Source organism: Teredinibacter franksiae, from assembly GCF_014218805.1.
GTDB classification, from domain to species: domain Bacteria; phylum Pseudomonadota; class Gammaproteobacteria; order Pseudomonadales; family Cellvibrionaceae; genus Teredinibacter; species Teredinibacter franksiae.
In genome coordinates this window covers 1-57671 of sequence record NZ_JACJUV010000003.1, presented here as the reverse complement: position 1 = coordinate 57671, position 57671 = coordinate 1, and the positions used below count along the sequence as shown (strand labels likewise).

The 57671-nt window shown below is 47.3% G+C and carries 51 protein-coding genes, 2 pseudogenes and 1 riboswitch (1 of these 54 running past the window's edge); of the genes and pseudogenes, 32 read left to right on the top strand and 21 right to left on the bottom strand.

Annotation, left to right across the window (positions count from 1 at the left end; genetic code table 11):
• Positions 1 to 811: the 3' portion of a cadherin-like beta sandwich domain-containing protein gene (locus H5336_RS18590; RefSeq protein ID WP_185235971.1), read on the top strand. The gene continues 1832 nt to the left of window position 1, outside the view; only the last 811 of its 2643 coding nucleotides appear in the window; its start codon lies beyond the left edge, outside the window; it ends in the stop codon at positions 809 to 811.
• 29 nt (positions 812 to 840) lie between these two features.
• Here the strand turns inward: H5336_RS18590 and H5336_RS18585 are convergent, their stop codons facing one another.
• Together H5336_RS18585 and H5336_RS18580 are read right to left on the bottom strand one after the other, a co-directional pair.
• A complete protein-coding gene (locus tag H5336_RS18585) occupies positions 841 to 1617 on the bottom strand; it encodes a hypothetical protein (protein ID WP_185235970.1) in 777 nt (258 codons plus the stop codon).
• Positions 1618 to 1714: 97 nt separating this feature from the next.
• On the bottom strand, positions 1715 to 2359 hold the full coding sequence (locus H5336_RS18580) for a molybdenum cofactor guanylyltransferase (protein WP_185235969.1): 645 nt from the start codon (positions 2357 to 2359) through the stop codon (positions 1715 to 1717).
• Positions 2360 to 2419: 60 nt separating this feature from the next.
• Here H5336_RS18580 and pdxH point away from each other — a divergent pair, with 60 nt between their 5' ends.
• Positions 2420 to 3055 carry a pyridoxamine 5'-phosphate oxidase gene (pdxH, locus tag H5336_RS18575; protein WP_185235968.1) on the top strand — a complete coding sequence of 212 codons (636 nt, stop codon included), beginning with the start codon at positions 2420 to 2422 and terminating at the stop codon, positions 3053 to 3055.
• 119 nt (positions 3056 to 3174) lie between these two features.
• Positions 3175 to 3534: a diacylglycerol kinase gene (locus H5336_RS18570; protein ID WP_185235967.1), complete on the top strand. Its 360-nt coding sequence runs from the start codon at positions 3175 to 3177 to the stop codon at positions 3532 to 3534.
• Positions 3535 to 3595: 61 nt separating this feature from the next.
• Here the strand turns inward: H5336_RS18570 and H5336_RS18565 are convergent, their stop codons facing one another.
• Positions 3596 to 5050: a DUF3360 family protein gene (locus H5336_RS18565; RefSeq protein ID WP_185235966.1), complete on the bottom strand. Its 1455-nt coding sequence runs from the start codon at positions 5048 to 5050 to the stop codon at positions 3596 to 3598.
• 1365 nt (positions 5051 to 6415) lie between these two features.
• Complete coding sequence (locus tag H5336_RS18560; RefSeq protein ID WP_185235965.1) at positions 6416 to 6883, bottom strand: Lrp/AsnC family transcriptional regulator; 468 nt, start codon at positions 6881 to 6883, stop codon at positions 6416 to 6418.
• 106 nt (positions 6884 to 6989) lie between these two features.
• Here H5336_RS18560 and H5336_RS18555 point away from each other — a divergent pair, with 106 nt between their 5' ends.
• From H5336_RS18555 to greB, 3 genes are all read left to right on the top strand, one after another.
• A complete protein-coding gene (locus tag H5336_RS18555) occupies positions 6990 to 8165 on the top strand; it encodes an amino acid aminotransferase (RefSeq protein ID WP_185235964.1) in 1176 nt (391 codons plus the stop codon).
• Between the two features lie 107 nt (positions 8166 to 8272).
• Positions 8273 to 9502, top strand: a complete 1230-nt coding sequence (locus H5336_RS18550) for a cyclic di-GMP phosphodiesterase (RefSeq protein WP_185235963.1) — start codon at positions 8273 to 8275, stop codon at positions 9500 to 9502.
• A gap of 156 nt (positions 9503 to 9658) precedes the next feature.
• The gene (gene greB, locus H5336_RS18545; RefSeq protein WP_185235962.1) at positions 9659 to 10135 is read left to right on the top strand and encodes a transcription elongation factor GreB; all 477 of its coding nucleotides are present in this window, start codon (positions 9659 to 9661) and stop codon (positions 10133 to 10135) included.
• On the opposite strand, the gene H5336_RS18540 is transcribed toward greB, so the two are convergent.
• Positions 10125 to 12110 carry a S9 family peptidase gene (locus H5336_RS18540; protein WP_185235961.1) on the bottom strand — a complete coding sequence of 662 codons (1986 nt, stop codon included), beginning with the start codon at positions 12108 to 12110 and terminating at the stop codon, positions 10125 to 10127. The two genes, greB and H5336_RS18540, sit on opposite strands and share 11 nt — an antisense overlap.
• A 52-nt stretch (positions 12111 to 12162) precedes the next feature.
• Between H5336_RS18540 and tilS the strand changes: the two genes are divergently transcribed.
• The 7 genes from tilS (at position 12163) to H5336_RS18505 (ending at position 21874) form a co-directional block, all read left to right on the top strand.
• Positions 12163 to 13473: a tRNA lysidine(34) synthetase TilS gene (tilS, locus tag H5336_RS18535; protein ID WP_185235960.1), complete on the top strand. Its 1311-nt coding sequence runs from the start codon at positions 12163 to 12165 to the stop codon at positions 13471 to 13473.
• 226 nt (positions 13474 to 13699) lie between these two features.
• The gene (gene pyrG, locus H5336_RS18530; RefSeq protein WP_185235959.1) at positions 13700 to 15322 is read left to right on the top strand and encodes a CTP synthase; all 1623 of its coding nucleotides are present in this window, start codon (positions 13700 to 13702) and stop codon (positions 15320 to 15322) included.
• 27 nt (positions 15323 to 15349) lie between these two features.
• Positions 15350 to 16201, top strand: a complete 852-nt coding sequence (kdsA, locus tag H5336_RS18525) for a 3-deoxy-8-phosphooctulonate synthase (RefSeq protein ID WP_185235958.1) — start codon at positions 15350 to 15352, stop codon at positions 16199 to 16201.
• Positions 16202 to 16274: 73 nt separating this feature from the next.
• On the top strand, positions 16275 to 17561 hold the full coding sequence (gene eno / locus H5336_RS18520) for a phosphopyruvate hydratase (RefSeq protein ID WP_185235957.1): 1287 nt from the start codon (positions 16275 to 16277) through the stop codon (positions 17559 to 17561).
• 755 nt (positions 17562 to 18316) lie between these two features.
• Complete coding sequence (locus tag H5336_RS18515) at positions 18317 to 18478, top strand: hypothetical protein (RefSeq protein ID WP_185235956.1); 162 nt, start codon at positions 18317 to 18319, stop codon at positions 18476 to 18478.
• A 325-nt stretch (positions 18479 to 18803) separates the two neighbouring features.
• Complete coding sequence (locus H5336_RS18510; protein WP_221628240.1) at positions 18804 to 20342, top strand: arylsulfatase; 1539 nt, start codon at positions 18804 to 18806, stop codon at positions 20340 to 20342.
• Positions 20343 to 20893: 551 nt separating this feature from the next.
• Positions 20894 to 21874, top strand: coding sequence for a 5'-nucleotidase (locus H5336_RS18505; RefSeq protein WP_185235954.1), 981 nt, complete (start codon positions 20894 to 20896; stop codon positions 21872 to 21874).
• Between the two features lie 209 nt (positions 21875 to 22083).
• On the opposite strand, the gene H5336_RS18500 is transcribed toward H5336_RS18505, so the two are convergent.
• Positions 22084 to 23028 (bottom strand): HlyD family secretion protein, encoded by a 945-nt coding sequence (locus tag H5336_RS18500; protein ID WP_185235953.1) that lies wholly within the window; start codon positions 23026 to 23028, stop codon positions 22084 to 22086.
• Positions 23025 to 23342, bottom strand: coding sequence for a DUF3302 domain-containing protein (locus H5336_RS18495; protein WP_185235952.1), 318 nt, complete (start codon positions 23340 to 23342; stop codon positions 23025 to 23027). Before H5336_RS18495 ends, H5336_RS18500 begins: the two co-directional genes overlap by 4 nt.
• A gap of 362 nt (positions 23343 to 23704) precedes the next feature.
• Between H5336_RS18495 and H5336_RS18490 the strand changes: the two genes are divergently transcribed.
• From H5336_RS18490 to H5336_RS18420, 15 genes are all read left to right on the top strand, one after another.
• Positions 23705 to 24724 carry a helix-turn-helix transcriptional regulator gene (locus H5336_RS18490; protein ID WP_185235951.1) on the top strand — a complete coding sequence of 340 codons (1020 nt, stop codon included), beginning with the start codon at positions 23705 to 23707 and terminating at the stop codon, positions 24722 to 24724.
• A gap of 304 nt (positions 24725 to 25028) precedes the next feature.
• A complete protein-coding gene (locus H5336_RS18485) occupies positions 25029 to 25376 on the top strand; it encodes a helix-turn-helix domain-containing protein (RefSeq protein ID WP_185235950.1) in 348 nt (115 codons plus the stop codon).
• 178 nt (positions 25377 to 25554) lie between these two features.
• Positions 25555 to 27699 (top strand): DUF3604 domain-containing protein, encoded by a 2145-nt coding sequence (locus tag H5336_RS18480; RefSeq protein ID WP_246439389.1) that lies wholly within the window; start codon positions 25555 to 25557, stop codon positions 27697 to 27699.
• Positions 27700 to 27715: 16 nt separating this feature from the next.
• A complete protein-coding gene (locus H5336_RS18475; RefSeq protein ID WP_221628236.1) occupies positions 27716 to 28780 on the top strand; it encodes a DUF1214 domain-containing protein in 1065 nt (354 codons plus the stop codon).
• Between the two features lie 15 nt (positions 28781 to 28795).
• Positions 28796 to 30163 (top strand): metal-dependent hydrolase family protein, encoded by a 1368-nt coding sequence (locus H5336_RS18470; RefSeq protein ID WP_185235949.1) that lies wholly within the window; start codon positions 28796 to 28798, stop codon positions 30161 to 30163.
• A 326-nt stretch (positions 30164 to 30489) separates the two neighbouring features.
• Positions 30490 to 31563 (top strand): DUF1214 domain-containing protein, encoded by a 1074-nt coding sequence (locus tag H5336_RS18465; protein ID WP_221628235.1) that lies wholly within the window; start codon positions 30490 to 30492, stop codon positions 31561 to 31563.
• A 77-nt stretch (positions 31564 to 31640) separates the two neighbouring features.
• The gene (locus H5336_RS18460) at positions 31641 to 32555 is read left to right on the top strand and encodes a peptidylprolyl isomerase (protein ID WP_185235948.1); all 915 of its coding nucleotides are present in this window, start codon (positions 31641 to 31643) and stop codon (positions 32553 to 32555) included.
• Positions 32552 to 33562: a HupE/UreJ family protein gene (locus H5336_RS18455; RefSeq protein ID WP_185235947.1), complete on the top strand. Its 1011-nt coding sequence runs from the start codon at positions 32552 to 32554 to the stop codon at positions 33560 to 33562. Before H5336_RS18460 ends, H5336_RS18455 begins: the two co-directional genes overlap by 4 nt.
• 153 nt (positions 33563 to 33715) lie before the next feature.
• Positions 33716 to 34291, top strand: coding sequence for an HdeD family acid-resistance protein (locus tag H5336_RS18450; RefSeq protein WP_185235946.1), 576 nt, complete (start codon positions 33716 to 33718; stop codon positions 34289 to 34291).
• 152 nt (positions 34292 to 34443) lie between these two features.
• Complete coding sequence (locus H5336_RS18445) at positions 34444 to 36024, top strand: amidohydrolase family protein (RefSeq protein ID WP_185235945.1); 1581 nt, start codon at positions 34444 to 34446, stop codon at positions 36022 to 36024.
• A gap of 101 nt (positions 36025 to 36125) precedes the next feature.
• Positions 36126 to 36884, top strand: a complete 759-nt coding sequence (locus H5336_RS18440; protein WP_185235944.1) for a hypothetical protein — start codon at positions 36126 to 36128, stop codon at positions 36882 to 36884.
• A 738-nt stretch (positions 36885 to 37622) separates the two neighbouring features.
• Positions 37623 to 38330: a pseudouridine synthase gene (locus tag H5336_RS18435; RefSeq protein WP_185235943.1), complete on the top strand. Its 708-nt coding sequence runs from the start codon at positions 37623 to 37625 to the stop codon at positions 38328 to 38330.
• A gap of 477 nt (positions 38331 to 38807) precedes the next feature.
• Positions 38808 to 39056: an RNA recognition motif domain-containing protein gene (locus tag H5336_RS18430; protein WP_185235942.1), complete on the top strand. Its 249-nt coding sequence runs from the start codon at positions 38808 to 38810 to the stop codon at positions 39054 to 39056.
• 343 nt (positions 39057 to 39399) lie between these two features.
• Complete coding sequence (locus tag H5336_RS18425; protein ID WP_185235941.1) at positions 39400 to 40515, top strand: hypothetical protein; 1116 nt, start codon at positions 39400 to 39402, stop codon at positions 40513 to 40515.
• An 11-nt stretch (positions 40516 to 40526) separates the two neighbouring features.
• A complete protein-coding gene (locus H5336_RS18420) occupies positions 40527 to 41570 on the top strand; it encodes a hypothetical protein (protein WP_185235940.1) in 1044 nt (347 codons plus the stop codon).
• Positions 41571 to 41650: 80 nt separating this feature from the next.
• Here H5336_RS18420 and H5336_RS18415 read toward each other — a convergent pair whose 3' ends face one another.
• Entirely contained in the window at positions 41651 to 43876 is a 2226-nt protein-coding gene (locus H5336_RS18415) for an endo-1,4-beta-xylanase (protein WP_246439387.1), read from the bottom strand.
• Between the two features lie 289 nt (positions 43877 to 44165).
• Between H5336_RS18415 and mnmL the strand changes: the two genes are divergently transcribed.
• Positions 44166 to 45071, top strand: coding sequence for a tRNA modification radical SAM protein MnmL/YtqA (mnmL, locus tag H5336_RS18410; RefSeq protein ID WP_185235939.1), 906 nt, complete (start codon positions 44166 to 44168; stop codon positions 45069 to 45071).
• A gap of 58 nt (positions 45072 to 45129) precedes the next feature.
• Here the strand turns inward: mnmL and H5336_RS18405 are convergent, their stop codons facing one another.
• On the bottom strand, positions 45130 to 45426 hold the full coding sequence (locus H5336_RS18405; protein ID WP_185235938.1) for a hypothetical protein: 297 nt from the start codon (positions 45424 to 45426) through the stop codon (positions 45130 to 45132).
• Between the two features lie 187 nt (positions 45427 to 45613).
• On the bottom strand, positions 45614 to 46639 hold the full coding sequence (locus H5336_RS18400; protein WP_185235937.1) for a CAP domain-containing protein: 1026 nt from the start codon (positions 46637 to 46639) through the stop codon (positions 45614 to 45616).
• A gap of 281 nt (positions 46640 to 46920) precedes the next feature.
• Between H5336_RS18400 and H5336_RS18395 the strand changes: the two genes are divergently transcribed.
• Both H5336_RS18395 and H5336_RS18390 read left to right on the top strand, forming a co-directional pair.
• A complete protein-coding gene (locus tag H5336_RS18395) occupies positions 46921 to 48519 on the top strand; it encodes an aldehyde dehydrogenase (NADP(+)) (protein ID WP_221628234.1) in 1599 nt (532 codons plus the stop codon).
• A 486-nt stretch (positions 48520 to 49005) separates the two neighbouring features.
• Complete coding sequence (locus tag H5336_RS18390) at positions 49006 to 49734, top strand: Crp/Fnr family transcriptional regulator (protein ID WP_185235935.1); 729 nt, start codon at positions 49006 to 49008, stop codon at positions 49732 to 49734.
• A gap of 68 nt (positions 49735 to 49802) precedes the next feature.
• Here the strand turns inward: H5336_RS18390 and thiH are convergent, their stop codons facing one another.
• From thiH to H5336_RS23915, 11 genes and pseudogenes are all read right to left on the bottom strand, one after another.
• Positions 49803 to 50915: a 2-iminoacetate synthase ThiH gene (thiH, locus tag H5336_RS18385; protein WP_185235934.1), complete on the bottom strand. Its 1113-nt coding sequence runs from the start codon at positions 50913 to 50915 to the stop codon at positions 49803 to 49805.
• On the bottom strand, positions 50912 to 51679 hold the full coding sequence (locus H5336_RS18380) for a thiazole synthase (RefSeq protein ID WP_185235933.1): 768 nt from the start codon (positions 51677 to 51679) through the stop codon (positions 50912 to 50914). The genes thiH and H5336_RS18380 overlap by 4 nt, the downstream gene beginning before the upstream one ends.
• A 1-nt stretch (position 51680) precedes the next feature.
• Entirely contained in the window at positions 51681 to 51881 is a 201-nt protein-coding gene (gene thiS / locus H5336_RS23925) for a sulfur carrier protein ThiS (protein ID WP_246439538.1), read from the bottom strand.
• Positions 51793 to 52614 (bottom strand): thiamine phosphate synthase, encoded by an 822-nt coding sequence (gene thiE / locus H5336_RS18370; protein ID WP_313557895.1) that lies wholly within the window; start codon positions 52612 to 52614, stop codon positions 51793 to 51795. Before thiE ends, thiS begins: the two co-directional genes overlap by 89 nt.
• Positions 52508 to 53398 carry a hydroxymethylpyrimidine/phosphomethylpyrimidine kinase gene (locus H5336_RS18365; protein WP_185235930.1) on the bottom strand — a complete coding sequence of 297 codons (891 nt, stop codon included), beginning with the start codon at positions 53396 to 53398 and terminating at the stop codon, positions 52508 to 52510. The genes thiE and H5336_RS18365 overlap by 107 nt, the downstream gene beginning before the upstream one ends.
• On the bottom strand, positions 53391 to 54023 hold the full coding sequence (locus H5336_RS23495) for a phosphomethylpyrimidine synthase ThiC (protein ID WP_376766556.1): 633 nt from the start codon (positions 54021 to 54023) through the stop codon (positions 53391 to 53393). The genes H5336_RS18365 and H5336_RS23495 overlap by 8 nt, the downstream gene beginning before the upstream one ends.
• Positions 54024 to 54048: 25 nt before the next feature.
• Positions 54049 to 54153 (bottom strand): phosphomethylpyrimidine synthase ThiC, encoded by a 105-nt coding sequence (locus H5336_RS23490; RefSeq protein WP_281385709.1) that lies wholly within the window; start codon positions 54151 to 54153, stop codon positions 54049 to 54051.
• Between the two features lie 65 nt (positions 54154 to 54218).
• Positions 54219 to 54311 (bottom strand): phosphomethylpyrimidine synthase ThiC, encoded by a 93-nt coding sequence (locus H5336_RS23920; RefSeq protein ID WP_376766555.1) that lies wholly within the window; start codon positions 54309 to 54311, stop codon positions 54219 to 54221.
• 67 nt (positions 54312 to 54378) lie between these two features.
• Positions 54379 to 54729: a phosphomethylpyrimidine synthase ThiC gene (locus tag H5336_RS23485; protein ID WP_313557887.1), complete on the bottom strand. Its 351-nt coding sequence runs from the start codon at positions 54727 to 54729 to the stop codon at positions 54379 to 54381.
• 60 nt (positions 54730 to 54789) lie between these two features.
• Positions 54790 to 55119, bottom strand: coding sequence for a hypothetical protein (locus H5336_RS23110; protein WP_313557885.1), 330 nt, complete (start codon positions 55117 to 55119; stop codon positions 54790 to 54792).
• A gap of 20 nt (positions 55120 to 55139) precedes the next feature.
• Positions 55140 to 55232, bottom strand: a pseudogene (locus H5336_RS23915) (hypothetical protein); the annotation flags it as partial.
• 148 nt (positions 55233 to 55380) lie between these two features.
• Positions 55381 to 55483: riboswitch (TPP riboswitch) on the bottom strand.
• 1721 nt (positions 55484 to 57204) lie between these two features.
• Between H5336_RS23915 and H5336_RS18355 the strand changes: the two are divergent.
• A pseudogene (locus H5336_RS18355) lies at positions 57205 to 57671 on the top strand (TIGR03545 family protein); the annotation flags it as partial.

The following is a 57671-nucleotide window of genomic DNA, read 5'->3' as shown; positions in this document are numbered from 1 at the left end:
TGGCTCAAATGCCGAAGATGGTAGCTTGCTGGTTGTAAAAGGGAACGACGCTTCTGTCAGTTATAACAGCTTTATCAATAGTGAAGGTTCTGCTTTTAGTTCGCTTCTCAGCGCAAAAAACGTTTCTCGTGATTGGGTAACCGACAATTGGGGGGAGAATAATAACTTTTTCCAGAACATTTCAGATTTGGCCGAAGCCGATATTGCATTAGCGAACAGTAATGATGTGTCTGTGCTTAACGTGGCAGAAAACAGCCGTGAAGACGATGTAGAGGTGCGTTACGATGGTGCAGGCATAAATACCGATTATCAGGTGCCGGTTTATCAATTGCAGACCTCAACAGATGCACCCTTGTGCTTGCGTGAAGAGCGGCCGTACCTAACCCGAGAAGAAATTGATGCGCTTGGTGAAAACCGCCCATTTCTTCCCTTGGTTTTTATGGCGGATTGCGCACAGAGTAGCGATCAGTACTGGAAGTTGGTTAATGGTGGCGATGGCTACATAATGTTGGCGCCAGCCGATGATTTGGCTCGTGTGCTCGTACCGGCAACACCGAGGTTTGTCCTCAACCCCGCGGAGCCTCTCGTTACGCTAAATCCAGCGGAAGATTTTCCGCGTATCTTAAACTTTATGGACGGTTATATGCTACGTTGGTTGCCGGTTCATAACGGCGATGAAGTGGTATTTGCCAACCGCGGAGACTCGGCTTTCCGCTATGTTTTGACCGGTAACGACGAAATAGATGCAACGGCGATGATCGCGCTAAGCTTTGGCAGTGGTCTACAGCAATTCAAATTGATCGAACAATAAATAAGAAGGGCGGAATTTACCGCCCTTTTTTATATCTCCCTCAAGTACACCCAATTCCTGTTTACGTTATCGCATATCAGCAGTTTGGCATTGGCTGACATACATTGGCTGAGGTTTTGCGGATAGCTATTATCGTACCGTCGCTGAATGCTGTTGTTAGCTTTTTCTTTCTTTAAAAGCTCAAACATGGCATTAAACCGCGTAGAAAAATTTTGTTTTTGCACCTGAATTTCTTCGTACGTTGCTGCGTAGCGGGTGAAACTCATGGTGGAATCTCCTAGGCCAATACTCAACATTTTTTCGATGTACAACGGGTAAGTTTCGCTCAGGTAAACTAAATTGCTTGCGTTGCGATAGTGGGGCGATTGTCGATCGGCAAGTAATAGGCGATTCACCGGAGACAGTGCGTCGCCGGTGAGTTCACGGTTGGGGTGGTTGGTTTGCAGTCGATAACGGCCAAATGAGCACGTAATCGTTAACTGGTTAAGCTGGCAGCTGTTCAGCTCGGTTGCGCGGGTGTCTGTTTTGGGCTTTTGTGGTGGCGTTGGTGCTCGCTCTGTTTTGCTAGTCAGAGGCACTGGTGTGGGTTGGGTCGACCTGTTTTGACGGGGTGCAGTGGTGGCGGTGTCCATCGGTGATGGCGTAGTTTCGGGCAGTGGGATACCCGCTTGTTTTGCGTGTTTCTTGAGTAAAAGCCGTTGTATTTTTTCTGGATTTTTTCGGAAATCGCTAAACATTGGAAGGCTGGAGCCTTTTCCTTTGGCTTTTATTGCGCAGTAAGTTTGCTCTAGTTCGGTTTTGGCCATTTCACGGCAGGCTGCAGAGACGCTGGGCGACAATAGCAGGGTGGCGAGTAACAGCGAAACGCCTGTGAAATAGGGCTTTGAAAAAGTTCGCCTAAATTTATTGTTTGGAAAAATGTGCGTTGGCCTTGTCATAATCTTCCGGCGTATTGATGTTGAAGAACAGCAGTTCTTGCTTGCTGTGATGAGTTAGAGCATCGTGCTTGCTCAGCGTTACTTTTTCGGCACCCAGTATTTTGAGTGCCCCTTTGGCTGAACGCTGCCCTTCGGCCAGGTACCGTTCGATACTGGGTAAAGCTGAAATGTGCCACAGGCATGTTAAATAGTAGTCGCGCTCGTTCCAGCAGATAAAATGCGGTACACGCGATGGTGATGCACGTTGCAGTAGTTGCTCCACCAAATTGTCGGGTAGGAAAGGTGAGTCACCGGGTGTAGTGAGTAGCCACTCTCCGCCGTCTATTTGTTTTTTTAGCCAGTTTAGCCCAGCCACAACGCCCGCCATCGGCCCGTTCAGTTCGTTAAAATTATCTTTGACAAGTTGCAGCTCCGTTAAGCCTTCTGGCTTTGAGTTAAAGCTGAGCGCTATTTGCTTTACTTGGGGTTTTAGAGTGTTGCATATATGTTGAAGAATTGTTTGACTCCCAAGTGGCATAAAGATCTTTTGCCGGCCTTCCATTCGGCGGTTGGCGCCGCCAGCAAGAATAAAAGCGGAAACGGAGGGAGCGGTAAAATCTTTCAATGACATAGCAACGATGGCCCGGTAATATCGGCGGCTAAAATAAGCGTTAACAATCATACCTGATATATGAAACTTGAAGATATACGCCGAGAGTACCTCGCTGGTGGTTTACGGCGCGACAATTTATTGGGCGAACCTATTGCCCAATTTGAGTTATGGCTGAAGCAGGCGATTGAGGCGGGTATTCCCGACCCAACGGCATTTACCTTGGCAACGGTATCGGCCGAGGGTAAACCAAGCCAGAGAATTGTGCTGCTTAAGCACCTCGACGAGAAAGGCTTTGTATTTTTCACCAACTATGGCAGTAAGAAAGCCAGGGAAATGGAGGCTAATGGCAACGTTTGTCTACATTTTCCTTGGCACGGTATGGAGCGCCAAGTAGAGATTGAAGGGGCTGCGGAGCGTATTTCCACCGCTGAGTCGATTAAATATTTTTTAACACGTCCACGCGAGAGTCAGATTGGGGCTTGGGCTTCACATCAAAGTCATCAAATAAGTTCTCGCAAAGCGCTGTTAATGCAATTTGAATCGATGAAATCTAAATTTGGCCAAGGCGCAATTCCTTTGCCTGATTTCTGGGGTGGTTATAGAGTTAAGCCCGCCGTGTTCGAATTTTGGCAGGGCGGCGGTAGCCGACTGCATGATCGCTTTCAGTATGCCCGGCGAGATCAGCAGTGGGTCATTGAGCGCTTAGCGCCATAGTTATCAATAAGATGGCAGCGGTAACAAAGCTGGCATGAGCTATCGCCAGCCCAAAGGCACCACAGTATCGTTCATAGGTTTTCGGGTTCGAATTTCATGGCTTGTGAGGGCCCATCCGTATGATAAGTAAAAACAAAGGGTTTAGCCGCTTGGTGAAGGCGTCGATATATTCCTATAGGGGTTTTATCGCCGCTTTTAGAAATGAAGCAGCGTTTCGGCAGGAGCTTTTACTGGCGGTGGTACTGATTCCATTGGCCTTTTGGTTGGATGTAACGTCACTGGAACGCGTTGTCATGGTTACAGCCGTGGTGATGGTATTGATTGTAGAGTTGCTTAATAGCGCAATTGAGTCGGTTGTAGACAGGGTTGGTTATGAGCACCATGAGTTGGCGGGTAGAGCGAAAGATATAGCTTCCGCTGCGGTATTGTTGAGTGTTTGTTTATTAGTGTTTGTTTGGATTAGCGTTGTGTTTTTCTAAAAAAATACCCGGCTTGCGCCGGGTATAAAGAGTGATCGGATAAACACCGAACAACAAAGAACTAGATAAGTGCAGGAATTCCAGGTAGTTGTCCTACCGCGGCCAATGAGCCTATGCACACAATTACAGCGATAAGCGGTATTATCAGCTTGTCTTGCATTGAGAGTTTTTCGCCGCGCTCTTTGTCACCAATAAAGCCGAGATTATCTAGCAGCATCGTTAAGGCCCAGCCAAACACGGGGTTAACCAGTGCGCAGGAGAATATGCAAATGCCCGCGCTCTGAGAGTTTTTGGAGTCTTTTACCATTTGCATTCCTGCTTCAAGCAGAGGTAAGAACACACCCACAATCAGAGCAATACGAAGCACCGGTTCCCACATAGCTAAGTCCATTGGGAAACCTAGAATACCGGCTACTACACAAAGAATACCGGTTAACAGCGCACCGCCCGGAATAGGACGCTTAGCGATGGCCGCGGGGATCATGTACGTACCCCAAGAGGAGGCCAAATTACCACCACCTAGACCGGCACCCACAATCTGGCGCACAGAACATATAGCCATAGTGTCGTCAACATTCATCAGAACGCCTTTGGCCTTACTGGGGTAGTTGAGTTCTTGGAATACTCGGTGTCCGAGGAAATCGGGAGACCACATGGCAACCGCAAGGATGGCGAAAGGTGTTACCGCAATAAAGTGATTCAGGTTTGGCCAGCCCATTTGCCAACCGGTGTTTTCTCCCCACCAGTAGAAAGGGCTCATGTTTGGTAGGCCGGGCGCAGTCACAAATTCGAATGAAGCTCCCATGGCGTAGGCGACAACACCTGCTACGGCAGAGCATAAAGGAATGGCGAGCCAGCGCTTTTGAATGCGCGCAAGATAGGCATAAATCACAATGGTGACGAAAATAACCACAAACGCCATGCCCGCGATACCGGTGCCAGTAGACCAGCCTTTAAGCTTGGCAATCTGACCGATTAGCCCAACGGCACCCAAGTAAATTAAAAGCCCACCACGAACGCCTTCGCCGGTTAAATTTACCAGCTTGGAGCCGCCCTTGGATATACTGAGTAGCAAACCGAAAACGCCGACCATAATCCCCAGTGCTAGAGGGTGACCGCCCGCTGCGGCAATAAGGGGGATGAGCGGGATCATGGGCCCGTGAGTGCCCGCTAAGTTTGCCGTCGGGTTTAGTATTGCAGAGAATAAAACCACAAACAGCACGCCGGCTATAAGTAACTCGAAGCGTACATTTTCAGCAATAAACTCAGGCGACAACCCATATTGTGCAGCAAAGGCCGCAACCATGGCGGTAACCATAACCACCTTGCCAATGGTGGCCGCAAGCGCGGGAACCCAATCCTCAATTTCTATGCCGTAATCACGATACGGAAGGTGAATCCGCCAGCGGCGAAATTTCTTAATCGTTAACTCATGCTCCAGATATTCGGCACGGCTCGAAAAATGTTTGGCAGGCTTTCGTTTTTCGCTGTAACTCATTGCGTCTGGATCAAGCATAAAGATAACCTCTTGTGATACTCCAGAATGTTGCGAAATCCTCGAAAGGTATTTCACCCGTTGTTATGGGGTGGAAGGATAAATAAAAATAAGAAGGGGGATTTGCGCCAGATACAATTCAGGCGGACTAACCAACTGGCCTTACCAATTTAACGTGATTATTTGATCCATATCAGAAGGAGCAAATATAGATTTAGGGTTATAGAGGGTGGTTTCCGTAGGTTAAAATTGTGTTAGTTATAACTTACTAATTTGTAAGCGAAAAAAGCTAGTCGAGAAGGGTGTGGGGTATTACCCAGGTTGGGTTTTTACATTGGAATGGAGGGGAATGCCCGCTTATCTATCCTAATGCTCATGCGGAGTAAAAATTGTGCATAGAAATTGCGGCTTGGCTGACCAATTATAGTTCTCCGGGTTCACGTGCGGCGCACGAGTGTCCAGAATAATTCAGAATAATTTTAATCTCCCGCATTAATCCTATGGGCACCGCTATTTATACTGAGTGGGTTCAATAAAGGCTCATGTTCGACGTCAACTATCTTGGCTATGCCCGCGCGTATAAACATTTCGACGGGCAGTCCGCATCCGTAGAGGAGTAATTCAGCTCTAGTTTCTGAGATATTAGCTTCTATATTTAACTGCTACTTTAGTGTGGGTATCTGTCTGTAATGGAGGGTGAGTTACATGAGTAGCCCCGGATATTAAGAGGAAATGTCACGATAGGTGTCATCATGAAGTGTCAGGTGTAGATAAAAGGGTTTTGGTACTGTCTGGATAGAAGCGATTTATAGGAATTCATGTTTTATCATTACTTTCGTAAAATCTAATGTTGCTGGAGGCGTCACAAACAACATTGAAATGTGTAAAAAGTATGAAAGTTATACGAATTAATGCTTTATAATGAGCAAATGTGATGGTATTCACCATTGATATCGCGTTTTGATCCTTTATTTTTAATGCGTATGTGTTAAATTAGTTAACAGTAGCTTGAGTAATTCTCAACGTACACAAGGTTGTACCACTAGCTGTTGTTAACTGTGTTGTTAAGTGTGTTGTTAAGTGTGTTGTTAAGTGTGTTGTTAAGTGTGTTTTTTTGTTGTTATGTGAACTGAAGTTGTTATTCGCTTAGTTTTGATGTGTTTTATGTGTAACTAGTCCCAGCCCGCCTATGGCGGGCTTTTTTTTGCCTATAGCTTATAGAAAGTGCGAATGCAGCAGCACCTATGAGCGGGGGAGTGTCTACGGCTTATAGTGAAGGCTTGCTGGCGCACTCGCCGCGGGTTTCTAAAGTACAAGTGGGGCGCCTAGCGCTTGTCTTTATACTTTGCGTAGAGGCCTCTTAGTCGCGCCACAACAGCGCTTCCGCTATAGCGGAAGCGCTGTTGTGTATTTAATTTGCTTCAAAGCAAAAACAGAATTAACCGAAGCCACATTAGGAAGATGAACAAGTTTAGCTTTTAGTAATTGTTCGTAGTGATCCACGCTTGCCACTACGACTTTAAGTAGATAATCCTTCTCTCCGGTTATGGAGTAACATTCCACAACTTCATTAACGGTTTGAACAGAGCTTTCGAACGCCAGTAAAGATTCTTCGTCATGACTTTTAATGGTGATATAAGCATGTACTGCCACGCTTAAATTGAGCTGTTCGGCGTTTAACAATGTTACGCGTTGCTTGATATAGCCTTCTTCTTCTAGGCGTTTTACCCTGCGCCAGCAGGGCGTATGCGATAGACCAACGGCCTCACCCAAATCGGCCATGGATAATTCGGCGTTGTTCTGCAGGCAGCGTAAAATTTTAGTATCGTAGTTGTCTAGCGCCGTTACGCTCATGAAGAATACCTTGCTCAAATCAGTTTTGAATGGGTTAAAATTTACAGCCGCACGACTTTACACTTTGCGCGTGTCGTCCTCAATGCATCGAATTTGGAAATACTGCATGTTCAACACTCTACCTCAGTTGCCTCCCGATCCTATATTAGGTTTGATAGCTCAGTTTAAAAGCGACCCTAGGTCCCACAAAATAGACCTTGGAGTAGGGGTTTATCGAGATGAGCAGGGGCAAACGCCTGTTCTTGACGCGGTGAAGCAGGCCGAGCAACGTTTACTTAACAACGAAACCTCGAAGGCCTATGTGGGCCCTTTGGGTAGTCTGCAGTTTAATGACCTGTTGGCAAAGCTTACGCTTGGGGAAACACATCCACAGCTGGAGAATGTGGCGCTGGTGCAAACACCGGGTGGTTGCGGGGCATTGCGCGTAGCGGCCGAGCTTATAGTGCGTACAAGCCCAAAAAGCCGCATCTGGGTAAGCGACCCAACCTGGGGCAATCATGTTCCGTTGCTCGGTGATGCGGGCGTTACGTTGGAAACTTACCCCTATTACGATTTTGCTACTCACAGTGTCCGTTTTGACGAGATGATCAGTGCTCTTAACGCCAATGCACGGGAGGGAGACTTTGTGCTTCTACATGGGTGCTGTCATAACCCCACTGGGGCTGACCTTACTCAGGGCCAGTGGCAAGCGGTAACCGATCTATGCGGCAAGAAAGGGTTAATTCCTTTTATTGATATGGCCTACCAAGGCTTTGGTTTCAGTTTGGAGGAGGATGCCTTTGGCATTCGCTTAATGTGCGATCAATTACCTGAGGTTTTGTTTGTCTTATCCTGCTCCAAAAATTTTGGCTTGTATCGTGAGCGGGTGGGGGCGGTAGCTGTTAAAAGTGATGCCAAAGCGTCAGTCAGCTCGCATATTGCCACAATTGTGCGGGGCATCTATTCCATGCCTCCATCACACGGGGCATCGGTGGTGGCCGAAATTCTTGCGGATAGCGTTTTGCGCAAATGTTGGGAAGCCGACGTAAGTGTGATGCGTACACGTATTCAGGTTATGCGCAAAAAACTGGTGGATACCGTTAATACGGCTGGCGCCGAAGGTCGTTTTAATCATATTGCGCGCCAACAGGGAATGTTTTCTTTCCTCGGTATATCGCCCGAGCAAGTCAATGCGTTGGCGGAAAATCACGCTGTATTTATGATAGGCAGCAGCCGCATAAGCCTTGCGGGGTTAAACGACACAAATTTACCTGTTTTTGCCCAAGCTTTACTCAAAATCTGATGCAGGGCTGATCAGTATCTATAATGGGAGAGTCGCCCTAACGATTTTTTGCTGGCGGCTTCTGTCCCAGGGTTCTTGGCAAAATTGATTTTTTAATGCGGGGTAACATGTCCAAAGTTGTAAAGATGCATGTGGGTGAGTTACGGGTGGGTATGTACGTCTCTGAGCTCGATAAAGACTGGCTCGATACACCCTTCATTATGCAAGGTTTTTTACTCGAAGAGCAGGACGACATAGACATTGTCTCGGAATATTGCGAGTACGTGTATGTTATGACCGATTATACCGAGAGTGCTCTCAGTTCCCTCAGCTCTAATGAAGGTACGGCAACTCAGGCCCGGCCCCGCAGTGATGTATTTGCGCCAGAAGTGTCTGTGCAGGAAGAGCATCGAAAAACCTATAAAACATTTCGTGCAGCACGCTCGCTGACCAAAACCCTACTCGACGATATTCGCCTGGGTGGCGCACTGGATGGTACAGCGGCACGCAGTATGGTTAATGACTGCGTGCAGTCGGTTATCCGTCATCCGGATGCACTGTTGTGGATGGCAAAAATTCGCGATGAACGAGAATACACCGCAGAGCACTGCCTGAATGTGTGTATTCTTGCGATTGCTTTTGGTCGTCAATTGGGAATAGATGAAGACGAACTGCATAATTTGGGCATGTGCGGCCTGCTGCACGATGTGGGTAAAATGCGTGTGCCACAAGAAATTGTAGATAAACCCGCTAGCCTCACACCAAAAGAAATGCGTTTAATGAAAGCGCATACCGTTCACGGACGAAATCTTTTATTGGCAAGCAGTAATATTTATACGGGTGCTATTGATGTGGCGTATAGCCACCATGAGAAAATCGATGGTACTGGCTACCCGCGTAAATTGCCGGGCCACGGTATTTCGCGTTATTCCCGTATTATTGCCATAGTGGATGCCTACGATGCGATGACAGCCGACCGTTGCTATTCACGGGCAAAAACCTCCACCGAAGCGTTAAAGATTATTTATACCGAAAAAGGTAAACACTTTGACGAGCAGCTAGCGATTAAATTTATCGAAACTATTGGCTTGTATCCTGCGGGTGCCATTGTGGAATTATACAGTGGTGAAGTGGGTATCGTTATGGAATCAAACCCTCGGCTACGACATTTGCCTCGGGTTATTTTGTTGTTGAATGAAAATAAACGGCAGTGTGAAAAAGAACAGGTAAAAGACTTGGCGCATATAGAAACCGGCGAATTGCCAAGAAAATACTTGATTAAACAAGTATGGCGTGATGGTAGTTTTGGCCTTCGCCTACGTGAATATCAGAAGAAAGGTTTGGTTATTCGTCATTAGCTATTTTTGCCTTTAGGCACTTGTACGCACGTTGGCCGTTAATGGATCGCGACATTCTATTTGTCCTCTAATCGATAAACCTCTGATCTACATTCATTGCATTTTCGCCATTAATCGGCAAAATGGTGATTCAATTTTGCAGTGAGTAAACCCGCTTTGAAAACAAATCTTATTACCCGTGAAGGTTTTCGCCAGCTCGAAGAAGAGCTGGATACCCTTTGGCGTACGGAGCGGCCAGAAGTTACCCAAAAAGTCGCTTGGGCGGCATCCTTGGGTGATCGCAGTGAAAACGCCGATTATCAGTACAATAAAAAACGGCTAAGAGAAATAGACCGACGTGTTCGTTTTTTGCGTAAGCGGTTAAAAGACTTAACCATCGTCGACTATTCGCCGCAGCAGAGCGGAAAAGTTTTTTTTGGTGCCTGGGTAAACGTGGAAAACGACGAAGGCGAAAAACTGAGCTTTCGTATTGTGGGGCCAGATGAAATTTATGGCCGTAACGATTACATTTCTATAGATTCACCTATGGCGAGAGCGCTGCTAAAAAAAGCGGTGGATGACGAGGCTGTGGTTAAAACGCCCACTGGCCTCGTTAATTGGTATGTGCTGAGTATTCAATATGCTACAGGTTAAATACCTGTTGATAAAAGCGCAGCTCTTCGTTGAGCATGGTATTTATATTGTGAGCATTTCTAAACCCATGGCCTTCATCCTCAAAGGTAACGTAATTTACCTTTAAGCCTTTCGCCTTTACGGCCTTTACCATGGCTTCAGCTTGGTTGGGCGGAACAACCTTGTCTTCCAGCCCCTGAAATACCAGTAGTGGGCAATTAATGTTGTTTACAAAATGAATAGGAGAGCGTTGCCGGTAACGTTCACGTTGGTGGTTGTAGTCGCCGACAAGCTTGTCTAGGTACCGCGCCTCAAATTTGTGGGTGTCGCACACAAGGGTTTCTAGGTTGCCAATACCGTAAAGGCTCACTCCAGCACTAAAAGTGCTACTGAAGGTTAAGGCCGCAAGCACCGTGTAGCCACCGGCGCTGCTGCCCTTAATGATCAGTTTGTCAGCCGCTGCCCAACCTTGCTCTACAGCGTAATTTGCTGCCGCACATACATCCTCTACATCGTAAATGCCCCAGTTGTTATGTAGGTCGTGGCGGAATGTTCTGCCAAACCCTGTGCTACCGCGATAATTTACATCCATTACCGCAAAGCCTCGATTCGTCCAATATTGGATTTTTAAATTCAGTGCGTTTTCGGTGGCGCCGGTTGGGCCACCGTGGCAAATAACGATAAGGGGTGGTTTTCCCTCTGTGCAAAAATAGTGGGCGTTAGCTGGGGGGTAGTAAAAACCATAGGCGGTCTGGGTTGCACTTTTCCCCGTAGAGAATTGTACGGCCTTCGGTATTGAGCATTCGGCGGGAGCCACCAACTCTTCATTTTGGATAATCGCATTGGTTGTGCCATCGCAATAATGGTATACATTGGCCGCAAATGTTGGCCCCGCTGCAATAAATACAGCATTGTTTTCGCTGCACTCTATACCGTGAATAACGGTGAGGTTTAAATGGGCTGCGTTAATCTTTTTAAGTGAGTACGGTGAAGAGCGGGTATCGATAGTGGCTAGTTGCCAAGCGCCGTTTTGTGTGTAGGTTGCGAGAATAGAGTGCTCGTTTAGAAATGCGTAGGTAGACATATTGAATGTCCACTGGGGCGTCGCGAACTCTGCGTTAAGGTGGGTTATGCGTTCAGCAGTAAATACTCCCTCGCAAAAATTTTCTTTCGTAATGCGATAGAGGTTCCACCAATTGTTACGGTCTGATACAAAAATCAAATCACCGGTAGGTGAAAAGCGCGGTTGAAAAATACTCTCGTTGCCGGTATCACCGGCAACACATACTGCACTGGCTTGAACAAAGTGCCCCTCGTCGTTTCGGTGGCACAGCCAAAGCTGGGTTGAGTCCCAGGGCATATTGGGGTGATTCCAGCTTAACCAACATAACGTGTTGCCACAGGGAGAAAGTGTGGGGTTGGAGTAGAAATTGTTGCCCTCGGCAATAACGTCAATGGTACCGCTACCGTTGGTATGGATAGCGACTAGGCGAGTCTCGGGCTCTTGCTTACGGTCATGGAAATGCTGCTCGCATACCGCCAGTAGCTTGGCACCACTTTCGTCTAGGCTTAGGTCGGCGAACCGCAACTGGCTATCGCTATCGTTTGAAAAAGCTGTATTGTTTGATGACAGCACTTCTGGCTGAAAATCCGAACGCGTGACATCTGCGCAGTAAACCTGCTGGTCGTCGGCGAGTACAAAATAGAGCATGTTGCCGTCTACACAGTAACTACCGCCGCCGTATTCGTGTACTTTGGATTTAGCGCTAAGTGGTCGAGGAAGTATGCAACGAGCTTCGCCGCTGTGATTATTTACCAGCGGTTTCATCATTACCGCAACCCTGCCTTTTTCTTCCGGCAGGGTTTGTAGCCAAAATAACCGGTTGTTATCAATGCAGGGTTCAGCTAGTTTTGGCGTTTTTCCGGCAACCCGTTCGGCGGTTATATTTGAAGGCCAGCTGCCAAAAGGCAGAGAAATTTTGCTTTTATCGTTCATAATTTGTTTGAATTAAGGGTTGTGACCACACAAAAGAGCGAACTTTTTCATTATGGCCGAAATTTTTCAAGCGCTGCGAAGCTGCGCACCGCAACTACGTGAGGCGAATCAGGTGTTGGTTGGCTTTAGTGGCGGCTTGGATTCTACCGTGCTACTGCACCAATTGGCGCAACTTCAGTTACCTAAGCTTACGGCTGTTCATATAGATCACCAGCTTTCTGCTGAGGCAAAAACCTGGGGCGAACACTGCCGCCAGGTTAGTGCTGCCCTTGGTGTTGCCTATAAACAAATTGCCGTGGAGCTAAGTCGGGAAGGACGCGGCTTAGAGGCTGCTGCCCGAGATGCTCGTTATTGCGCGTTTGCAAGCATAATGCACAAAGGTGACGTTCTGCTAACGGCCCATCATGCTGGGGACCAGGCTGAAACGCTATTGTTTAGGCTTGTGCGTGGCGCAGGCTTAAAAGGTTTGGCTGGTGTACCCAAGCAACGCAATCTTTGCGTTGGGGGTGGAGCCACGGCGCAATTGTTACGGCCATTGTTGGGTTATACCCGTGAAGAGCTGCGTAATTATGCCCAAAGTTGCAGGCTTAGCTGGGTTGAAGACGAGAGCAACCAACAAACGGATTATGATCGAAACTACTTACGTAACGATGTTATGCCGTTGTTGCAGAGCCGTTGGCCGCAGGCGCAGCGCCAACTGGCAAAGGCTGCCGGGTTGTTAGCTGAGAATCAGTCGTTGTTGGATGAATATGCCGCAGAGGACTACGCCAATGCTAGCCCGCGCCGCGAACGTGTGGGAGAAAGTCTGTGTTTACATCAGTTGGAATCATATTCAGCAAGCCGGCAAAAGCATTTGCTGCGTTATTGGGTGGGGCTTCGCTACCACTTACTGCCTAGCCAGCAGCACCTGCTAGAGATAGAAAAGTTATTGGCAGCCGCAGACGATGCAGCGCCTGAAGTGTGCTGGGGAGAGTGCAGTGTACGCCGCTTTAAGCAGCGGCTGTACTTGTTACCGCGGTTGGTTACCCATAATGCACAGCCATTGCCCTGGTGCTCGCAAGCGCCTTTGACGCTGGGGCAGGGGTTCACACTAACCGCACAGTCAGCCGAAACGGGCTTGGCGGCTGGTGACTATACTGTGCGTTACCGCCGTGGTGGCGAGCGTTGCCGCCCCGAAAATCGTGCAAAATCACAAATGTTAAAAAAGCTACTGCTGGAATATAAGCTAGAGCCGTGGCTGCGCGACCGTATACCCCTTATATACTGTGGCGAGGAGCTGGTTGCCGTGGGTGATTTATGGATCTGTGCTAGCCAGGTTCAAGAAGGCGGCATTCGGCTAAACTGGTTATGGCAGGGGTGCTAAAGCGCCATTTTCGGATTGAGTCAGCGTCGGCTTTCTGGTACTCTGGCGTCCCATCTCAGGGGCAGTCTATGCTTACGGAAATGCGAACAGATTTAGAGCCAATTTCGGTATAAAGCCTTCACTTTCGCCCCCTCAGTAACTCCAGTTTTCAACTATTCAGGTAAAAGCGTATTCGCTATCGCTTACAACCTGCATAAGCATTTAAACAATCTGGTATAGGGTTTCGATGACTCAATATATATTTGTGACCGGCGGCGTTGTGTCGTCACTGGGAAAGGGTATCGCTTCGGCATCCCTGGCGGCAGTTTTGGAGGCTCGCGGCCTCAAAGTTACCATTCTTAAGCTCGACCCCTACATTAATGTAGACCCTGGCACCATGAGCCCCTTCCAGCACGGAGAGGTCTTCGTCACCGAAGACGGCGCCGAAACGGATTTGGACCTGGGCCATTACGAACGTTTTATTCGCACTAAAATGACCAAGCGTAACAACTTTACCACCGGTCGTGTATACGAAACCGTACTGCGTAAAGAACGCCGTGGCGACTATTTGGGCGGTACCGTGCAGGTTATTCCCCATATTACCGACGAAATTAAGCGCCGTATTCTTAGCGGTGGTGATGGTTACGATATTGCCCTTGTCGAAATTGGTGGCACCGTGGGGGATATTGAATCCCAGCCGTTTTTGGAAGCTGTTCGCCAGCTTAAAGTGGAAATGGGTAACCAGCGCGCACTGCTCATGCACCTTACCCTAGTGCCTTACATTGCCACCGCTGGCGAGACTAAAACCAAGCCCACCCAGCATTCGGTAAAAGAACTGCGCTCCATTGGCCTGCAGCCGGATATCCTGCTGTGTCGGTCTGAGCAGGAAATTGACATCGATTCACGCCGTAAAATCTCCCTGTTTACCAACGTGGAAGAGCGTGCGGTTGTGCCCTTGGCCGATGCCAAATCGATTTACGCTATTCCGCAAATACTCCGCAGTTTCAACCTAGACCAGATTGTGCTCGATAAATTTGGCCTAGAAGCACCCGAAGCCGACTTGAAAGAGTGGGAGCACGTGGTGGAGCTAGAGCGCAATGCCACCAAAGAGGTGACTGTTGCCATGGTAGGCAAGTACATGGACTTACTTGACGCCTACAAGTCGCTGAACGAAGCCCTGAGCCATGCGGCACTGCACGACGGTGCCGATCTAAAAATTAATTATATAAACGCCGAAGATATAGAAGAGCAGGGCACCGGCATATTGGCCGATGCCGATGCTATTCTGGTGCCTGGCGGCTTTGGTGAGCGCGGTCTAGAAGGCAAACTAATGACCGTGCGCTATGCCCGTGAAAACAACATCCCATACCTCGGTATATGCCTCGGCATGCAGTGTGCGGTTATTGAGTTTGCGCGTAACGTGGTGCAACTAGACGAAGCCAACAGTACCGAATTCAACCCCAAAACCCCGCACCCTGTTATTGGTTTGATTACGGAGTGGATAACGGCCGAGGGCGATAAGGAAAAACGCGACGAAAGTTCCGATATGGGTGGCACCATGCGCCTTGGTAGTCAGGAGTGCCACCTGGAAAAAGGCTCCAAGTCGGCTAGCATCTATGGCAAGGAACTCATTGAAGAGCGCCATCGTCACCGCTATGAAGTCAATAACACCTATTTAGACCAGCTTAGGCAGGCCGGTTTACACATTGGCGGGTGGTCGGCAAATGACACTTTGGTCGAAGTTGTAGAGTTGCCAGATCACCCTTGGTTTGTTGCTTGTCAATTTCACCCGGAATTTACTTCAACACCAAGGGACGCGCACCCATTGTTCTTAAGTTACATCAAGGCCGCACTCGCTACCCGTGGGTAGAATCGCGCGCTAAAGGAGAAACACCGTTTGCAACACAAAGTTATTAAGGTTGGCAGCCTAGAAGTTGCCAACGATAGGCCCTTTACCTTATTTGGTGGCATGAATGTGCTGGAATCGAAAGATCTGGCTCTGCAAATTGCCGAAAAATACGTAAAGGTGACGGAAAAGCTGGGTATACCCTACGTATTTAAAGCCTCATTCGACAAAGCCAACCGTTCTTCCATTAGCTCCTACCGTGGGCCGGGAATGGACGAAGGGCTGCGTATATTCGAGGCGATAAAAGCGGAGTTTAATATCCCGGTCATTACCGATGTGCATGAACCCCATCAGGCGGCACCGGTTGCGGAAGTGGCAGATGTCATTCAGTTACCGGCCTTTTTGGCTCGTCAAACAGACTTGGTAGAGGCCATGGCAAAAACCAAAGCAGTTATTAACGTTAAAAAACCGCAGTTTTTAAGCCCCGGCCAAATGAAAAATATCATTGAGAAATTTGCAGAGGGAGGCAATGAAAACCTTATTCTCTGCGAGCGGGGAACCTGTATGGGCTACGACAATTTAGTTGTCGACATGCTGGGTTTCCGCACTATGAAGGAAGTGAGTAACGGCCTGCCCGTTATCTTTGATGTCACTCACGCCCTTCAGTTTCGCGACCCGTTGGGTGCTGCATCCGGCGGTCGTCGCAACCAAACGGCCGAGCTGGCGCGCTCCGGCATGGCCGTTGGGCTTGCAGGTTTGTTTTTGGAAGCCCACCCCAATCCAGCGCAGGCGAAATGTGATGGCCCTAGTGCCCTCCCGCTAGATAAGCTGGAGCCCTTTCTTGGGCAAATAAAAGCAGTGGATAACTTAATAAAAGTTTTACCACCGTTGGAAATTATTTAATTAATTTAAAGTAGGGCGCCTTTAACAGCGGTTCCCACATTAGCTAAGTGTTAACTAAAAAGAGACAGTCACTATGAGCAAGATTGTAGACGTAGTTGGTTTTGAGGTAATGGATTCCCGCGGGAACCCAACCGTTATGGCGGAAGTGGTTCTGGAATCTGGAGCAGTAGGAAGCGCATGCGCGCCTTCTGGTGCATCCACCGGTTCCCGTGAAGCCCTAGAGCTGCGTGATGGCGACAAAAGCCGTTACCTGGGTAAAGGCGTACTGAAAGCCGTTGCCAACATTAACGAAACAATTAAGCCTCTGTTGGTGGGTAAAGATGCAGCAGCTCAGCGTGAGCTAGACGGCATAATGCTGGATGCAGACGGAACCGAAAACAAAGCCACCCTAGGTGCAAACGCCATTCTGGCTGTTTCCTTGGCTGCGGCAAAAGCAGCGGCTATCGACAAAGGTATTCCTTTGTACGCACACATCGCCGAAATTAACGGTACCCCGGGCAAATACTCCATGCCAGTGCCGATGATGAACATTGTTAACGGTGGCGAGCACGCCGACAACAACGTCGACATTCAAGAATTTATGGTCCAGCCTGTTTCTGCACCAAACTTCACCGAAGCACTGCGTATGGGCGCAGAAATATTCCACAGCCTGAAAAAAGTACTTTCGAACCGTGGTCTAAACACAGCCGTGGGCGACGAAGGTGGTTTTGCTCCAAACCTGCCGTCTAACGAAGCCGCGCTGGAAGCTATTGCAGAAGCCGTGGCCAACGCTGGCTACAAGCTGGGCGAAGACATTACCCTAGCCCTAGACTGCGCATCATCTGAATTTTACAAAGATGGCGTGTACGACATGAGCGGCGAAGGCAAGAAATTCACCGGTGCAGAGTATGCCGATTACCTGGCCGAACTTGCCGCCAAGTACCCCATTTTGTCTATTGAAGATGGTATGGACGAAAGCGATTGGGAAAGCTGGGATATCCTCACCAAGAAAATTGGCGACAAAGTACAGTTGGTGGGCGATGATCTGTTCGTAACCAACACCAAAATCCTAAAGCGTGGAATTGATGAAGGTATTGGTAACTCTATTCTTATTAAGTTCAACCAAATTGGTACCTTGAGTGAAACCCTGGATGCCATCAAAATGGCACAAGATGCAGGCTTCACTGCCGTTATCTCTCACCGTTCCGGCGAAACCGAAGACACCACCATTGCTGACCTGGCTGTAGCAACTGCCGCTGGCCAGATTAAAACCGGTTCCCTGTCTCGTTCTGATCGTATAGCCAAGTACAACCGTCTGCTACGTATTGAAGCAGAGCTGGGTGATAAAGCTCCTTACCGCGGGCGTGCGGAATTTAAATAAGCGGCTAACGTATTAGCCGTTGTTTTCAAAAAGCCGGCAATTGCCGGCTTTTTTTGTGTCAGAAAATTATCTTTAAATAGTGGATGATGTATTAAAGTGCGTGCAAATTCGATTTTCGCCGGTGCTAAAATCTGGAGCTTTAATCAGATGGGGGTGATGGTTGGTTTGTGGGTGATGGTTAATATCAACGAAATTGTGCGCTTGGCAGGAGTTTAGAAGTGCTTACATCTCATCAGTTCAAGAAAAAGCCCCAGGTTGGAAGCCGGTTTTTTTAAGTGAAGGATATGGGCCAACGAAGTCTGTAAATGTACTACTTTCCAAACTGCCAAAAGAGAAGTGCCATCGTGTGGGGAAAACGGATAGTGAGGCAGAGCACCGTGAAAGTCTATTCATGGAAGCATTGAGGTCTTAAGTTGACGGCTAACAAGGGCCAGCACAAAAAGATACCGTGAATCGTGGACTCGCAACAGGTTGTTCCCCCATGTGACAGGTATTAAGGTGTAATTACTGGTTTTGGGCTGGGTTATTTATGCCGGGTTAGGTTCCATTCCCTATGTGCAGCATGTTTGGGCAGGCTGAGTAGAAGAGCGATCTAACCAGTAGGTGGTTATGCGCTTAACGATAACCATATTGCACCGCTATAAGTATTGAGAATTGGTGTCGGCTGTCGAATCTTATTTTATCAGCCATATACCCGCGTACGGGGTACGAGTGAGACAAGGCAGCAGCATGGCTATAAAGCAAAAGTAGTTGCGATGACAGGTTTTAAGGTGGGTGACGCCGATAGTGTTGAATATCCATTTTTTATTTGCGTGTACTGCCATAATCTGAAATCCATGGCGTGGCATTCATTTTTTGCCGTTATTCCACTAAAGTATACCTTTCAATTATTTAGTTCGGATGCCAAAATTCGCTAGCTGGCGTTTTAGATTTGGGGACAGCCCACGGTACAAATTTAGTATTGGGTTTTTCAAATTTGTGTGATCGCTTTGCTCAATTGATGCGTATAACCTCCGTTTTTGCTCTAATACACATGAAATCATGAGTGAATATGCTTCGCACTCGTTGGAGCGGTTTTTTGGCTTTTGGCGTGTTCATCATTCTTCGCTTTGACGCTTTGATCTACTAGTTGCTGCTTTGTACTAGTTGCTTTTTTGAGAGTGATGAAGCTTTTCGTATTGGTGCTATTAGTAGAATGTGTATGTTTTCAGTTTTCATTATTTAGGGATTTAAATTATGTTTATGAGATTTTTAAAATTGCTGCCAAGCATTGTTTGTGCTGCGGCAATATCATCTACCGCGTTCGCGGCAGAAAAGAAGCCCAATATCCTTGTGATATGGGGCGATGACATTGGTTGGTTTAATGTCAGCGCTTATAACCGAGGCATGATGGGCTACAAAACGCCTAATATCGATCGTATAGCCAATGACGGTATTTTATTTACCGATGCCTACGGCCAGAATAGCTGTACCGCTGGCCGCGCTTCGTTTGTTACAGGCCAAAGCCCATTTCGCACAGGCTTGCTTAAAGTTGGCTTACCAGGCGCTAAAGAAGGCTTAAGTAGTAAAGACATTACTGTTGCCGAGGTGTTAAAAAACATGGGTTATGCTACCGGGCAATTCGGTAAAAACCATCTGGGTGACCTTGATGAGCATTTACCCACAAATCACGGTTTTGACGAATTTTTTGGTAACTTATACCACCTTAATGCCGAAGAAGAACCCGAAAACGAAGACTACCCAAAAGACCCAGAATTTAAGAAGAAGTTTGGCCCACGTGGCGTTATTCATAGTTATGCAGATGGCAAAATTGAAGATACTGGCCCGCTGACCAAAAAACGTATGGAAACTATCGATGAAGAAGTGACCGCGTTAGCCGTTAAATTTATTGAAAAGCAAGTGAAAGCCGATAAACCTTTCTTTGTTTGGTATAACACTACACGTATGCACGTATGGACGCATTTAAAGCCTAAGTCCGTAGGTGTAACGGGGCAAGGCATCTACGCTGACGGTATGGCCGAGCACGACGGAATGGTCGGTGAAATGCTTGATACCCTCGATCGTTTAAAAGTCGCCGATAACACTATTGTTATGTATTCCACTGATAACGGAGCCGAATTAATGAGCTGGCCCGACGGTGGTATGATCCCTTTCCGTGGTGAGAAAAATACCACTTGGGAAGGCGGTTTTAGGGTGCCAATGCTGGTGAAATGGCCGGGTAAAATCAAGCCTGGGCAAGTGTCAAACGAAATCATTTCCCAAGAAGATTGGCTGCCCACCTTTGTGGCCGCAGCAGGCGATACGCAAATAAAAGAAAAGCTGCTAAAGGGTTACAAGGCGGGTGGAAAAACCTTTAAAAACCATTTAGATGGTTACAACATGTTGCCTTATTTTACGGGTGAAGTTGAAGAAGGCCCACGTAAAGAAATGTTCTACTTTACCGATGATGGTTCTTTATCGGCTTTGCGTTACGGTGATTGGAAGTTAATGTTTAGTGAGCAGCGTGCGCATGGTTTTAACGTATGGCAAGAGCCACTTGTTACCTTGCGGGTTCCTAAGCTATTTAACCTACGACAAGATCCATTTGAGCGTGCTGATATTGAAGCCTTTGGGTATGATAAATGGCGGTTTGAGCGAGTATTCTTACTTGTTCCAGCGCAGGCATATGTGGGTGAATTTATTTCTACTTTCAAGAAATACCCACCTCGTCAAAAACCAGGCAGCTTTAACTTAGATCAAGTTTTACAGTCGCTTGAAGAAGGCGCTGGCGCGACGAATTAAGCAGTACTAAATAGGTAAGTATCTAAAGGGGGCAATCAATACATTTATTGGTTGCCCCCTTTTTTTGTGCCCGGTAAAACCTGTTATTCAGGTATATAGTGTGGCTAAATTTGAACTATAAAAAGCGGGCGCGCGAAGTGAGTTAAGCATTAGTGTTAGAGACCAATTTACTTTTTTCGCCATACGAGCAATAGGCTCGTTTAAGGCCCACATCGAGCGGCTGATGCTGGCTAATGCAAGGCGCGAGTGATTCACTATTCGCTAATAGCATGCCACTGGCTGTCATCCATAGGTACGTCCTCTATAAGTCTTGCGTTATACGCACAGGTATCAATGCAGAGCACTTCTGCTAAGAATAAAATGCGGTTTTTAACCTGTTGGCGACGATACCCGTACCTTTACCGGTTAACGACTCAGAAATACATAGATAAGTACGGCGTACGCAGCGAGAGCTGCCCTTAATATAGTGGTATTTCGCGCTATTCAAGTGGTAGTGTGGGTGTTCGAAAAGCAATAAGTACAACCTCGTTAAGTCAAACTAGGAGTGGGGAATGGCGCTAGATTTATCAGACACATTGGTTGTGGGAATCTCTGCAACCGCTTTATTTGACTTGAGTGAAGCGGATTCAGTGTTTAGGTCTAAATATAAGGAAGACAAAGAAACCGCTGTAGAGGAATACCGAACGTACATGCTTGATAAGGAGGGCGAGCATCTAAACGATGGTACAGGAATGCCGCTAGTGAAAGCCTTACTCGAACTCAACAAACACCAAAAAACAGGCGATAACAACCCCTTAGTTGAAGTTGTAGTCATGTCGCGTAATAGCCCTGAAACAGGCATTCGAGTATTTAATAATATTCGAGAAAGGGCGTTACCTATTTCCAGGCATGCATTTACCGGCGGGGAGTCAGTGGTTGATTATTTGGACGCTTTTGATGTGGACCTTTTCTTAACTACAAACCTTAAAGATGCACAGAGAGTTATTGATGGGGTTACGTGCGCAGCGGCTTACTTGAAGGAGCCACCAAAAGATGTGCACAAAATCCCAGAGGGGCAAGTGCGCATTGCCTTCGATGGAGATGCCGTTATATTCGATGATCAGAGTGAAATTGTGTATAAAGCTGAAGGTATCGAAGGCTTTCATGCCAATGAAGATGAGAACCAAGATGTTCCTATGCAGGAAGGCCCCTATGCTAGTTTATTAAAGAAACTGTCAAGACTCCAAGAGAGGCTTCCTTTTAGCGTCGAGTTTTCGCCGATTAGAATTGCCATTGTTACGGCTAGAAATGCTCCAGCCGAAATGCGTGTAATAAAAACATTACGGCATTGGGGGGTATATGTTGATGAGGTATTCTTTTTAGGCGGAATGGATAAATCAAAAATTTTAAAAGCGTTTAAACCGCATATATTTTTTGATGACCAAGACTTACATATTGAGCCAGCATCTAAGTTTGTTCCGTCGGGTAAAGTACCTTATGCCACCGCTTCCCCATTGCATAAATCAAACGTTCAGAAAGAGAGAAAGACTTAAGTGCACAAAGCTCTAAGCGCACAAAGCCCCGAAGGCCACGAGAGGGCAAACCTTATTGCGGGCGTTGGCCTGCTGGGGTAGGTAATTAGCCTTGCGCTGCGCAGTCTGCCTTAGCCTAAGGCTTACCAGACCGCGCAGAGGCTAAAATCAATTATTAGCGATGCCCTTAGGTTGAGTGTGGATTGTAGGCGTTATGTCAGTTCCATCTCTCAAAATGGGTTAACGTAGTTTGTTATGGCTGTTGTTCGTATCATCACCTTTCTAATAACATGTGATGCAGAGCCTTTCTCGGTATAAATTGCAACGTCTCCAGTAGCGCCGGCAGGTAGTGATGCAGCCATGGCGGTGTCCGTTAGATAAAGTCTAACAAACATGGGGCCGTGAACTTCACTGAGCGTAGTGGGTAAAATGCCTGATGGTCCGAATTGCCCAAGGGAGGATCCGGGTAAAATGGCTTTTACTGTGGCTGGAAATACTTGACCGGGATACATTTTAAAAGCAATTTCTGCCGACTGTCCTATTTCTACATAGCGTAAATAGCTTTGCTGTATTTGCGCGAAAATGGGCCGGTTGTTGTCTTCTACAAATGCCAGGGTTTGCGCAAAGGGTGCAGACACCACTCTAGCGCCTTCCTGCAAAGCTTCAACATTAGTCACAATACCGCTATCGGGCGCGCGCACAGTGGCTTGTTCAAGGTCGTATTGAGCCTTGTCTAGCTGGGCTTGGGTGGAAGCGACATTGGCCCGCGTACGGTCAATATCGAGTTTTCGGCCAAGGTTTTTTTGTTGTAATTCTTCTTGTTGTTCAAAGCGGATATTCGCAAGCGTTAGATCGGCTTGAAGACGGTCTACCACAGATTGGAAAGGGCGAGCGTCGAGCTGATAAAGGATATCGCCTTTGCTAACGTGTTGATTCGGCTTTACGCTTACATTAATAACTTGACCGGAGACATTGGGTACAATTTGCACAGTTGGTGCAATAACACGGATATAGCCACCGGGAGCCCAGAATTGTAGTGGAATAAACAGAGCAACCAATAAAAAGACGACCCAAAGTAATGGTGATATTTTCCAGAATAAGGTGGGCTTAATCAGTTTGAATTTTATGGCTATAGCAAGAAAGGCAAGGTAAACAATTAACAGTACCAGAATCATTGGTTTTCTCCTTTCTGCCGCTCTAACGCTTCTAGGCGCGTTTGCAATAGCGCCACTTTTTGTGCAAGCATTATGGTGTCTGCTTGCTGTGATGCGGTGCTAGGTTTTGTATAGGCCCAGATAAGCATAAGTGGCCACATGACACCTCCGAATAAAAGGCACACCCAGCTGCCAATAGTTATCGCTTCCGCTTGAGGGTGTTGGCGCGTTTTTGCAATTCGCCCTGGCCATAGGCCCATAAAGACAATGATTCCAACAACTACGGAAATCATAATCAAAAAAACGATCCAAGTGAAAATATCGATAAACGCCATAATGTGTGTCCTTTAAAGGTAGCCGCCGTATTATGCCGGAAGCTTATGCTAAAAGAGAATAGGCGTATCACGCTCTTTTCTATGTGGGCTCTTTTATATCAGATGTGTATAGGTGTTTTCTGGTCATTTCATGCCACACGCGTAGGTATAATATGTTAATCGTTGGCAATCCTGTGGGGTCACTCTTAGCGTATAATGTAGCCCTAAGTTAGCCTACACCGTTCGGCGGGCCTTTAAATTACCAGTCTAAATTGCTATAGAGTTATCTTGACTCGTTCTACTGGTTTGGTAGAGTCGAGTCTTGGTCGGGCACATCGTTGTTTCTTACATGCTTGTGTCTACATTGCTTGATGGATTGAATTATGAATAGGGTTCCCCACTTCAGGGCAGCACATTTACATCCTTATTTACGCATGCTTGATAAAGTAGGTGCGCCGGTCGATAAAAAGCTTGTTGAAGCGAAGCTGCCGGGTGGTTTGCGAGATGATCCCGAAGCTCAGTTGTCACTGTTGCATACGCTGAATTTTTTGACACTGATGGCAAGGGAGCAAGGCGTCGATGACATTGCCTTGCGAGCCCGCGAACACTTTGCGATCACGGAGTTATCACCAGAATTTGTGCAGAGAATATTGCTGGCCCCAAGTTTGAACGTAGCCCTAGAAAGTTTTTTCACCTTAGCACGGCTAGAAGATACTCAGCTGCGTATATGGGCTGAGAAACACGGTGAACATATTCACGTGTGTAGCCGCGAAGAAGTGGTTTTGGATGTGTTTGGTGCTAGGCACTGCGAAATGAATACCAATGCGATGCTGGTTGCGATCGTACAGGCTTTTGTGGGTGCCCATTGGTTGCCCGCTGAGATGGGGCTCCATTCTTCAGTGCCATTAGGTGCTTATGTTCAACAGTCTTTCCCTAATACGGCGCTCTATATTGGCCAACCATCGGCTTGGGTGAGTATTCCTGAAAAGCTTTTGGCCAGTACGTTACATCACGTTACATTTGAGATGATTCGGCGCTGCGAGCAATGTGGGCAGACTGATTTAGGTACGAGCACATTGTCTGGCTTTAGCGAATCGTTTAAAAATATTTTGAAACCCTATTTAGGCGACGGTATACCCCCCATAACCTTGGCCGCTGAGATAGCGGGCGTTAGTGTGCGTACCTTACAGCGTTGTCTCAGTGACAACAGCACGAGCTATTCCAAACTTGTTCAGTGTGCGCAATATGAATTAGCCTCTCATTTATTAAAAGACCCTTCAGCGCGCGTGTTAGATATTGGTTTTGCCACGGGCTATGAAGACCCCTCCAATTTTACCCGCGCATTTCGGCGTTATAGTGGTATGACACCTAAGCAATATAGAGAGCTTGCCTTAGTCGGTTAAGGTTGGCAGTGTCACGTCTGTTTCCCCTTCTCTTCTTGAATCTTTCCTGATAAGTATCTTCCGTTTATACATACGTGATGGCTAATGTTTTTCCGGTTTGTTTAAGTATTGCAATAAACGTTTCATTTGATTGTCCTCATGGCATGCTCTTGGCATGAAATGACCAGACCTCCATTCGCTTAACGCCTAACATTGTCATTAAACAGAGACTCGTGATGGCGGGTTGCGTGTGATGCTGCCTTAGCGCTAACCCTTTTGCTATGGAACCTCGTTCATTCGTTATTGTGCGGAGCTTTTGTTTGTTATGGGAGAAAGCCCGCTAGTAACGCAGATTAAAAAAATAATGCTCGAGAGTTTGGTGGAGGGCGACCTTAGCCTTTTGTTGCTGGCTCGGCGTTGTGATTTGCCGGTAAGAAGCTTACAGCGACACCTACACGCAGCTGGCACCAGTTACACCTGCTTATTGCAGGCGGTTCGCTTGCAGAGGGCGTCTACATTGCTCATCAACACAATGATGCCAATCGCTGATATCACCAAGGATTTAGGGTTTTCAGATGCGAGTAATTTCAGTCGCGCTTTTTATTGTTGGACTGGCGTGTCCCCGAGTGCGTTTCGGCAATACGGTGGAGCAAGCGATAACGGTGCTCGCTGAAAGGCGGATTGTTCATAGTGTGGGGTCGAAGGGTGTTTTATGTCGTTCTTCAATCGCCAAACAGTTAAATGTTTAATCGTGGCGTGAAATGACCAGAAGGTAAGCAGGAAACGCACTGCATTACCACGCTGGTATTGTCGTCAGCGAATAACAGAGTAATCGCCAAAGAGTTAAGTGAATGCAAGTGTTGAAGTTTAAGCTGGACAAATTTAACCGTGAGGAGCAACTAATCGTGGGCCATTCATACTGTACAAAAGTAGGATTTAATCGTATTGAAAGTAAGGGCGTTCGTGCACATAGCCGAGGCGGGCACTTCGCTGTCAAAGCGATTAAAGCTTTTCGACTGATTACGGCGTATTCAGTGTCAGTCTGCAAATGTCGTTTAAGCGGTTGCACTGCAAAATATAGAGAGGCTTTGTTTGCGGCTTTAACCGCAGTGCTGGTATTGATGGCCCTTCCTGCCGTCAGCGCTGAGGTTGTAGGTGCAGACTACCCGCGCGATGAAAAAACCACGTCCGAAGCCTTATCCACACAAGGGTTTTCGCCCTACGCAGGGCGCAAGTACCCCACTCAAGTGTATTGGGGTGATCAACACGTGCATACCGGTTGGTCTGTGGATGCGGGCGCTGCGGGAGCAACCCTAACGCCAGAAGACGCGGTTCGATTTGCGCGTGGCGAAGAGGTAATGTCATCCACTGGTGTGCCTGCGAAACTTGCGCGTCCACTTGATTGGTTGGTAGTGGCCGATCACTCAGACATGGCCGGCACCATATTTTCCATCCGTGATGGTGACGCCGCGTTTATGGCCGTACCCCTGATTAAGAAATGGCACAACATGATGAAAGCCGGTAACGGTTTACAAGCCACCAGCGAGATGATTCAAGCCCAATCGAATAATAGAATCCCCGCGGTAATGAAAGATGCCAAATTCGCGATGAATATCTGGCGCAAGAACACCGCGATTATGGAGCAATACAATGAGCCGGGGCGTTTTACCGCGTTTATTGGTTATGAGTGGACCTCCAATGCGGGTGGTGGTGACAATCTGCACCGTAATGTTATCTATCGAGATGGTAAGGCACTGGCCGACCAGATGGTACCGATGACCACTTTCGACAGTGAAAACCCAGAAGATTTATGGAAGTGGATGCAAAGGTACGAAGAAAAAACGTTTGGTTCTGTTCTCGCTATTCCGCACAACGGTAATCTTTCCAATGGCAAGATGTTCGCGTTAAACACCTTCAAAGGTAAGCGCCTCACCAAACAGTGGGCAGAAGATCGCGCTCGCTGGGAGCCCCTGTACGAAGTAACCCAAATGAAGGGAGACGGCGAAGCGCACCCCATGTTGTCGCCCAATGATGAGTTTGCTGACTTCGATACCTGGGATCAGTCTAACCTTGCGGGCGTTCCAAAAACGCCAGACATGATTCGTAACGAGTACGCCCGTGAAGCACTCAAACAAGGCCTTAAGTTGGAAGAAAAGTTTGGCACTAACCCCTTCAAATATGGTTTTGTAGGCGGCACCGATACACACACGGCGTTGAGCACTCCCGAAGAAGATAACTACTTCAGTAAAACGGCTGCGCAGGAGCCCAAGCCAGATCGTTGGGTACACCCTTTTCTTGATACCCCACAAGTTAAAACGCCGGGCTGGAAACTCGCCGCCGCCGGTTGGGCTGGAGTTTGGGCAACGGAAAATACCCGTGAAGCACTTTGGGACGCAATGAAGCGTAAAGAAACTTACTCATCCACCGGGCCGCGCATTACCGTCCGATTTTTTGGTGGCTTTGATTTTACTCCCGCCGATGCACAAACCCGCATGCCCGCAGAGGCCGGTTACAGCAAGGGTGTGCCCATGGGCGGTGATTTAAGTCATGCACCTGCCGGTAAAGCGCCAACGTTTCTTGTTGCCGCGCTAAAAGACCCTTACAGCGGAAACCTTGATCGCGTTCAGGTCGTCAAAGGCTGGCTGGATGGCAAAGGCAATCTGCACGAAAAAGTGTACGACGTGGTATGGAGCGATGCTGATAAACGTAAACCGGGTAGCGATGGAAAACTTCCTGTCGTTGGTAATACAGTCAATATTAAAGAAGCCACCTGGACCAGTACCATCGGTGCTCCCGAGTTAATTACGGTTTGGAAAGATCCAGACTTCGAACCAAAAACTCGCGCATTCTATTACGCCAGAATTATCGAAATCCCCACCCCGCGCTGGACAGCTTACGACGCCAAAAGGTTTAACGTTGAAATGGATAAAGAGGTTCCTATGACGACTCAGGAACGTGCTTACACGTCGCCAATTTGGTACACGCCGGGAACATAAAAACAGAGGGTCGAAGATGAAAACAAAATACCTATTTACATTCGTACTGGCCGGAATGATGGCTGTTAGCTTGTCTGTAGCAGCCGGTGCACAACAAGTACCTGTTGAAAACAGCATGCCATCGGCGAGTACGACCGAAGTGATTCCGGTTACTTGGAAGAATTTCGTCCGCGCCGAGAGCGATGCGATGTTTAGCAGCTACGTCAAGATGGGGGCTTTCGGCAAGTTTTATCACGTCCCCAAACCAACGCCCATCGATGAGCAAAAGGTGGTGCGAATGAACCGTGACACCATTTATTCCTTCGCCATTTTTGATTTGGCCGCGCCTGTCACCATTACCAAAATGGATACCGGCAAACGCTTTCAATCGATGCAGGTGATTAATGAAGACCAATACACCACGATGGTCGTCTATGAGCCGGGGAGCTACACCCTTACCCAAGAAAAAATCGGCACCCGCTATGTGTTTGTGGTTGTTCGAACGCTGGTCGACTCCGAAGATCCGGAGGACGTGGAAAAGGTCAATGCTATACAGCGGCAACTCAAGGTCGAGCAGAAGTCTGCGGGCACATTTGAAATCCCCAAGTGGGATGCAGTGTCACAAGAAAAGGTGCGCGCCGCGTTGAAAGTACTCTCCGCGACCATGGAAAACTACGATGGTTCGTTCGGCAGCAAGGACGAAGTCAATCCGCTTAAGTTTCTTTTTGCCAGTGCGACAGGGTGGGGCGGCAACCCGAGAAATCACGCCATGTACACGGGCGTTACACCTGAAGTGAACGATGGCAAAACCGCCTACGTTCTTACTGTGAAAGACGTGCCGGTGGATGGTTTTTGGTCGATCAGCCTGTATAACAAGGAAGGCTATTTTCAGCAGAACAAGTATAACGCTTACTCGGTGAACAATATTACCGGCACCCAGAACGATGACGGAAGTATGACCATTCATTTTGGTGGCGACCCGAAACAAGCTAATTATTTGCCGATTATGGAAGGCTGGAATTACTTGGTGCGTTTGTATCAACCAAGTAAGGAAATTCTTGAAGGCAGCTGGACCTTTCCAGCACCGCAAGCCGTTAAATAAATAGTGGAGAATAGAATGAAAACACCGGAATTAATTAAGTCGTTGTTTGCTTTTGTCGTGTTGTCGTCATTGATGACGCTGGTTTTTGCCGATGACAAAGCACCACAACAAGTGTTGATCAAAAATGTAAAAGTGTTTGACGGTACCAGCGACAAATCTACCGCTATCACTAATGTTTTGATCGAAGATAATCTTATCAAAACGATATCCACTGAAGCTAAAGCAAGTGTTGATGCCACAGTGATTGATGGCGGTGGTCGCGTACTGATGCCAGGGCTTATCGATTCTCACCAGCATATGGGATTTCCGGCGCCCTATCCGGTGATGATGAATAATGTCGACTGGATGTGGATTGGCGCAGCCTCTGCATCAGAGGCGAAATTGATGCTGTTGCGAGGTTTTACCACGGTACGCGATGCCGGTGGCCCCGCTATCGGTCTAGCCAGAGCTATTGATCAGGGTAGAGCTGAAGGGCCTCGTATTTACCCTGCAGGGCCGGCCATTTCACAAACCTCCGGCCATGGCGATACGCGTAACTACTCACAAACTCACCCTAATATGTCGGGTGGGCAGTCGACCTTTTTTCAGAATCACTTTGCCTTTATTGCCGATGGCCCGGCAGAAGTATTGCGCGCGACCCGCGAGTCCTTACGCCGAGGCGCGACACACATCAAGGTAACGATTGGTGGCGGAGCCAGCTCGCAAGCAGATCCATTGCATACCACGCAATATACGGTAGAGGAAATTCGTGCGGCGGTTCAGGCTGCAAGTGATTGGGGCAGCTACGTAATGGTTCACGGCTATCATGATGAATCAGTTCGACGCGCATTGGAGGCCGGTGTGCTGGGTATTGACCATGGTACGTTAATGACAGAAAAAACCATGAAGATGTTGGCGAAGAAGGGTGGCTATCTGGTACCCCAAGCTCGCCTGTTTACCGTGACGGAGAAAGATAAGGCTTTCTTTGAGTCTTTTGGACCTGCCACGCTGGGTAAGGTGATGGTGCTGAACGATGCGTTGGACAATCAGATGAAATTGGCCAAGAAATATAAGGTTAAGGTGGGTTTTGGCACCGACCTGTTCGGTTCATCCAAAGATTACGCCAAGCAAAGCGAAGAGTTTGAGTTCCGGCTTAAATGGTTCACACCAGTGGAAATTCTCAAACAGGCAACATCAGTTAATGCCGAAATCGTTGCCCTTAGCGGAAAGTTAAATCCTTATACCGCGGGCGCTTTGGGTGTAATTAAGCCGGGGGCCTATGCTGATCTTTTGATTGTGGATGGCGACCCCTTACAGGATATCAAGCTGTTGGGTGATCCGGATAATAACCTCAAGCTGATTATGAAAGATGGCAAGGTCTACAAGAACACACTGCGACAATAATTTTGATCTTAGAGCTGTCTGTAACCGCTGACAATCTCAATCTTAAACATGTGCCGGTGGATGGCACTTGCTCGATCAGCCGCGTAAAAACTTGCTTAGTGGCAGCTAGCTTTTCCCTGCATCGCAAGCAGCTATAAACCCGGCTATCAAATAAGTGATTCATCACCTATTTGATTCGCCCTTGAAATATTGGCGCAACTGCGGGGGAGTTACTGGCATTTAAAGGGATCGCGCCGGTCTGTCACCGGCGGCGGTACATCCTTGTGCCGCATCAACCCGACAACCTATTGTGTTGCCGGGTTAATAAATACATTTAGGAGAATAAAATGCGCACAACAAAACTGTTAACACGAGCTCTGACTGGGTTGATACTGGCGGGCATGCTTACAGCATGTGCTAAAGGGCAAGACCCCGCCGATTCTTCGACGAGTGCCGTAAAGCAGCAACAACAAACGACAACAGTTACTGACGAGAACTATTCCTTAGCTGAAACGCATGGCGTAATAGAGGGGTATGTCAAAAAAATTGCGGCTGCAACGAATACCAATGGTGTTGGTGTTCTTATGCACTACAGAAAGGGTGCTGACCCCAAAGATCGCACCATTATGCGTATCAACTTCGATACGATTTACTCCTGGGCTATTGTAGACCTAGCCGAGCCTGCAGTACTTACCATGCCGGAAACAAACGGACGTTATCAAAGTGCATGGATTGTCAGTGAAGATGGCTATTACCCCGGCGCATATACCACACCTGGGGAACACAAAATCACCAGAGAATGGATTGGTGGTGCACGTTATGCCGTGATCGTTATGCGGACACAAGTCAATGTAAGAGATGCTAAAGATTTGGTGAAAGCCCACGCACTGCAAGACAAGTTGACACTCACGCAAAAAGACAAAGGCTCCTGGGCTCCGGAAAATCATTGGGACAATAAAGAGGTTTTGGCGATGCGAGCCAAATACATGGAGATCGGCAATGGTATGTCGACCTCAGATATGTTTGGTAAAAAAGGTGAGATTTCACTCAATAATCGTAATGCCGGTAACGCCTTTGGTTGGGGCGGGTTTACACCAGACCAGGCCGTTTATCCACAATATTTCCCAAAAACGAATGCCCCGCAAACATTAACCCTAAAAGATGTGCCGGTTAACGCTTTTTGGTCAATTACGGTTTATGACAAAGAAGGCTTTCCGCAAACGGACACCTACAACATCAACAGCGCCTTTGCTGAGGCAGAAAAAGATGGTTCGGTAACTATCCATTTTGGCGGCGACAAAAACGCGAAAAACTATATGGAAACCTTCGACGGGTGGAATTTTACATTACGACTTTATCAACCCACGGAAGCTTACTTTAACGGTGAATGGGTGAAACCTGAATTGGTGTTGGTGAATTGAAACCGACTCGATGTTGTCAACATCGTTCATTTGGTACGCGGCCCTAAGCCGATGGCAAAGCAATAAGTGAGGTGTTGATGAACGTTCTTAGTAAAATGATCAGGGAGCCCTTGCTGCATTTTTTGCTGCTGGGAGGTGGCGTTTTTCTGTTGTTCGGTATGACGACTGCGGGCACGATTGAAAAACCCAATCAGATTGTCGTATCACAGGGCCAGCTTGAGTTGCTGTCGGCTAATTTCGCCAGCACATGGCAGCGTTCTCCGAGTAACGAGGAAATGCAGGATCTTATCGACAAATATCTGCGCGATGAAGTTTATTACCGCGAGGCTTTGGCTTTGGGGTTGGACGAGGATGACACTGTTATTCGTCGGCGCCTTCGTCAGAAGCTGGGTATTATTTTGGAGGACACCGCAGCCCTACTCGATCCGGATGATCAGGAGTTGGCGGCCTACATGAATGAACATGCGGAGTCGTTTCGTATTCAGCCAGAGGTTTCTTTTCGTCAGGTTTATCTCAGTTTTGAAAAGCGTCGTGATGTTAATGCGGATGCGAGTGCGATTTTGGAGCGCTTGAAATCAGGGCAAGACCCAGAGTTACAGGGTGATCCAATAATGTTGGCAGATAGGTATGCGCTGGTATCCCAGAATGAGATTAAACAGCGTTTTGGTAAAGGCTTTGCCCAGCAGTTGTTGGCAGTAGCGCCCGGCGAGTGGGCAGGGCCTCTGACCTCAGGTTTTGGTGGCCACTTGGTGCTGATCACCGAGATTAAACCAGCTCGCATGCCTGAGCTGGCCGAGGTTAAGCAAAAGGTGAAAAACGAGTGGCTGTTACTGCGCACCGAAGAGTTGAAGCTGAGTACTTATCGAAAATTGCTGGAAAACTATGAAGTAGTGATGCCAGAATATTTGGGGTCATTGGATATTACCTCTGTGGATTTGGCTTCAAACGAGACAGCTCATACTGATGCACAGTCTGGGAAAGAGCTTCGATGAAGCGATATTGTCATTCATTGTTGGCTATTTTTGCGTTCATTACGGTTGGTGTGTTTTGCAATACCGTTTGTGCCGATGATTCGCAACCCGGTTACCTGGAGCTAAAGGAAACTACGGCCAACCGTTACAGTGTTATATGGCGTAACCCGAAGCTGGTAAATCAACAGCTTGCGCTGTCATTGCAGTTTCCAGCGCAGGTGAAGAATCTTACTAAACCCGTACTGCGAAAATTACCCGGTGCAACGGTTGAACGCCGCCTGATTGAAACGGGTGCGCAAGGGATAATTGGCCAGCGTATTGATATTAATGGTTTGCAGATGACTAACACCGATGTGTTGGTGCGCATTGAATTTGCCAATGGTGCCAGCTCGACCGCGCTGCTCAAACCGTCTCAGCCGTGGCTGATTTTTAAAGGGCCACGAAGTGCTGGGCAGGTTGTTTGGGATTTCACCGTGCTCGGTGTTGAACACATTTTGTCAGGCTTTGATCATCTTTTATTTGTGCTGGCGCTATTGTTGATCGTTAGCGGTACCCGTCGCTTGTTAATGACCATTACCGCGTTCACCATCGCCCACAGTATAACGCTGGCGGCGGCGACACTGGGCTGGTTGTGGCTGCCGGGTCCACCGGTAGAAGCCACCATTGCTCTATCCATTCTGTTTCTCGCCAGTGAAATGTTAAAGGTTAATCGCGGTCAACCAAGCCTTACCGCAAACTATCCCTGGCTGGTGGCGTTTGCCTTTGGTTTGCTGCATGGGTTGGGGTTCGCTGGAGCACTGGCCGATGTGGGCTTACCACAGCACGAAATCCCACTGGCACTGTTAATGTTTAACATCGGTGTCGAGTTAGGGCAAATTCTGTTTGTTGTGGTGATTCTTGTTTTTGTTTTTATCCTGCAAAAATTACGCGACAACTGGCCGCTTTGGAGCAGGCAGGTACCGGCCTATGGCATTGGAACCATGGCCGCGTTTTGGTTTGTCGAGCGGGTAAGTGGTTTTTATTTGTAACTACAATACAGTACTTTAACTTTAACTTTAACTTTAACTGTGGCTATTCATGCCCTGATAAAAAGAGAACGGCGTTCGGTAACAAACATAGCGCGTGAAGCGGAATAATGTAAAAAGTATAGAAAACATAAAACTAATTGAAAGGAAGAAACAATGTCACAAGAAATAAAAACTATAAATTCCGCGTTCCTGAATGAAGTAAAAAAGAATTCAGGTCTTACGATAGCCGTGGGTGTTATCGTTTTACTGATGGGCATATTGGCCATGGGATCACCCTTCATCGTAGGTGTTTCCCTAGCGGTTGCGGTGGGTTTTCTGCTAATTATTGGTGGTGTTGGCCAGCTGGTGTTCGCGCTAAAAGCACGTGCAGGGCTTTTCAGCATTATTATGGCTATTCTTACCGTTCTCGCAGGTGGTTACATGGTGAGTAATCCTGGCGTTGCCCTAGCAACCATGACGATGGTGCTCGCAATCTATCTCGTGGTTTCAGGTGTTTTCGAGTCGATTATAGCTTTTCAGGTTAAGCCAATGAAAGGCTGGGGCTGGGCCCTGTTCAGCGGCGCTGTCTCGGTATTACTTGGCGCCATGATATGGAGGCAATTCCCTGTGTCGGGTATCTGGACTGTCGGCACGCTTATTGGCATTAAACTATTTTTCAGTGGCTGGACAGTACTGATATTTGGTTTAACGGCTAGGTCTGCTGTAAAAGAGCTGGATTTAGCTGTTTGATTGATACGCAAGCTGTCGTGTTTTTGTCTTCTAATACTAGACAGTTAACAGGGGCTATTTTAATAATTACATACAAAATTCGGTGTTCGTTGATGAGCTTAGAGCGTGTAGTAACATGCGGTGCGTTACCTTAATTTTAGGTGGAGGAAAAAATGAAAATACTAACGGCAATAAATCGATTCGCGATTGGCTTAGTTGCTTTAACTATTCTGTTCATGCCAACGGCATCGGTTTTTGCAGCTCAACATTATGATCTGGTCATTCTTAACGGCCGGGTTATGGACCCCGAAACTAAACTTGATGCGGTGCGTAATGTCGGTGTCAAAGATGGAAAAATCGCCATCATCACTAAGGAGGAAATCAGCGGCAAGAAATCTATAGATGCGAAAGATCATGTGGTTTCTCCTGGTTTTATTGATATGCACGACCACAATACGGCTGCCCCGTTTGGGCAGAAATTGGCGCTTCGCGATGGAGTAACAACACCTATGGAGCTTGAAGCCGGTGTCTACCCGGTTGATAGCTGGTATGCCTATTTGGAGGGAAAGTCTCAAACAAATTATGGCGCCTCTGTGGGTACCATTCCGGTACGCGAAACGGTGTTTAACCCAAATTATAAGTCCCAAGCCTATGGCGATTTTTTGTATGACATGCAAAAACCAAAGGTTACCGGCGCGTCGATGAAGTGGTCAACACAAGTGGCTACAGAAAATCAAATTGACACGATCAAAAGTTTACTGGAAGAGGGGTTAAAACAAGGCGCTATTGGTATTGGCCACTGCCCAGGTTACATGGTGTCGGGTGCTACTCAGCAAGAGTCACATATAGCGCAAGAACTGGCAGCAAAATACGGAGTATTTACGGCCGTACATGCACGTTATTCAAGCCAAAAACCGCCACAGAGCGGCTTGCTTGGCATTGACGAAATGATGGCGCCGCAAGCGATACACGGTGGCGGTGTCGTTATTCAACATATGACGGCGCAAACGCTGGGGGTAACCCCCCAGGCACTGAAAATGATTGATGATGCGCAAACCAAGGGCATACACATTCTGGCTGAAATTTACCCCTACGATTTCGGCGGAACCATCGCCGGCGCCGATTATTTACACCCGGACAATTACCAAAATAACATGGGACGCGATTACAAAGATATTATCGAGGTCTCCACCATGAAGCCACTCGACAAGGCCCGCTATGATGAGTTGGTAAAAACAGCACCAGGCACATCGGTAATGTTTTACAACGCAACAAAAGAAACCGTTTATCAAGCGCTAGCGCACCCCAATACCGTCTTGGGAAGTGACTCTTATCCTTACACCGTTCGTAAAACCGGTGAGCCGGCTATTGCCTGGGACACGCCTTTTGATAGTGTCAACGGTCATCCTCGTGGTGCTGGGGCTCATGCCAAGTTATTACGGTTGATGAGAGAAAAGAAGGTGGATATTCCCCTGATTGATGGTGTGTCCAAAATGACGTACCTGATTGCCGATTTTTTAGAGCAAAACGGTGTGACACAAATGGCCTATAAAGGGCGTATGCAGGTGGGTTCCGATGCGGACATCACCATCTTTAATCCGAAAACCGTTAGGGACAACGCCACCATGAAAGACGGTGGTTTACCTTCGACTGGAATACCCTACGTAGTAGTTAACGGCACAGTAGTAGTGAGTAATTCCAAAGTATTACGAGGTGTTTTTCCGGGTAAGGCTATACGTCTGTCTGAGCAGTAAGTAGTGCCGTAACGACCCTGATAGCAATAGTAAGTTGATTGTCAACAATGGCACTATTTATAAAAATGCTTTGAGCTGATTGAGAACACGAGGATACATACATGAACATACATCAAATGAAACGATTCATTGCGACACTGGCGACGCTTTTTATAGTTCTCTTCAGTGGTTTATCTCAGGCACAACAGTTTGTTACCGATGACTATTTTGTTATGCCGTACAAATCGTCAAATGTTGTATTCACCGCCGGTGAAAATAATGCTGCGGTGCTTCCTTCTTATGGGCTATTCCCAAAATGGGAAATATTTTTAGGGGCCTCTCTCATATGGGAGGATGATGATCGTCAGGCGGGGGATCATTTCTCCACCATTTTTATAGCAAAAAACAATTTGTGGGAGAATGACAGTAAAACCGGGGGTGTTTCGTGGACCTTCGGTTCTGGCTTAAATCCGGAATATTATGATCGCAGCCTGAGGATTGAATCTTTCCGAGATGTTTACGCACTTGTCGATTGGACCATCCCCCTAGCAGACAATAAATTTCAATTGGATGTAAACCCAGGTGTATCAGCAAAAACAGGCGATGCTTTTGACGGCACAGCATGGGATTTTACCTATGCGGCAAGAATTTCGTGGAATAAGGCCATTGGTTCATGGTCCCCCATCGCTGAAGTGTTTGGCAGTGAGGGCGATGTTGGTACAGATATCCAATATAAAGCCGGTTTTCGCTGGGAGCCTAACGACAATTTCCGCTTCGCTATAACCTACGGCGATAGTTTTGACGGTTCAGGTGGCTCGGGTTTGGAACTTGGGATTATTCTAGTCACCCTTCCTTGCGGAAAAGGCTGCTCGCCTTTTTGATTGTGTTTACGTTACGCTATGGGTCTTACCGGTAGCCGCTTTAATAATTTAAATAATTATGTGGTTGTTGGGGCAATATGAGCAAGTTAGAGTCGTTAGCCGGTACAAAACCGAAAAACGGGAAAGGGGCATTGTCTATCATCATTGCTTTGTTCTATTTCCCTGGCGTTGTGTCTGCTATGACGGCTCGAGCAGTTAGCGGTGCTTTGGTGTGGGCTGTTTCCTTAGGGAACCTCTATTGATACTTTTGGACTCTGGCTTTGTGTGCGGTTCATGCGCAAGAAAAATCTACAGGTAAGCTGGTTGTCTGGCGAAAAAATTAGTGCCGTGCATGAATTACACACAAAGTCTCGAAGGTCGCGCAGCAGCTAACATCAATTAAAATAGCGGTGCCTTTATGTCGATGAGTTTAGTCTGTGTAGGCATACTCATGTCAATATTTATGGCTCGACTGTTATCCTACTACAAACGGTTATTCTTTCAGGTTGATATTGGGTAAATCGCCAGTTGCCTGAGCCAAATTGGAAGCCCGTCGGACCTCAGGATGCTGGCATTAAGGCAATAATTATCCCTTTTCCTCCGATAAAGCGGTGGGTGGCCGAAGGCTTATTTTCTGCTTTTCTTGCGTCGGCCGTTAGAATTTAGAGGCTCGGTAGTCTGGTTGTTTGATAAGTATACCTTTAGCACCGTTTTACTCTATCGTTGAATCTAATGTCATAGCCTGCCTATAATTGTTGCATGAAGTCTAAAACTAACCGCCTCGATCGTTTTATTAGCCAAAACAGTGCTTTTTCGCTTTCAGATACACGTCTTCTAATTGCTCAAAAACGGATTCTCTTAGATGGGTGTGTTGCGCACTCCATTCATCAGAAAGTGACGGAATTCACGCATGTTGTATTGGATGGTAACTGCTTAAAAGATAATAACCCGGTTTATATTATGCTGAATAAACCCCAGGGGGTTGTTAGCGCGACCAAAGACCCTAAACATTCCACCGTGTTAGATCTTATTCAGCACCCTCAGCGGGGTGAATTGCACATTGTCGGGCGCCTAGATTTTAATACAACGGGGCTGGTGTTATTGACTAACGATGGCACATGGTCACGTAAGATAAGCTTACCCGAAACAAAGCTTGCAAAGACGTATGAAGTTACTTTGGCTAAGCCATTAAGTAATGAGTATATTGCGGTGTTTCGAAAGGGTATCTATTTTAGTTATGAAAATAATACCACTCGGCCCGCATGCTTAGAGATACTTTCCCCGTATACCGCCAGGCTTACTCTGATTGAGGGTAAGTATCATCAAGTTAAAAGAATGTTTGGTTTTTTCCAAAATGAGGTGTTGGCACTTCATCGAGTGTCTGTGGGGCAGTTTTCCTTGGGGGAGCTGGAGCTGGGGCACAGTAAGTTACTTTCAACGGCGGAGGCAGCGTTGGTTAGTGATTAGCCAAGGGCTTGAGGTTATTAGTATTCACAAAGTCAGGTTGTAAGTTAAGGGTTTTCTACCGGTGTTTATACTGTCTGCCGTAGCGGAAAAATGGGTGCGTTTGGGCGTTGGTCAGTCAAATTGTTTGAGCGTGGCGCGTTAAGTGTTAGTGTGGTGCCTTTCGGGCAGCGCAGTATTTAAAACGTTCAAATTTGGTTATGCGGTCGGCTTCAGCTATATTGAGTGGCGACATCGGTGGTGTTTATTTCTCATTGGTGCGTGCGAGTAACCGGCACACTTTTCTTATAGGTTAAATTAGGCCTTTCATCACGCTATTGACGATTACGCAGGTATTCCCCGGTAATATATCAAAATTTGATTTAAATCGCTGTCGGCGACTGTTTTTAGTCAGAATTTCACCGGAATCGCTGTATAAATTAGCTTGGTTCAATCAATTTAAATGCTATCGTTAATGAACCGCTCATTCTGGAAAATATTATGAAATTATTAGTACGCAATTTGGACCGAGGAACGACAGAGGAAGAGTTGAAGGGTTTATTTCAAGCGTTTGGTATCGTTCAATCTTGTGATTTGGTGATTGATAAAGCAAGTGGTGAATCCAAGGGCTTTGGGTTTATTGAAATGCCAAAGGTTGGTGAGGCAAAGGTTGCAATGAAGAGTCTTAATGGCAACACGGTCGGTGGTAATAAAATACGTGTTAAAAAGGCCGAAGAAAAAAGCGAATAACAAGTGTGTGTTTGTTATAGAAAAGCTGTAATGCAAGCAATAATGGAATCCGTCTTTCGCTGCGTAGTCCTTTTTATGCTAAGGCTTTCCTGATCGCGCAGAGGCCAAAAGCAAATACTAGAGGGCCCTAAACATCGATACTTCTATTCATTATTTTTGGTCTCTGCGCAGGCTCGCGAAGATGGAGCAGTATTCTATCGATGGTTGGAAGCAGGGTGTTGTCTATTGACGAGTGCGCGGCAAAAAGCGGTGTGACGTGTGATTTATCACATACTATTACTGGGAGTGCCCTATAGTATAGGGTTTATAAAAAAGTTAACCCGACCACCAAAAGGAGGCATTGATGCCTGATAACCTGCTTATAGTCATTCATGGAATGGGCAAGCACACAGCTTCGTCATTTAAATCGGAAGTCGTTAATGGGTGTAACAATGCATTGCATCGTTACAGTAGCTATTCAGGAAAAAAAATTGAAAACGAAGTTCATATCGAAAGCATTGGCTACGACGCAATCTTCGATAAGCTACGCGCCGAGTATGCCGAAAGTGGAAAAACGCTAACGCAATTTATTACGGATGGTTCGGCAGGCGGAGATCTACCGGGGTTTGTTGATGAATTGACGGGTGTACAAGCTGAACTTGGTGATGATCAATTTTTGTATACCCACGTATTGGATGTATTGTTTTATCTCACGCTTGTGGGGGAGAAGGTGCGGTTGTCGGTGGCAGAACAATTTGTGGAGGCTGTAAAAAAATACCCAGCGGGTACGCGAATAAATGTGGTAGCTCATTCGTTGGGCACTGCGGTTATGCACGATACGTTGAATAAGTTGTATTCCACCGGGTATAAAACCGCTACTGGAGATCGCGCTAAAAGCAGTGGTGGTCACGATATTTACTTGGACCCATTTACGCTTCCGGTTGATATGTATTGGGCCTTTGCAAATGTCAGCCCAATCATAACGAAACTGAGTGGCTTAAGCGGCCCTGCCGATTCCATTGTTAAGCCGGGGGATGGTGGGTGCCTAGGCTCATTCTTAAATACCTTTCATGAATTCGACCCGTTTACACTAGCGTTCATTAATCGTTTTGACCCGCAGGAAGGCGATGGCTGGGTAGACCCCATGACCTATCAAATTGCTTACAAACGATATAAAACAACGAAGGTTGCCCGAAAGAATACACACAGTGTTGGCGGTTACATAGAGGTTGAGGCTGTGGGGGGCTACCTAGAAGACCCCGAAGTATGCCACGACTTTTTGCGTAGCCTAATGGACTTTAATCCGTCTGCGGCAGAAAAGACGGTTGGCGACGCGGCGTATAAAAACCTTCAAGACGAAACACAGAAAATTAGAGGCTTTATTGAACAGCTGCAGGATCTGACGAATGTGAGTGACCTGAAGAAACTGGTGAAGTTACTTTTGGCGTACCGCACTTATGTTGAAAGCGCGAATTTTTAGGGGGGAGAGATATGCGAAATTTAACACTGTTTTTCTTTGCTTTGGCGCTTTCTTGTTTTTCCTATGGGGCGGAAAAGTGCAATTATGATCAATCGCTAATAAAACATGCAAAAACGTACAGTTTTAAAAGCTTGCTGGTTACATCCGCGGAATTGTCTTCGGAAATATGCCTGATAAAACTTAACGAAAAGTCGGATAGGTCACGGCTGAAAATGCTGGCGAATATTTGGGAAGAGACTGCGCTTACAACGTTGGAGCCATTGAGAAGCGCCGGAGTAGACTTGACGGAGGGCGTTTCATTACTCGCCGATGCTTTTGCTTCCGCAGAACCTGGAACAATGGTGGTGAACACGGTACCGCGTAATTTTTGGAGAATAACCATTCCTAAATCCGGGGGAAGCCCTATTACGAAGCAGGGTTTGGTTGAGGAGACGTCAAATACCCTTTGCGAAGATACAACCGTGGGTTATGGCAAAACCTGTATGGCCGTATTGGAAGATTTTCGGGTAGCGGTACATGCAACGAATGCCGATAAAAACAGATTGGATATGGAACGTGCGTTAACTAATATCGGCATTTACTCTAAAGCCTGGGACCGTTACTTTGACGATGCACGTTCATTGGCTCCCTGGGAGTTAGCGCTCAATACTTATTTTTATAAAAAAGAATTACAGAAGGATAGCTTTGTACTTCCACCTAAGAATCAATGGTTTCTGTTTCATCCGTCTGTTGTGATTGAAAATGTGCCCGAGGCAATTGAGGGCAGCCAGCAAAAAGGCGCGTTTTCAATGGAATGGGTAGGTTTTAATCGTTGGAACAGTAAGGTTCCGCTTGGTTTATCGGTTGTGTCTACCTATGCAGACAGGCAGGGTGTTGATAACACACGCCATGGTGTAATGCTGCATTTATATAATGATTACTCCATCGGTTATACCGGTATTGGCGGTGATGATAAGGGAATATTTATATCGATGGATCTACTGAAGCTCACGCAGAGTAAGGAATCTCGTTCGGAGAGTTATAAAAAAATAGTTGAACAATACCAATCACAGTAAGCCGGAAGTGAGAAAAAGGGCTCACGCTATTTTAGCGTGAGCCCTTTTTTTGTACGCCAGTGAATATTGACGGGTTTGAATTACTGCCCCGTCAACGCCTCAATAAACCCCTCTAATGCAGGTTTGGTTTCATAGGGACCATTCTCCGGCCCAGAGAACAATAGCGGCCAGTCATCTGCTCCCTGTCGCGAGCTTAAGTCCATCAGCCAGCTGTCGCCATCCCACAAGCCCCATACGGTTATGCCACCACGTAGGTGTGCGGGAACCGTGTCGAGGTAAGTTTGCACAATAGCCTTATAACGTCGTTTTTGTCGTTCAGCGGCGTCTGCTGTGAATCCCGTATATTGCGGAAAAGGATCAGCGGCCCATGGATTATTCAGTGGTACGTCCAACTCGGTTATTTTAACTTTTAAACCTCGGTCTACAATAGCTTGGAAGGCGCTGGCAATGACGCTGGTACTGGGCCAATCAATTTGCACGTGCATCTGAAAACCAACACCGTCAATAGGTGCATTATTGGCTTGTAGATCATCAACTAATTGCAGTAGACAGTCGAACTTGGGGGCGTTGCCGCCTTCCGTGTCATAGTCGTTGTAGTAGAGGTCGGCATTTGCGTCGGCGGCACGTGCAGCAAAAAAGGCATTTTCAACAAAGGCCGAACCTAATTGTTGATAAAACAGCGAGTTGCGCCAGCAGTTATTGTTCTCGTCAATAACTTCGTTGGCTACATCCCAGCTCACCACACGGCCTTCGAAATGGTCGGCAATGGTTGCCACATGGGTATCTAGCATAGCGGCAAAATCGCCGGTATAGCTTGTCATCCAGTTGGGTACCTGATAGTCGGAATGCCAGATAAACGTATGGCCATGAACCTGTTTGCCACTTGCCTGTGCCCAGTTGATGAGCTGGTCTGCGTTGTCCCAGTTGTAGGTATTTTCCGCGGGGTGTAAGTAACTCATCTTCATGATGTTACCGGCGGTCAGCTCACTGAAATGTTCACTTATCGATAGCTGTTTTTCTGCAATATCGAGGAAGTTACGGCTTTCACCTGGCCCGGAGACGGCTACGCCAATAGGGAATTCTGCGTGGGTATAGAGCCCGGTACCGGAGGCCGATGAAGAACTGCCAGCGCTACCACTGATGAAACCGAAACTAATGTAGCCGTTGCATTGTAACCATTCTGAATGTGCGCCACCGCATTGGCTATTGGACCAAACGCCGGTGTTTTCGGCTTGATCTTCTGCTTGCAGAATAGCGCCGTTAATAACGACATAGTCCACTTGTACATCGGAGTTGCCACTGTCGTTATCGTATTCAACCTTTACGTCGCCACCGGCGCTGGAGGTAAACGTGTAATCTTGATAGCTGGTGCTGAGGGTAAAACTACCAACAACAGTACCGCCTATAAGCAGATTCAAATGTTCAACGCCTGTTGTACCAATGGCGCGTACGGTGATGGTGTTGTTGCCACTGCCGCTAGAGGACGAGCTACTCGACGATGAGCTAGAAACTGACGATGAGCTACTGGAACTGCTACTTGAGGAAGCGCTACTTGTACTGGACGAGGAGTTGCTTGAACTGGATGAAGAGCTGCTAGAGCTGCTGCCATCGCAAACACTGATAACACCACCGCCGCCCGACTGGCTGTTACAGGTAGTAATTCCAACACAGCTTTGGTTATTTTCCCAGCCCCATCCAGAATCCTGGTTAATGCAAAGTGGGCGAGGGTCATCCTGATACCACTTACACATGTCTATACATTGGCCAGCGGATGAGCTTGAAGAGCTACTAGAGCTGGATGAACTGCTAGAGCTGGATGAAGAGCTACTAGAGCTGGATGAACTGCTAGAACTTGACGAACTGCTAGAACTTGATGAACTACTAGAGCTAGAAGAACTGGTCGAGCTAGATGAGGAGCTGGCGCCCTCCGCTGCACAGTCGGAGATGGTGCCGGTGGAATCATCGCCATTACCTTGAAAGCCAAAGCTTACGGTGCTACCCGGCGCAATTGTACTGTTCCAACCGTGGGGGGTTGCTGTGTAGGGGTTGGACCCAGACAAATTAGCGTTCCACAAACTTGTTACAGTGGAATTGCCGTTTTGTTGCCAGCTAACCGACCAGTTGGAAATCGAAGATGCGCTGTCGTTGCTGACGGTAATACTGGCGGTAAAGCCGCTGCCCCAGTCATTTATTGCGTTGTAGCTACATTGTAAGGCCATTGCCTGCGCACTGCTCAGCGCAAGCACTGTTGCACTGGCTAAAATCAAGTGCCCGCGTACAAACCGCCATAAGGGTTTTTTAAACATAGGGTATTCCTCGTTGCAAACATGATGTTGGTGGGAACCGCTAGGGTTTTGCACATTCAATTTTTATTAAGTTTTAGAATGTGCGCCTATTTTTATATTTCTGATACTGACGATAATTGAAGCCGGTGTATTATATTGAGGTAACCTAAAGTATAAGCAGAAGTTGTTCGCAATTCATACACCCAAAATTATTAGCCTATTCAAAATTTTTAATGTGTTTCTGTTTAAGAACAAAAAGCTACGCTGCGGAGAGCGTAAACTGCATTTTTTGTATGTGAAAATGTAAAAAATGCAGTTAGATTATTATGTCAACACACTGGGTAAAAGCCTAAAACAAAAGTACGGCGGGCGTGTTCGAAAGCTGAGTATTGATGGTGATTTCACCTGTCCTAACAGGGATGGAACGCTGGGGCGCGGCGGCTGTACTTTTTGTAGTATCGATTCGTTCGCAGACAAAAAAGCGGCTGAATATTCTGTTTCAGAACAGATTCAGCAGCGAAAGTTAGAATTAAAACATCAAGACATTCGTTATCTGGCTTATTTTCAGGCCTATACCAATACACACGCAGAAGTCGACTATTTGCGTAACCTCTATTTTCAGGCGTTGAACCAACCAGACATCATCGGCCTATGTGTAGGCACTCGACCAGACTGTTTGAATAGTGCTGTTTTGGCGTTGCTCGCTGATATTCGCAGTAGCGGAAAGGAAGTTTGGCTGGAAATAGGTTTGCAGTCGGCAAAAAATGAAACGCTCAAAAAGATAAATCGAGGCCACGATTTCTCGTGTTATCAGCAGGCTGCAAAAACCATTGCTCAATACGAATTACAACTATGCTGCCATCTGATTTTAGGGTTGCCTGGAGAGCATTATGCTGACTATAAAAACACTTTACACAAAGTACTTGAAACCGGTGTGCAGGGTTTAAAACTTCATCCTCTGCATGTTGTGGAAAATAGCCCTATGGCTAGAACCTGGAGGGCAAACCGTTTAAGTACTCTAACGCAAGAGGAATATGTTGGGGCCGCAGCATCACTTATTCAGCTCACGCCAAAAAATATTATCTATCACCGGGTGACAGCGCAGGCTAGGCCCAAAACGTTGGTGGCGCCGCAATGGTGCGGTAATAAATGGCAGCCCATTGTAGCGATAACTAAAAAATTGCACGAAACAGGAGGGCAGGGCAGCCGGTTATAGCGGTATCTGTAATTTTTGGCTGTTCGCAGCGCTCAAAGTGGCGTGCGTGGGTGGTCGCCTAACGTAGATACCATTGGGCAATAGTTTCGGGCTGAACGGAAAAATACATACGGCGTATGTAGTAGTTTTTATGCCCAAGCACGGCGATGGCGAAATCTTCCGAGGCTGATTTCAGTGCTTTACCTGTACGTGAAATACCCAGGCGTTTCATGGCAACCAATACTCTAGCGAAATGGTGTGTTTCCACTTCTGTGGCGGCTAATGTTACTTCTCGGGATTTTAATTGTACTTCAAATAGCCCTTGTTGTTTTCGGCTCACTTGAAGGGTGGGTGTATCTAACCAAATACCTTTCATCTTCCTGTCCTTCGCAACCACTGGTTTGCTAAAACCTTGTAATTCAGACTCCTCAGTCAGATTAATAACCGCGTACAAAATATCGTCGGGTTATTGGTTAAAAGATAGCAGATAGTTTTGGCAGAATGCGCTTATCTTATTAGCCAGATCAATAATTGTGTTGAATACCTGGAAAATAAAAAGCGGGTTAGATCCCAGGGGCATAACCCGAAGACGCTGTTAATCCATTTCGACAAACCGTCTGCCCGCTGTCGGCAGTTGAGCATACTTCCTCAATAATATCGCCTGTTTCATACGGCCGTTCGCTTACGTAGTTCCCCGCCGATGCGTAGTTACAAACGAGGTAGGTTGCCCCAATAGAAGCCAGTGTGCCTGCGCCGCAATAATTCACAGCGCAACCTACTTTGTATGTGTTCGCCCAAACTACCTGGGTAAAATGGCCGCAGGCGTCGGTATCGCAAAAATCATTGACATAATAATCGCCAATGGCGTAGTGATTGCCTTCTTCTACCCATGCGTCGTATCCATTGAGGGTGAACTCCCAGCTTGCTGAGGTAATATTGCTGCTTCCCCAGTAAGCGAGGTTTTCGCCGACACTCTCAGTTCCGTTTATAGGGTTGTTATGGATATCTGTAGGCGACAACAGGTTATATTCAGCTTGACGATTAGGGTTGTGCTGCCATTCACACTGGTTGGCATAGGTTTGTGCAACCTGTTCGAGGTTGGTGTCCCACTGTAGGCGTTTCATGTCGGTGGCAACATCAAAGTTAGCGTATAAACCGGGAAAGTTGCCTAATGCGATTTGCGATCGAGTCTCGTTGTGTTTACACAGAATATAAGCCTTGGCGGTATCGTCGAGATGGTTGCTGGTAATACGGCCGTTATCTACTCCGCAGTCCAGTTGTGTGGTTTTTTCAGTTTCGGGTTCTACGGTTGGTTCAGGGGTAGGCGTAACTGATGGGGTAGATGTAGGTATAGACGTCGGTATAGACGTCGGTATAGACGTCGGTATAGACGTCGGTATAGACGTCGGCTCGTCAGTGGGGTTGGCTCCCGGTTGGGTGGTGGGCTCGCTGGTTGGCTCTTGAGCGGCTTCCTGTGTGGGAGCTGAGGTGGGTGCTTGCCCGCCGCCGCCGCACCCAGCAAGCATTGTCAGTACCATAAGAGTTAAGCTGAGTAGGAGGTGTTTGGATGGAGGAGCGCTTTTGAACATGCTGGACCCTAGCGAAAAGAATTTGGACTGCTTTTTATCATAGCTGCTCTGTTGTTGGTGGAGCTGTGCATCGGATCTCAGACCGATGATTCTTACAAAAAAATAACAATTGCAGAAAGCTAGCATTAATTAGAAGTGTCCATAACTCGGGGATAGGGAAAGTGGGATTTTTATCAAGAATAATACTATGACACACGGTTAGCCGCCGGCTCAGATAGCACTTGATTAGCTAACAGCATACAAACACGTAATTATGGCGTAAGTGAGAAAAGAAAATGGTATTGAGCGGAAAGCAATGCATTGCGGGTGATTGGGTTAAGGGAGATGAAGGTCATTTTTATGCCATTGAGCCTACAACGGCTAAAAAACTACCCACGGCTTATTCCTGCGCGTCTGTCACTCAGGTTGAGCAAGCGCTTTGTGCCGCAGCATCGGCCGCGCCTATTTTGCGTAAGCTTCCCCTTGCCAATATCGCGAATTTTTTGGAAACCTGCGCCGATGAAATTGAACAGCTAGGGGAGCCGCTTTTTCTGTGCTATTGCCAGGAAACGGGTTATGGCTTGGGCAGGGCAAAGGCTGAAACGCAGCGTACTACTCAGCAGTTACGCCTGTTTGCCCAGTATGTTCGTGAGGGAAGCGAGCATTTAGATGTGCGCATTGACACCGCTGAACCGGATCGTAAGCCTTCCCCTCGGCCCGATATTCGTTTTGTTAATCAAGCTATCGGCCCTGTAGTTGTTTTCGGGGCTAGTAATTTTCCGCTTGCATACTCCGTGGCTGGCGGGGATTCGGTTGCGGCGCTCGCGGCGGGTTGTCCGTTGATTGTTAAAGGTCACCCGTCACACCCAGGCACTTGCGAACTTGTAGCGCAGGCTTTGTGTCGAGCTATATGCGCTCACGGCCTGCCAGCTGGAACCTTTTCTCTGATAGTGGACGAAGGCTTCGAAAGGGGGAGGCAGTTGGTGTTGGCGCCGCAGGTGAAGGCGGTAGGTTTTACCGGCTCTTTGGCCGGAGGCCGTGCGCTTTTTGATTTGGCCAATAGTCGAGAGGAGCCAATACCCGTATTCGCCGAAATGGGCTCTATCAACCCTGTCGTTATGTTGCCGCAGCGCTTGACTGAGTGTACGCAAGAGGTTGCGAAAGACTATGTTGATTCGCTAACGCTGGGCACAGGCCAGTTTTGTGTAAACCCAGGCTTGGTATTAGTGCTTAAAAGTGAGGCGTTGCAGACGTTTTACCGGCAGGTTATCCAGAGCCTAGCGGAGGTGGAAGCCGGTGTTATGCTCAATCAGCGTATTTGCCAAGCGTACCTTGCTGGTACATCAGCCCTTCGTCAGCATAGTGAAGTGCATTCGCTGGGGGGCGGGCAACCTGTCGTGCGTGAAGACGGTTATTACGTTCGGGCTGAGGTGTTTACGGCATCGGCTAAAACCTTTTTGGCTGATGTGAGTATTCGAGAAGAAATATTTGGACCTTGCTCACTGATTGTAGAGTGTGAATCGAAACAGGTGTTAGAGCGGGTGTTATCGAATATTCCCGGTCAGCTAACGGGCACCTTACAAGTGAGTGAACAGGAGATGGTCGATTATGTGTCGTTAATCGACCTGCTGTCACAAAAGGTGGGGCGCATTATTATTAATGGGTTTCCAACCGGGGTTGAAGTTGGGCCATCTACGGTTCACGGTGGGCCATACCCGGCAACAACCGATGCGCGTTTTACCAGTGTGGGAACGGCCGCAATATTTCGATTTCTACGCCCGGTAGCGCACCAGAATTTTCCGCAGTCTTTGTTACCCACCGCGTTGAAAAATGAGAACCCCTTGGGCCTTCGGCGCTGTGTAAACGGCGTGTATACGTGCGAGCCCCTTGTATCTGCGTAAAGGGTTTTTCGAGACTTTTCTCATTGATACCTAGTGTATTTTGTGGAGTACGGTGTGGAATATACCTGCGCGAGGCGTAAATGATATTGACTATGTAGAGTGAAAATCCCAGCTTTAGTGGCATAACCACTAGAAACTTGGATAAATCACCGACTAAGATGTTGACCGGTAGGCTCCTGTGTTATGTTCCGGCTCTACCTAATTTGTATGTTTAAGAGGGCGCAGTGTTTTGGCTAGGTATCCTTGTACCTAGGCCTTTTCGAGTAAGGCTGGTTAATAATGATTTTTTGCGCTAGGCGTGCTTGTTGCTCCAGACCGGTACTTTCAACCTGGCTGAAACCTAGTTGATAATCTGAAGTGAGTGATCTACTACTGAGTGTACGACAGGGTTTTGTAGTGGGCCGCGTTAAATACCACAAGGGTTAATTTACTGTTAACATTTCGGAGAGATTCTGATTTCTGCAGGGAAAACATCGGAGTAATAGTATGGCATTGGCACACAGTAGGTCACTGAGTATGGATGAGGTTGCACGGCACCTAGCGGCAAACAATATGTTTGACGGCGTGGAGCCAATGGCTCTCGAAACCATTGCGAAAAAATTCCATTCTAAGACTTATGCGGCCGAGCACAATATTGTTGTTCAAGGTGAGCATGAGGGCGACGTATACCTGCTCATTTCAGGCAGTGTGCGGGCGACCCTGTATTCGCCTTCAGGCCGTGAAATTTCGTATCGGGAATTGTCGGCGGGTGATTTTTTCGGCGAGCTTTCCGCTGTTGATGGCTCTTTGCGTTCAACCCACGTAATTACCAATGAAGAGTGTTGTGTACTGGTGATCGCACGGCAGAAATTTCTAAATTTGATGGAAGAACAGCCGAAGGTAGCGACGGCTGTAATGCAAAAAATGGCGGGGCTTATTCGGTTTCTCTCTGGTCGAATCTATGAATTTAGCGCGTTAGACGTAAATTGTCGTGTACGTATGGAGCTTATTCGTATGGCTGAAATCAAAGGCGAAACCAGTGAGGAGGGGGTTGTTATTCGGGAAATGCCCACCCATCAAGAATTTGCCAGTCGAATTTCAACCCACCGAGAAGCGGTAACACGGGAACTCAATCGATTGATGAAAGTCGGGTATTTATCGCGCATGGAAAAAGGTAAGGGTTTGAACATAAATGATTTAGAGGGTTTGCGCGCATCAATTGAATGTAAGGATTAATAGAGGTGCCCTGTAGAGAACTTAAGACGCTCATGTTGAGTCATTACGTATTTTTTTAGTGCCAGTTTTTAGTACCAGTTCCAATCTTTCGTTATTATTTCCAACCCTTGTTCACGCAGCATTGTAGTAACCTGCTTTACTGTACGCTCGTCACTTATTTCAAATTGTTGCAAGTGAGATTCGGCTTGCGTGCTGTAACCGCCAGGTTGCGTACTGGATTCCGCACTCATAGACGTAACACCCAGCCTACAGATGGCGTTGCGAAATGCCTCATCCTCTCGTGTAGATAGTGTTAAATCGAGATCGGGGTCGAATAATCGCCAAGCGGTGATCAGTTGCACGAGTTGTCGATCGCCTACAGGTTGCTCAACCGCGTAGTCACCTGTGCAAGGACGGAGCCTCGGGAAGCTGACGCTAAAACGTGTTTGCCAGTATGCTTTTTGTAAATAGCGTAAATGCAGGGCGCAAAAGATGGAGTCGGTTCGCCAATCATCCAAACCTAATAAAACACCTAAGCCGATTTTGTGAATACCCTGTTCACCAACACATCCTGGTGCATCGAGACGGGCAATCATGTCGGTTTTATTACCTTTTAGGTGATGCCGAGCGTAGCTTTCACGGTGATAGGTTTCTTGATATAGCGATACACCGTGAAGCCCAGCATCGATAAGTTGACGATACTCTACGGGTTGTAGCGGCTGTACCTCTATAGCTATTTGGGCAAAGTACGGTTTCAGCAAGCGTATTGCCCGCTCAAGGTAGGTTGCGCCAACTGTTTTAGGCGCTTCCCCTGTAACCAGTAAAATATTATCAATATTTTTTGTTTTTAGTGCCTTTGCTTCGGCAATAATTTCTGTCTCACTCAAGGTTTTTCTACGCAGTTTATTGTTTCTGCTGAAACCACAGTAAGTACAAATATTACTGCACACATTACTGAGGTATAACGGTGCATACACTTGCATGGTGTGCCCAAATCGCTGCTGGGTAAGTGCTTGGGATTTTTGCGCCATTAATTCCAGGTAGTTATCGGCAGCAGGTGAAAGCAGTGCTTCAAAGTCGGCGGTACTGAGTTTTGTTTTACACAATGCCCGCTCAACATCGGTGGCTGTTTTGGCGTGGATAGCCTGTTGAATATCGCCCCAGTTATAGCGGTGAAACACATTAGAAAATGGCTGATTCATAGTTGCAAAAATGCCGTTAGTGGGCTGGAGCCTAAAGCCGAAGTTGATGGCTCTGGTAGGCCAGCCTGGTATGCATCTCGGCCGGCGTTTACTGCGCGGTTAAAGGCGCGGGCGACAGCAGCAGGTTTTTTTGCTGTGGCGATCGCGGTATTAACCAGTACTGCGCTGGCTCCCATTTCCATTGCCGCCATGGCGTGGCTAGGTGCCCCGATACCGGCATCGATAATAACCGGCACGTTACTTTGCTCAATAATCATGTGTAAAAAATCGCGTGTGCGTAAACCCTGATTACTACCAATAGGGGCGCCAAGTGGCATTACGGCTACACAGCCGCATTCCTGTAAGCGATAGGCGAGTACCGGGTCAGCATGAATGTAAGGTAGTACGTTAAAGCCTTGCTGTACCAATGTTTCAGCTGCCGCCAATGTTTCTATCGGATCGGGCATTAGGTAACGTGGGTCTGGGTGAATTTCCAATTTTATCCAATTGGTTTTCATGGCTTCCCTAGCCAATTGTGCGGCGAAAATCGCTTCTTCTGCCGTACGTGCGCCGCTGGTATTCGGTAACAGCTTGTAGCCCGCATGTTTTAGTGGCCGATATATGTTGTCACTTGCGCTGCGTAAATCGACGCGTTTCATCGCCAGTGTTACCAGCTCGGAACCTGAGGCAGCCAGTGCTTCAAGCATCGTTTGGGCGGAAGAAAATTTCCCTGTGCCCGTAAACAATCGAGATTTAAATGTATGATCCGCAATTTTTAAATGCATTTTATCCTCCCGCGATAGCACGAAAAACGAGAATGTGGTCGTTCTCTTTTAGTATTTCTGTTTGCCACCGTATACTGGGTATAACTTGATTGTTTATGGCTATGGCACAGCCTTCAAGCTCGGTTTCGGCTAGTTTGAGTACCGACAGCAAACCACTTGCGTGGTTGACTTCCACGCTGTCTTGGTTGATTAAAATACGCATTGATTTTTTCTCGGAATGTATGAACCGTTGCGATGGGGTTTATAGACTCTGTTACGGCCGTAACCACGGCAACGGAATCCACATTACAGTTAAGAACGCTATCGAGGTTATGTAGCTTAATACCGCCAATTGCCACTGTTGGGGCAATACTGGAAGCCCATATATGATATTGGCGCAGCCGATGGATACCCTGAGGGCAAGAGGGCATATCTTTCGTTTCGGTAGGGAAAATATGTCCAAGGGCTATGTAGCTGGGTTTAATGGCCGCCGCCGTTAGTATTTCTCTATAGCCGTGGGTAGAAATCCCTAGTCGTAAGCCTGCGTTATGAATAGCGGTGATATTGGCATCGAGAATATCTTCCTGCCCTAGGTGTACGCCGTAGGCACCATATTTTATAGCTAGCAGCCAATGGTCGTTAATAAATAGCTGTGCGTTAAAGGCTTTTGCCAACTTTATAGCGTGCGATATTTCGCGTTCCAGCTGGTCATTGTTTGCTGAATCTTTAATGCGTAACTGAAGTGTTTTTACGCCAGCGTAAAGTAAGCGCTCGACCCATTTCGAAGAATTAACCACCGCGTAAAAGCGAAAATCTTCGCGGTTTATAGGGGGAAAGGCCTGGGTGTCATTATTTTTTCCTGAAAGCCCTTGGCATATAGGCGGCTGACTCTGGCCACGCCTGGGGCTGAGTGGTGCCAAATTCAACAGTTTGGGTGGTGTGTTGTGTATCTTCACTAAGGAGCGTGTAGCTATTTTCCAAAGCTTGTTGCATGCAGGCTTTTGCAATAACAACGGCATCTTCCAAGGGGTAATGCTGGGCGGCGGCAGCGGTAATTGCACTGGCATAGGTGCAACCTGTGCCGTGATTCCAGCGGGTATTTACGTAAGCCGATTCAAACGACGTAACGCCCGAGGCGTCGATAAATACATCTCGCACAATTGGGCTTGCCGGCAGGTGTCCACCTTTCAATAGAATGCGGGTATAGGTATTTTTATGAGACACGGCGATTGGGTTAAGCATCGCGAAGAGCGCTTTACCAGCACGTTCAAATGCAGAAAAATTATCTATACGGGTATTTAATAGCTGTTCAGCTTCGAGCGTGTTAGGTGTAATTAAATCACATAGTGCGAGTAGTGGACGTAAATCCGTAAGTTGGTGGTGGGGCTCTAATCCACCGGCGCTAGCAGAACACACGGTATCGCATACAACGACGAACGCAGGAACGGTTGTACGTAGTTCGGTAAGTACTTTCACCAAAATTTCAATTTGCGAGCGGTTACCCAGCATGCCAATTTTTATGGCCATGGGCGCGCCCATGGCCAGTAATGTTTCAATTTGCGTAATAAAACTAGCATCGGAAACAGGTTCTAACATTGCTATACCACACTGATTTTGGCTGGTGATACAGCTCACTACGGTTGCCGCAGAACAGCCTAAGGCATTTACGGTAACAATATCTTTCTGTATGCCTGCGCCGCCTGAATTGTCGGAGCCACCAATACACCAGACCCTATTCATAGGTGTCTAACGCGGTGTCTTTTTTCGAATTTGTAGCGTTACGGTATAGCTCGCTGCCGTGGCGACGAAATTTTTGTGACATCTCGGACATACCCTGCGCGGCAAGTACCTCATTTTGTTTGTTATTGGTAATGGACTGCTGCTGAACACTGTCACGAATTTCTTGAGAGATTTCATTGAACAGAATTTTGGCCCGCACATGGAACAAAAGTGGGCTAGCTTGTGCTTTCTTTGGCATTGTTTCGTCGTGATAGGCGCGTGCGGTGTCAGGGTCTAATGCCAGGTTAAATTGGTCTTCCCAGCGAAATTCAAAACGCGCTTTACTCATAGCGTTGTCGCGAATTTGAGCGCCGGGGTGTCCTTTTGCTAGATCGGCGGCATGGCGGCAATTTTGTAGGTGATTAACCCTGTTTAACATCGTTTTTATTGGGCAGGCCAAGATGTTCCTTGGGGTGACGTAACAGAGCATGGCACAGCCATACCAGCCGATTTGTGCCGCGCCAATACCGGAGGTGAAATGGTCGTAACCGGGCGCAATATCGGTTGTAAGGGGGCCGAGCGTGTAAAAAGGTGCGGCGCTGCACTCTTCCAGTTGTAACGCCATATTCTCTTTGATCATATGCATAGGCACATGGCCAGGCCTTCAACCATTACCTGAACGTCGTGTCGCCAGGCAATTTGGTGAGTTCGCCGAGTGTTTTCAGCTCGGCGAATTGTGCTTCGTCGTTTGCGTCGTAAATGGAGCCAGGGCGCAATCCATCACCGGAGCGAAAAGCTTACGTCGTAGCTTTCATTATTTCGCAGATGTCTTCGAAATGGGTTAAAGGAAATTCTCTTGGTGATGAGCGAGACACCATTTCGCCATAATGGAGCCACCGCGGGAAACAATGCCCGTGAGGCGTTTTGCGGTCATTGAATATGATGTAAAAGTAAGCCCGCGTGTATGGTGAAATAGTCTACACCTTGTTCGGCTTGCTCGATTAAGTATCTCGAAATATCGCCCAGGTTAAATCTTCGGCTATACCGCCCACCTTTTCCAGCGCTTGATAAATAGGAACGGTACCAATGGGTACGGGCGAGTTGCGAATGATCCACTCGCGGGTTTCGTGAATGTGTTTGGCGGTTGATAAATCCATAACGGTATCGGCGCCCCATTTGGTGGCCCAAACGAGTTTTTCGACTTCGGTGGAAATGTCAGACGTTACGGCAGAATTCCCTATATTGGCATTTACCTTGACTAAAAAATTTCGCCCAATAATCATCGGTTCTGCTTCAGGGTGGTTGATATTGGCTGGGATGATGGCGCGGCCGCTGGCGATTTCGTTACGCACAAATCCGCTGTTATTGCTATAGGCATATTTGCACCCAGCTGTGCCCGGGTGTGTGTGAGGTCATGTTGGGTAATGGTGATTGGCGCAGTAAATTTCTCTAATGGCGACGTATTCATCTCGGAGGTAACAATGCCTCGACGGGCATAGTGAAGCTGAGAAACGTTTTTTCCTTTTCTGGCCTTGCGAATAGAGGCTTGCAAGGGAAAGCGGTATGGCGTCGAGGTCTAAGCGATTGAAGCGTTGTTCACGAAAATGAGATTCGCTGTGCGTTAATTCTACGGAGTCGTCTCGGTTTTCGATCCATGTCTGCCGAAGCCGAGCAACCCCCAAATTGATATCGGTTTGAACTGACGGGTCGGTGTAGGGGCCAGAGGTGTCGTATGCCAGCACCGCGCGTTAGGCTCGGTGCCAGTGGGGGCCAAATGAATTTCTCGCATGGCAACGTTTAATGCAGTGGTTGGCCCTGGAATAAACACTTTTTGCGAGCCCGGAAAGGGCTCCACAGACAAATTATTAAGATAGCGCGTGCCATAGGAATTCTCCAACGGATTAATGGTTGGTGCGGAGAATAAATTAGTGGTGCGCAGTGAAGATAAACCGGTCAAGATTTTTGTGTAAGTGGAGCACGCATTCAATCAAGCGTTGCTTTTTTACCGGTTTATTCTTGCTCCCTTCGAGGTATTAGCCTGATCAGGTTCCACGGATCCCGCTGATGCGATCTCAGCCAGTAATACTGAGCATCCGACAAGATTTGTGCGTATTTATACGGCTGCTCCTTCCGCAAACGCAGGTAGCAAATGCTGTTTCTGTTAGGTGAGTTACAAAGGCATATTTATCTGTGCATAGGAACAACGCTTGTGGCGCCAAGATTAACATGGCTGTGTTTTTGCCATACAGCCTAGGCGTTTAATTTAGCCTTAACGTGCTGCTAAGGAACGATCTGTTTTATGGATTTCATCCGCAACAGTCAATCGCAAGTGACGCGTCAGGGATGATTTATACGTGTCTGTTTATACTTGAATGGCGGCATCCTTCGGATACATACAGGAAAGTATATTTGGCTTCAGGGACGAAGCCTTTGGGTCCTTCCATCTTGCTTAACAGCCAGTTACGTATGGCTTTGTAACAGCCTTTCGTGCGGTTATGCAATGTAATGGCCACCGTACTTTGCGCGACCTCCCCTAGATAGCTAATTACCTTCTGAGTCCGGCGCTTTTCCATGGTGCTTTAAATATCGTTCGACGTAGCGGAGGCTGTTGTGACTTATTAGTCAAGTTTTCAAAATAATCAGCTCAGAACCAACCATGGCAGATAGCGTTCGCCATTATGCTTGGCATGATAGTGGCATCACCCGCTATACAGGCTGCACATCTCATTATTTTATTCATTGTGCTGTTTTTCGTGTGAATATCGCCAGCTTTGGTTCTCGCGGTAGCCTCTTTTCGGGGCTGGCTATGCTTTTCGACCCATGCTCATCGGTGTGTAGGGGAAAGCTGCTTTCTGGCCATCTGCGCAGGCCTTATGGCAGTCGCTCTACAGCTCTGGCTTGGGCCGCTCCTCAGTTTAACACACGTTAACAATGGGTAGTTTGGTCGTGAGCCTAGTGGTGGCTCCTGTCGTTCTGGTGTTAAGTAAACTGCTTATTGTGCAGTATAGAGAAAGATTTTTGTCGGCAATAAGTAATGGAAAATTGTACAAATGTTACGTGCCAGTACCTTGTGCAGCGAAAGACCGGGCTTGGGGAGTGAAATATGAAATGATTCGTTGGAGTGGATTAGGTATTTTTGTTGGGGTTATCGCGCTGCTTATAGCGGTAACACATTTTTTGTAGACAGCTGGATAGCAAAGGGCATTGAAGCCGTTGCTGGAGATGCCGTAGGGAGCAGAGGTAAATGTAAGTAGCGTTAGCCACAGTTTTCACTTTTGGGGTAACGGTGTCGGGAATTCAAATAACCGATCGGCCAGCCAACCACAACCAAGTACAGCTGGAATCAGTAACAGCAGAATTGAATTTTTGCCGTTACTAATGAAAAAATCATAATTGATGAATTGGCGTGACGGGCGTTCGCTTTGATAGTCAGCGTAGCAAGGCTGGTGAGGTATACTGCGGTGAAAGTGATGCCCTGAAGAGGCTGAAACCGGTTGGGGTTCGATGTGAAGTTGCCTCGGTTGATGAGGTGATAGCGAAAATACCACTGCAGACCGACAAGCGAAGAAGCACGTAAAAGCTAGCTATTCAGCCTCACGACGCAAAACTAAAAGAACAGTTCTCACAGCTTCCCGATGAGAAAGTTCTCCAGGATTACAGCGATAAATTAAACAGTTAACCGAAAAGTTACAAAAATCCCGAAGACTTATTAGCGCTCAAAATGAATTAAATCGTTAAAAAAATCGCTTAATCTGAAAAAAGTAAGATCAATAATTTCGCAAAGTGCAAAGGACGCTCAGGCAGACTTATCAAAAAATATTGCGGCATTGCAAACAGCTACTAGTGAAGATTACAACACGCTAAAGGGAATGCTGGCCGGCGATATGGCAGCACTTTCCGAAATTACAGCGTTAGTTTTTGGCGAGCAGGCCAGAGCGTGGAGTAAACGCCTATTGTCAGCGTATGAGTTGGTAGTACCAATGCTGGAGAGTAAAAAAGAAGTGGAGCAAGTAAAAGGCCGGGAAGAGGGGCGCTGGGTGGAATTTACAGATGCCAGTGCACTACCCGACTTTTTAATTCGGAAAGCGGATGTGTCGCTGGAATGGCAAGGTCAGGGTTTTAACTCTAATTGGAAGGATATAACAACCGATCACGACATTCTTGGTCGTGCGACTACGTTTTCTGTGGATTCAAAGAATACTGCCGCATGGCAGTCACTGGCGGTGAACGGTGACTTCTGGCTGGCTGCAACGGTTTTAAAAGCTAATCAAAATTGGAACCTACAAAAAGTGCT

What these genes read in the sequence shown, in the direction of transcription:
- H5336_RS18585 (WP_185235970.1), bottom strand. Translation starts at nt 1,617, where the DNA reads ATGGCCAAAACCGAACTAGAGCAAACTTACTGCGCAATAAAAGCCAAA.
- H5336_RS18580 (WP_185235969.1), bottom strand. Translation starts at nt 2,359, where the DNA reads ATGTCATTGAAAGATTTTACCGCTCCCTCCGTTTCCGCTTTTATTCTT.
- pdxH (WP_185235968.1), top strand. Translation starts at nt 2,420, where the DNA reads ATGAAACTTGAAGATATACGCCGAGAGTACCTCGCTGGTGGTTTACGG.
- H5336_RS18570 (WP_185235967.1), top strand. Translation starts at nt 3,175, where the DNA reads ATGATAAGTAAAAACAAAGGGTTTAGCCGCTTGGTGAAGGCGTCGATA.
- H5336_RS18565 (WP_185235966.1), bottom strand. Translation starts at nt 5,050, where the DNA reads ATGCTTGATCCAGACGCAATGAGTTACAGCGAAAAACGAAAGCCTGCC.
- H5336_RS18560 (WP_185235965.1), bottom strand. Translation starts at nt 6,883, where the DNA reads ATGAGCGTAACGGCGCTAGACAACTACGATACTAAAATTTTACGCTGC.
- H5336_RS18555 (WP_185235964.1), top strand. Translation starts at nt 6,990, where the DNA reads ATGTTCAACACTCTACCTCAGTTGCCTCCCGATCCTATATTAGGTTTG.
- H5336_RS18550 (WP_185235963.1), top strand. Translation starts at nt 8,273, where the DNA reads ATGTCCAAAGTTGTAAAGATGCATGTGGGTGAGTTACGGGTGGGTATG.
- H5336_RS18540 (WP_185235961.1), bottom strand. Translation starts at nt 12,110, where the DNA reads ATGAACGATAAAAGCAAAATTTCTCTGCCTTTTGGCAGCTGGCCTTCA.
- tilS (WP_185235960.1), top strand. Translation starts at nt 12,163, where the DNA reads ATGGCCGAAATTTTTCAAGCGCTGCGAAGCTGCGCACCGCAACTACGT.
- pyrG (WP_185235959.1), top strand. Translation starts at nt 13,700, where the DNA reads ATGACTCAATATATATTTGTGACCGGCGGCGTTGTGTCGTCACTGGGA.
- eno (WP_185235957.1), top strand. Translation starts at nt 16,275, where the DNA reads ATGAGCAAGATTGTAGACGTAGTTGGTTTTGAGGTAATGGATTCCCGC.
- H5336_RS18515 (WP_185235956.1), top strand. Translation starts at nt 18,317, where the DNA reads ATGACAGGTTTTAAGGTGGGTGACGCCGATAGTGTTGAATATCCATTT.
- H5336_RS18510 (WP_221628240.1), top strand. Translation starts at nt 18,804, where the DNA reads ATGAGATTTTTAAAATTGCTGCCAAGCATTGTTTGTGCTGCGGCAATA.
- H5336_RS18505 (WP_185235954.1), top strand. Translation starts at nt 20,894, where the DNA reads ATGGCGCTAGATTTATCAGACACATTGGTTGTGGGAATCTCTGCAACC.
- H5336_RS18500 (WP_185235953.1), bottom strand. Translation starts at nt 23,028, where the DNA reads ATGATTCTGGTACTGTTAATTGTTTACCTTGCCTTTCTTGCTATAGCC.
- H5336_RS18495 (WP_185235952.1), bottom strand. Translation starts at nt 23,342, where the DNA reads ATGGCGTTTATCGATATTTTCACTTGGATCGTTTTTTTGATTATGATT.
- H5336_RS18490 (WP_185235951.1), top strand. Translation starts at nt 23,705, where the DNA reads ATGAATAGGGTTCCCCACTTCAGGGCAGCACATTTACATCCTTATTTA.
- H5336_RS18485 (WP_185235950.1), top strand. Translation starts at nt 25,029, where the DNA reads ATGGGAGAAAGCCCGCTAGTAACGCAGATTAAAAAAATAATGCTCGAG.
- H5336_RS18480 (WP_246439389.1), top strand. Translation starts at nt 25,555, where the DNA reads ATGCAAGTGTTGAAGTTTAAGCTGGACAAATTTAACCGTGAGGAGCAA.
- H5336_RS18475 (WP_221628236.1), top strand. Translation starts at nt 27,716, where the DNA reads ATGAAAACAAAATACCTATTTACATTCGTACTGGCCGGAATGATGGCT.
- H5336_RS18470 (WP_185235949.1), top strand. Translation starts at nt 28,796, where the DNA reads ATGAAAACACCGGAATTAATTAAGTCGTTGTTTGCTTTTGTCGTGTTG.
- H5336_RS18465 (WP_221628235.1), top strand. Translation starts at nt 30,490, where the DNA reads ATGCGCACAACAAAACTGTTAACACGAGCTCTGACTGGGTTGATACTG.
- H5336_RS18460 (WP_185235948.1), top strand. Translation starts at nt 31,641, where the DNA reads ATGAACGTTCTTAGTAAAATGATCAGGGAGCCCTTGCTGCATTTTTTG.
- H5336_RS18455 (WP_185235947.1), top strand. Translation starts at nt 32,552, where the DNA reads ATGAAGCGATATTGTCATTCATTGTTGGCTATTTTTGCGTTCATTACG.
- H5336_RS18450 (WP_185235946.1), top strand. Translation starts at nt 33,716, where the DNA reads ATGTCACAAGAAATAAAAACTATAAATTCCGCGTTCCTGAATGAAGTA.
- H5336_RS18445 (WP_185235945.1), top strand. Translation starts at nt 34,444, where the DNA reads ATGAAAATACTAACGGCAATAAATCGATTCGCGATTGGCTTAGTTGCT.
- H5336_RS18440 (WP_185235944.1), top strand. Translation starts at nt 36,126, where the DNA reads ATGAACATACATCAAATGAAACGATTCATTGCGACACTGGCGACGCTT.
- H5336_RS18435 (WP_185235943.1), top strand. Translation starts at nt 37,623, where the DNA reads ATGAAGTCTAAAACTAACCGCCTCGATCGTTTTATTAGCCAAAACAGT.
- H5336_RS18430 (WP_185235942.1), top strand. Translation starts at nt 38,808, where the DNA reads ATGAAATTATTAGTACGCAATTTGGACCGAGGAACGACAGAGGAAGAG.
- H5336_RS18425 (WP_185235941.1), top strand. Translation starts at nt 39,400, where the DNA reads ATGCCTGATAACCTGCTTATAGTCATTCATGGAATGGGCAAGCACACA.
- H5336_RS18420 (WP_185235940.1), top strand. Translation starts at nt 40,527, where the DNA reads ATGCGAAATTTAACACTGTTTTTCTTTGCTTTGGCGCTTTCTTGTTTT.
- H5336_RS18415 (WP_246439387.1), bottom strand. Translation starts at nt 43,876, where the DNA reads ATGTTTAAAAAACCCTTATGGCGGTTTGTACGCGGGCACTTGATTTTA.
- mnmL (WP_185235939.1), top strand. Translation starts at nt 44,166, where the DNA reads ATGCAGTTAGATTATTATGTCAACACACTGGGTAAAAGCCTAAAACAA.
- H5336_RS18405 (WP_185235938.1), bottom strand. Translation starts at nt 45,426, where the DNA reads ATGAAAGGTATTTGGTTAGATACACCCACCCTTCAAGTGAGCCGAAAA.
- H5336_RS18400 (WP_185235937.1), bottom strand. Translation starts at nt 46,639, where the DNA reads ATGTTCAAAAGCGCTCCTCCATCCAAACACCTCCTACTCAGCTTAACT.
- H5336_RS18390 (WP_185235935.1), top strand. Translation starts at nt 49,006, where the DNA reads ATGGCATTGGCACACAGTAGGTCACTGAGTATGGATGAGGTTGCACGG.
- thiH (WP_185235934.1), bottom strand. Translation starts at nt 50,915, where the DNA reads ATGAATCAGCCATTTTCTAATGTGTTTCACCGCTATAACTGGGGCGAT.
- H5336_RS18380 (WP_185235933.1), bottom strand. Translation starts at nt 51,679, where the DNA reads ATGCATTTAAAAATTGCGGATCATACATTTAAATCTCGATTGTTTACG.
- thiS (WP_246439538.1), bottom strand. Translation starts at nt 51,881, where the DNA reads ATGCGTATTTTAATCAACCAAGACAGCGTGGAAGTCAACCACGCAAGT.
- H5336_RS18365 (WP_185235930.1), bottom strand. Translation starts at nt 53,398, where the DNA reads ATGAATAGGGTCTGGTGTATTGGTGGCTCCGACAATTCAGGCGGCGCA.
- H5336_RS23495 (WP_376766556.1), bottom strand. Translation starts at nt 54,023, where the DNA reads ATGCATATGATCAAAGAGAATATGGCGTTACAACTGGAAGAGTGCAGC.
- H5336_RS23920 (WP_376766555.1), bottom strand. Translation starts at nt 54,311, where the DNA reads ATGACCGCAAAACGCCTCACGGGCATTGTTTCCCGCGGTGGCTCCATT.